Origin of the sequence: Olsenella sp. An285 (assembly GCF_002159625.1) — a bacterium.
Taxonomy (GTDB): Bacteria; Actinomycetota; Coriobacteriia; order Coriobacteriales; family Atopobiaceae; genus Thermophilibacter; species Thermophilibacter avicola.
Genome location: NZ_NFIZ01000018.1, coordinates 1 through 45,263 on the forward strand (window position 1 = coordinate 1; position 45,263 = coordinate 45,263).

Annotated in this window: 37 protein-coding genes; 22 read left to right on the forward strand and 15 right to left on the reverse strand. The window is 65.8% G+C overall.

From position 1 onward, the window contains the following. Positions 1-356 precede the first annotated feature (356 nt). The gene (locus tag B5F79_RS09990; RefSeq protein ID WP_087221059.1) at positions 357-4,487 is read left to right on the forward strand and encodes an S-layer homology domain-containing protein; all 4,131 of its coding nucleotides are present in this window, start codon (positions 357-359) and stop codon (positions 4,485-4,487) included. A 138-nt stretch (positions 4,488-4,625) separates the two neighbouring features. On the opposite strand, the gene B5F79_RS09995 is transcribed toward B5F79_RS09990, so the two are convergent. After that, complete coding sequence (locus B5F79_RS09995; protein ID WP_087221062.1) at positions 4,626-4,946, reverse strand: hypothetical protein; 321 nt, start codon at positions 4,944-4,946, stop codon at positions 4,626-4,628. Positions 4,947-5,125: 179 nt separating this feature from the next. On the opposite strand from B5F79_RS09995, the gene B5F79_RS10000 reads away from it, so the two are divergent. After that, positions 5,126-5,380 carry a DUF4160 domain-containing protein gene (locus tag B5F79_RS10000; RefSeq protein WP_087221065.1) on the forward strand — a complete coding sequence of 85 codons (255 nt, stop codon included), beginning with the start codon at positions 5,126-5,128 and terminating at the stop codon, positions 5,378-5,380. A gap of 8 nt (positions 5,381-5,388) precedes the next feature. Beyond that, entirely contained in the window at positions 5,389-5,625 is a 237-nt protein-coding gene (locus tag B5F79_RS10005) for a DUF2442 domain-containing protein (RefSeq protein ID WP_087221068.1), read from the forward strand. Between the two features lie 121 nt (positions 5,626-5,746). Here B5F79_RS10005 and B5F79_RS10010 read toward each other — a convergent pair whose 3' ends face one another. The 6 genes from B5F79_RS10010 to B5F79_RS10035 form a co-directional block, all read right to left on the reverse strand. Then, positions 5,747-7,033 carry a hypothetical protein gene (locus B5F79_RS10010; RefSeq protein WP_087221071.1) on the reverse strand — a complete coding sequence of 429 codons (1,287 nt, stop codon included), beginning with the start codon at positions 7,031-7,033 and terminating at the stop codon, positions 5,747-5,749. A 9-nt stretch (positions 7,034-7,042) separates the two neighbouring features. Then, entirely contained in the window at positions 7,043-8,539 is a 1,497-nt protein-coding gene (locus tag B5F79_RS10015; RefSeq protein WP_087221075.1) for a lactate racemase domain-containing protein, read from the reverse strand. Positions 8,540-8,599: 60 nt separating this feature from the next. Next, complete coding sequence (locus B5F79_RS10020) at positions 8,600-9,439, reverse strand: triose-phosphate isomerase (RefSeq protein ID WP_087221078.1); 840 nt, start codon at positions 9,437-9,439, stop codon at positions 8,600-8,602. Positions 9,440-9,523: 84 nt separating this feature from the next. Next, positions 9,524-10,690: a diphosphate--fructose-6-phosphate 1-phosphotransferase gene (locus B5F79_RS10025; protein WP_087221081.1), complete on the reverse strand. Its 1,167-nt coding sequence runs from the start codon at positions 10,688-10,690 to the stop codon at positions 9,524-9,526. A gap of 2 nt (positions 10,691-10,692) precedes the next feature. Beyond that, positions 10,693-11,850 carry a class II fructose-bisphosphate aldolase gene (locus B5F79_RS10030; RefSeq protein ID WP_087221084.1) on the reverse strand — a complete coding sequence of 386 codons (1,158 nt, stop codon included), beginning with the start codon at positions 11,848-11,850 and terminating at the stop codon, positions 10,693-10,695. 121 nt (positions 11,851-11,971) lie between these two features. Further along, positions 11,972-13,030, reverse strand: coding sequence for a LacI family DNA-binding transcriptional regulator (locus tag B5F79_RS10035; RefSeq protein WP_158094881.1), 1,059 nt, complete (start codon positions 13,028-13,030; stop codon positions 11,972-11,974). A gap of 446 nt (positions 13,031-13,476) precedes the next feature. Here B5F79_RS10035 and B5F79_RS10040 point away from each other — a divergent pair, with 446 nt between their 5' ends. The 9 genes from B5F79_RS10040 (at position 13,477) to B5F79_RS10080 (ending at position 22,287) form a co-directional block, all read left to right on the forward strand. Beyond that, positions 13,477-14,223, forward strand: coding sequence for an ABC transporter permease (locus B5F79_RS10040; RefSeq protein ID WP_241147314.1), 747 nt, complete (start codon positions 13,477-13,479; stop codon positions 14,221-14,223). Continuing rightward, the gene (locus tag B5F79_RS10045) at positions 14,199-14,990 is read left to right on the forward strand and encodes an ABC transporter ATP-binding protein (RefSeq protein ID WP_087221092.1); all 792 of its coding nucleotides are present in this window, start codon (positions 14,199-14,201) and stop codon (positions 14,988-14,990) included. The genes B5F79_RS10040 and B5F79_RS10045 overlap by 25 nt, the downstream gene beginning before the upstream one ends. 92 nt (positions 14,991-15,082) lie before the next feature. Further along, entirely contained in the window at positions 15,083-16,177 is a 1,095-nt protein-coding gene (locus tag B5F79_RS10050) for a substrate-binding domain-containing protein (RefSeq protein WP_087221095.1), read from the forward strand. A 123-nt stretch (positions 16,178-16,300) separates the two neighbouring features. Further along, positions 16,301-17,116: a glucosamine-6-phosphate isomerase gene (locus tag B5F79_RS10055; RefSeq protein ID WP_087221098.1), complete on the forward strand. Its 816-nt coding sequence runs from the start codon at positions 16,301-16,303 to the stop codon at positions 17,114-17,116. 12 nt (positions 17,117-17,128) lie between these two features. Further along, on the forward strand, positions 17,129-18,292 hold the full coding sequence (gene nagA, locus B5F79_RS10060) for an N-acetylglucosamine-6-phosphate deacetylase (RefSeq protein WP_087221101.1): 1,164 nt from the start codon (positions 17,129-17,131) through the stop codon (positions 18,290-18,292). 159 nt (positions 18,293-18,451) lie between these two features. Then, positions 18,452-19,234, forward strand: coding sequence for an N-acetylmuramoyl-L-alanine amidase (locus B5F79_RS10065; protein WP_087221104.1), 783 nt, complete (start codon positions 18,452-18,454; stop codon positions 19,232-19,234). 8 nt (positions 19,235-19,242) lie between these two features. Further along, positions 19,243-20,112: a YARHG domain-containing protein gene (locus tag B5F79_RS10070; RefSeq protein ID WP_087221107.1), complete on the forward strand. Its 870-nt coding sequence runs from the start codon at positions 19,243-19,245 to the stop codon at positions 20,110-20,112. Positions 20,113-20,130: 18 nt separating this feature from the next. Next, the gene (locus B5F79_RS10075; RefSeq protein ID WP_087221110.1) at positions 20,131-20,793 is read left to right on the forward strand and encodes a hypothetical protein; all 663 of its coding nucleotides are present in this window, start codon (positions 20,131-20,133) and stop codon (positions 20,791-20,793) included. A gap of 144 nt (positions 20,794-20,937) precedes the next feature. Then, positions 20,938-22,287 carry an alpha-amylase family glycosyl hydrolase gene (locus B5F79_RS10080; protein WP_087221113.1) on the forward strand — a complete coding sequence of 450 codons (1,350 nt, stop codon included), beginning with the start codon at positions 20,938-20,940 and terminating at the stop codon, positions 22,285-22,287. 137 nt (positions 22,288-22,424) lie between these two features. Here the strand turns inward: B5F79_RS10080 and pyk are convergent, their stop codons facing one another. Both pyk and B5F79_RS10090 read right to left on the reverse strand, forming a co-directional pair. After that, positions 22,425-23,873, reverse strand: coding sequence for a pyruvate kinase (pyk, locus tag B5F79_RS10085; protein WP_087221115.1), 1,449 nt, complete (start codon positions 23,871-23,873; stop codon positions 22,425-22,427). A gap of 41 nt (positions 23,874-23,914) precedes the next feature. Further along, on the reverse strand, positions 23,915-24,916 hold the full coding sequence (locus B5F79_RS10090; RefSeq protein ID WP_087221118.1) for a 2-hydroxyacid dehydrogenase: 1,002 nt from the start codon (positions 24,914-24,916) through the stop codon (positions 23,915-23,917). A gap of 377 nt (positions 24,917-25,293) precedes the next feature. On the opposite strand from B5F79_RS10090, the gene B5F79_RS10095 reads away from it, so the two are divergent. Together B5F79_RS10095 and B5F79_RS10100 are read left to right on the forward strand one after the other, a co-directional pair. After that, positions 25,294-27,981, forward strand: coding sequence for a cation-translocating P-type ATPase (locus tag B5F79_RS10095; protein ID WP_087221121.1), 2,688 nt, complete (start codon positions 25,294-25,296; stop codon positions 27,979-27,981). 653 nt (positions 27,982-28,634) lie between these two features. Next, positions 28,635-29,408: a hypothetical protein gene (locus B5F79_RS10100; protein ID WP_087221124.1), complete on the forward strand. Its 774-nt coding sequence runs from the start codon at positions 28,635-28,637 to the stop codon at positions 29,406-29,408. Positions 29,409-29,687: 279 nt separating this feature from the next. Here the strand turns inward: B5F79_RS10100 and B5F79_RS10870 are convergent, their stop codons facing one another. After that, positions 29,688-29,987 carry a hypothetical protein gene (locus B5F79_RS10870; RefSeq protein ID WP_143786289.1) on the reverse strand — a complete coding sequence of 100 codons (300 nt, stop codon included), beginning with the start codon at positions 29,985-29,987 and terminating at the stop codon, positions 29,688-29,690. A gap of 246 nt (positions 29,988-30,233) precedes the next feature. Between B5F79_RS10870 and B5F79_RS10110 the strand changes: the two genes are divergently transcribed. The 5 genes from B5F79_RS10110 to B5F79_RS10130 all read left to right on the forward strand — a co-directional run bounded on the left by B5F79_RS10110 (position 30,234) and on the right by B5F79_RS10130 (position 35,162). Next, on the forward strand, positions 30,234-30,521 hold the full coding sequence (locus tag B5F79_RS10110; protein WP_087221130.1) for a hypothetical protein: 288 nt from the start codon (positions 30,234-30,236) through the stop codon (positions 30,519-30,521). 127 nt (positions 30,522-30,648) lie between these two features. Beyond that, complete coding sequence (locus tag B5F79_RS10115) at positions 30,649-31,824, forward strand: glycerate kinase (protein WP_241147315.1); 1,176 nt, start codon at positions 30,649-30,651, stop codon at positions 31,822-31,824. A gap of 5 nt (positions 31,825-31,829) precedes the next feature. Then, a complete protein-coding gene (locus tag B5F79_RS10120) occupies positions 31,830-32,528 on the forward strand; it encodes an NAD-binding protein (RefSeq protein ID WP_241147316.1) in 699 nt (232 codons plus the stop codon). A gap of 396 nt (positions 32,529-32,924) precedes the next feature. Then, positions 32,925-33,779: an MBL fold metallo-hydrolase gene (locus B5F79_RS10125; protein WP_087221139.1), complete on the forward strand. Its 855-nt coding sequence runs from the start codon at positions 32,925-32,927 to the stop codon at positions 33,777-33,779. 156 nt (positions 33,780-33,935) lie between these two features. Continuing rightward, positions 33,936-35,162 (forward strand): FAD-dependent oxidoreductase, encoded by a 1,227-nt coding sequence (locus B5F79_RS10130; protein ID WP_087221142.1) that lies wholly within the window; start codon positions 33,936-33,938, stop codon positions 35,160-35,162. A gap of 25 nt (positions 35,163-35,187) precedes the next feature. Here the strand turns inward: B5F79_RS10130 and B5F79_RS10135 are convergent, their stop codons facing one another. Next, positions 35,188-36,498 carry a GntP family permease gene (locus B5F79_RS10135; RefSeq protein ID WP_087221145.1) on the reverse strand — a complete coding sequence of 437 codons (1,311 nt, stop codon included), beginning with the start codon at positions 36,496-36,498 and terminating at the stop codon, positions 35,188-35,190. 123 nt (positions 36,499-36,621) lie between these two features. After that, positions 36,622-39,003: a DEAD/DEAH box helicase gene (locus B5F79_RS10140; RefSeq protein WP_087221148.1), complete on the reverse strand. Its 2,382-nt coding sequence runs from the start codon at positions 39,001-39,003 to the stop codon at positions 36,622-36,624. On the opposite strand from B5F79_RS10140, the gene B5F79_RS10145 reads away from it, so the two are divergent. Next, positions 39,002-39,232, forward strand: a complete 231-nt coding sequence (locus tag B5F79_RS10145) for a PIN domain-containing protein (protein ID WP_143786290.1) — start codon at positions 39,002-39,004, stop codon at positions 39,230-39,232. The two genes, B5F79_RS10140 and B5F79_RS10145, sit on opposite strands and share 2 nt — an antisense overlap. A 10-nt stretch (positions 39,233-39,242) precedes the next feature. Here the strand turns inward: B5F79_RS10145 and B5F79_RS10150 are convergent, their stop codons facing one another. From B5F79_RS10150 to B5F79_RS10160, 3 genes are all read right to left on the reverse strand, one after another. Beyond that, complete coding sequence (locus tag B5F79_RS10150; protein WP_087221154.1) at positions 39,243-40,538, reverse strand: ATP-binding protein; 1,296 nt, start codon at positions 40,536-40,538, stop codon at positions 39,243-39,245. Between the two features lie 143 nt (positions 40,539-40,681). Continuing rightward, positions 40,682-41,431 carry a LytTR family DNA-binding domain-containing protein gene (locus B5F79_RS10155; protein ID WP_087221157.1) on the reverse strand — a complete coding sequence of 250 codons (750 nt, stop codon included), beginning with the start codon at positions 41,429-41,431 and terminating at the stop codon, positions 40,682-40,684. A gap of 375 nt (positions 41,432-41,806) precedes the next feature. Beyond that, positions 41,807-42,640 carry a LytR/AlgR family response regulator transcription factor gene (locus B5F79_RS10160; protein WP_087221162.1) on the reverse strand — a complete coding sequence of 278 codons (834 nt, stop codon included), beginning with the start codon at positions 42,638-42,640 and terminating at the stop codon, positions 41,807-41,809. A gap of 294 nt (positions 42,641-42,934) precedes the next feature. Between B5F79_RS10160 and B5F79_RS10165 the strand changes: the two genes are divergently transcribed. Further along, positions 42,935-44,878 (forward strand): bifunctional metallophosphatase/5'-nucleotidase, encoded by a 1,944-nt coding sequence (locus B5F79_RS10165; protein WP_087221166.1) that lies wholly within the window; start codon positions 42,935-42,937, stop codon positions 44,876-44,878. A gap of 108 nt (positions 44,879-44,986) precedes the next feature. Further along, positions 44,987-45,263 (forward strand): hypothetical protein (locus tag B5F79_RS11165; protein ID WP_206391117.1); only part of this gene is annotated, 277 nt, incomplete at its 3' end.

Below are 45,263 nucleotides of genomic sequence, written 5' to 3' on the forward strand. Positions count from 1 at the left end.
GACTTTTCTTACGTTGCTGGATTCGTCCACGCAGCGTGCGACGCAACGCGGTCATGGGAGGCGCCCATGGGTCGGACCTGCATCAGACGAAATTCCCTCAGGGGGGGGGGTTGTCGAGGATGCATGCCGTGCGGCCGTAGTGCCTAGCCGCGGAAAGCGTCAAAGGCCCAACCAAACACAAGAGAAGAGCTGTTGCCACACGGCGGCTGTGGTGCCCCGCTTCGACAGCGGTGGGGTCCTGCCCGTCATCTCTGGCGGAATCGCTATGCACGTCGTGGCGCCTGAGTGAGGAACTTGGGGCGCTCGCGACCGCGGGCGCCCTCCCCATACGGACACGTACAAGGGAAGGAGTGCTTATGCGAGAAGGACCGAGAAGAACGTTGACGGCGAGGTGGCTGATCGCGCTGTTCGCGGCGGCGCTCCTCGTCTGCGGGCTTGCGCCCGTGCGAGCGTGGGCCGAGGGCGGAGACAATCCGGAATACGACCAGGTGTACGTGAACGGTGATACCGGTGACGACGAATCCGGTGATGATACCGAAGCTCACCCGTTTAGGACTCTCCATGCTGCCGAAAACAGGCTGAAGTCTGGCGGAACGATCTACTTAAGTTCCAACATTCAAGAAAGCTACTATACCTTTATTGACGCAAAGAATGTCACTATCAATGGTGGCGGGTTTACAATTACCCGCTCTGATGACTTCATTTCTGTGAACGATGGCGGCCACGGCGGTTATAACCCTGCGATGATTGAGGTCGCTAACGGGTCGAAGCTCACCCTCAAGAACGTGACCCTTGACGATGGGTTCCGCCACGAGGGCACGAAGTATGAGCTCCATAAGGACGGGGTCAATACCGGAAACGAAGAGCTCGTTCAGGAGGGCATGATTGTCGCGTACGGCGACGGTGAGGGGACTATCGTTCTGGGCTCGGGTGCCACGCTGAAGAACTTCGGCGGCCTTTCCGCGGTGTACATCTCTGGAGAGGGTGGCAAGGGCGCTACGCTCATCATGGAGTCTGGCAGCAAGATTTGCGACGAGCGGCTGGGTAAGCGAGAGGGTGGCTACGCCGCGATCTTCAACCACGGTGGCACAGTTACCGTTGAGGCGGGCGCTTCTATCGAGAGTGTTGACGGGCGTGCCGTCTACATTGACAACGGTGGTATCACTGCGGTCAATGGTACAGTGAAAGACATAACTACTAACGATTACATGGAGCACAGCACCGATATCGGACCTTCCGGGGGTAGTAGCCACTTCGGAGGAATTGTGGCCTATGTTGACGGAAACTCCGTCTTTACGCTTGGGGGCATGGGGTCCATCGCCGATATCAAGTCCCACAATGGCGATTCGGTTGACACACTGTTTTACCTGAATGGGGGCAAGCTCAATACCGAGGAAGGTTCGATAATTAGTGGTGTTAAAGTTAGTATTGTTGACTCCAATGGAGGAAGCACATATTTAGATGGTGCTGTAAAAGAAGTTCATTCGGGCAACGTGCCCTTCCGGCTGCGTGGTACCCAGGGTACGTTTGAGCTCGGTGAAACCGGGAGCATTGTAGATTGTTCGACAACTGACGCTGCCATCATCTATCTCAATGGAGGGAAGCCAACCATCGAGATTTCGGGCCATGTAAACAATATCGGTGGCACATTCTTGTTCGTCTCGAATAATGGATCTTGGCCTGACGGAAAAGTTACACTCGCTAAATCCGGCGTTATTGAGAACGTTACCGGTGATGCAATACTAGCAGGCGATCCCTCTATTGCGATGATTGAGGGAACTATAAGGAACTGCGGTGGCTACGCTGTGAACTATGGGGCTCAGCTTGGATCAAACCTCACGATTACTGCCGGAGCCTCCATTGAGAACAACCACGGCGGTGGCGCTCAAATCACAGTTGGGGACCGCAACTATGCAACCTCTGCACTTCAGCATGTTGAGATTGCTTCAGGAACGCTTTCTAACTCTCCCGTGGTCTCTGTTCCTTTTGGAACCCTGACGCTGGATGATGGATACAAGGACATTCACCTCGGTAAGGCGAGTGTCGACGCAGTCAATAAAATCCAAGACTATCTGAAGTCTAACGGCTCCTTCGAGGGGTGGGAAGTTGTCCCCTCGTCAATTAGCGAAGGCGGAGTGAAGGCATACGCGGGACTTTGGCTCAAGTCGTCGGATTCCACAGTTCACTTCACTATGCCGCGTCCTGAGCACGCTCTTAAAACCGGGCTGTATGCAGCGATCCTCAAGCTTAACGATGAAGGTAAGCCCGCCGAAGACGCAACCATTGATTTGATCAAGCTTGAGAACGCTGTTACGCTTGACGTGACCCTTAGCAACCTTGATGCCAATAGCGCGTATGCGGTTCTTCTTGTTAACAACAAGGAGTACACGCTCGCTCCTGATGACATCACCATCTACACCGGCGGAGGACAGGGCAACGAGACCTCCGATACGGGCTTCCCGTTGCTCACTATTGCTGACAGCATCGATCCCATTACGTCGCTCGTGATTAACGATGAGGAGCCCCTGTCCGGTGATGCCGCCATGCAGGAGCTCCTCGGCCGTCTGTCGGTTGCCTACTACGACGGTGACACGAAGATTACTGACGATAGAACCGCTGGTGAGTATGAGGCAAGGCTGTCCTGGAAGGATGGCATGGAGCCCGCGACTATTACCATCAATGGCAACGAGGTCGCAAAGGACTTTGGTACCGGTACGCTTATCGTTCGCTACGTTGAGGACATCTCTGATGCCGTCAGCGGTGAGAGCACCCATCCCGTCCAGAGCGTCGATCCTACTGAGATGCAGGACCACGCAGTTGCAGTCCTTGATGCCGACAGTATGTACTACGTGAACGGTGACCAGGGTAACCAGGTTGCTGACAACTCCGGTGTCTCGATTCTTGACGACTCCCTTCTCACCAACCAGGGCGACAACCGACAGCAGCTCCTCGAACGGAGGGCCGTCGATTCCAAGCTGCTCCCCGAGCTTAACAAGGGCGAGGCCTACCGGTTTGCATTCCGCTACCTCGACCTTGTCGACGTCAACAACGGCAACGCCTGGGTGTCCGCAGACAACAACGCTACCATCTACCTGCCTTATCCCGATGGCACGACCTACGATCAGGCCCTGGGCGTTGAATTCACCGTCGTCCACTTCAAGGGTCTCCACCGCGAGTACGGCATCACGGGCCCTGATGTCGAGCCCGCTATCGTTTCGTGTGAGCTCGAGAAGATAGAATGCGACAAAACCTCTCAGGGCATCAAGTTCACCGTCGGGTCATCGGGCTTCTCGCCGTTCGCAATCGTGTGGAAGACGCAGGCGTACGCCATCGACGCCTCTGCAGGCACCGGCGGCAGCATCGCCCCGTCCGGTGAAGTGACCGTGGCTGAGGGCGCGGACCAGGCCTTCACCATCACACCCGAGCAGGGCTACGAGATCGCCGACGTCAAGGTCGACGGCAAGAGCGTCGGCGCCGTGACCAGCTACACGTTCACGGACGTTGATGCCAACCACACCATCGAGGCCACGTTCAAGAGCACTTCCGTCACCCCGCCCGCGACCAAGTACTACGAGATTGACGCCTCCGCCGGCGAGGGCGGCACCATCAGCCCGTCCGGCACCGTGAAGGTCAAGGCCGGCACGAGCCAGTCCTTCTCGATAACTCCTGCCGAGGGCTACTCCATCCACGCGGTGTACGTTGACGGCGAGTTCTGCGGTCGCGTCTCGTCCTACACCTTCACCAACGTGCAGGCGGACCACGAGATCAGCGTCCAGTTCAAGAGGGGCAACGACCCGGCTGACCCCGGTGACACCGGTGTCGACCAGTGGTTCGACGTGACGAACCACGATGCCTTCATGCACGGCTACGACGACGGCACGGGCACCTTCGGTCCCGATGACAACATGTCCCGCGCGCACGCCGCCCAGATGTTCTACAACATGCTCAAGGACAAGAGCTACGGCGACATAGAGATCTCGTTCCCGGACGTCGATGAGGACGAGTGGTACTACGAGGCGGTCTCCGTCCTCGCCTCCCGCGGCATCATCAAGGGCGACGACTTCACGGGCACCTTCCGTCCCGCGGACTCGATCTCCCGCGCCGAGTTCACCGCCATGGCCATGCGCTTCTCCAAGGGCGACTACTCCGGCGAGAACATCTTCGTCGACGTCTCCGAGGACGCCTGGTACTACGACGTGGTCGTGGGCTCCGTGAAGTACGGCTGGATCAGCGGCTACCAGGACGGCAGCCACCGCTTCGGCCCCAGCGACACGCTCAAGCGCGCGCAGGCGGCGACCATCGCCAACCGCATGCTCGGCCGCGTGGCGGACAGCACCTGGATCGTCGAGAATCTCGAGAACGACGCCCTCAAGCTCTTCCCGGACGTCGCTCGCGACCACTACGCCTTCTTCGACATCGTGGAGGCCACCAACTCCCACGACTACACGAAGGACAACGGCTACGAGAGCTGGAAGGGCCTCAAGTAGGCTCTCGCCTCGCGCTCGCGCACGATTCGGATTGGGGAGGGGTCCTTCGGGATCCCTCCCCTTTGCGTCTTGTGGCACGCGGGTCCTTCTCGTTCTTCTCGCCCTCGTGGCCTGAGCGCGAGACAGCGGGTGGTCCGTCTACGCCTCCTCGCCCGGCGCCTGCTCGCCGTTTCTGTCCAGGCTGCGCGTGGGGACGAACCAGCGCCCGCGCTCCCAGAAGAGGCGGCGCCTTGCGTGGAGCCTGAGCTCGATGTCCCAGCACATGATCACCGTGCCGTACTCCCAGCGCCCGAGGACGCGCGTGAGCGTGCTCGCGACGATGGGGTAGTGTCGGCCGTCCGCCCAGGTTATCTCGAGGGGGCGCGTGTGTCCGTCGGCCTCGGTCACTGACCTCACGCAGACATACGTGCGCTCGTCGTAGCCGGGCACGCCGCTGATGCCGCCGAGCAGCTTTGGCATGCTGTCCCCCGATCCCGCAAGTTACGAACCCATGTTCGATAGTAGGGTCAGGACCGGACAACAATTTGTGACAAAGGGGACAGGGTCGTTTGTCATAGCAACGGTAGATGCTTCGACCATAGAGTGACGAGGGGGCAATGCTGGGTATAGTAGGCTAAACAGACGGAACGGAGGCTCACATGCCAGCAATTAGCATGTTCTACGGGATAGTGATCTACATGTACTATCAGGACCACATGCCTCCGCATTTCCATGCGAGATATCAAGGGACAGAGGCCTGCTTCACTTTCGACGGCGAACTCATGGAGGGCGATTTTCCCTCGAAACAGCGCAAGCTCGTAGCTGCGTGGTCAGTCCTCAACGCCGATGAGCTCGAGGCAAACTGGGAGCTTGCGCGCAACAAGCAGGACCTCTTCCGCATCAAGCCGCTCTAGGAGACACGATGAGGTACAACGTCAACAAGGCATGGGCTTTGGACGACACGACACTCTACCTCGAGTTTGATGACGGACGCCGCGGAACCTACGACATGTCCGACCTCATTGGCGTCGGCGTCTTCGAGAGGCTCTCTGACCCCGCTGAGTTTCGCGCCGCCCGTTCCGACGGATTCACCGTGGTGTGGCCCTGTGGGCTCGACATCGCCCCGGAAGAGCTCTACGAGAACTGTGTGGCACTGTAACTTGACAGATGGCCCTGTCCCTTTTGTCAACCTTTGTCACATGGGGAAGGCCGGCCGAACCCGGGGGTGGGGTTCGGCCGGCCACTGGAAGGGGGAACGCCGATGTTGGTGGTGCGGGGCGCTACTTGCCGAGGGTCTCGAACATGAGCTGCTTGTAGGCCTCGACGCCGGGCTGGTCAAAGGGGTTGACGCCCAGGAGCTCGGCGGAGAGGTAGCAGGAGAACATGAAGAAGTAGAAGAGCCGCCCCAGGTGCTCCTCGTCCACGCGGTCGAGCTCGATGGTGGGGCAGGGGAGCGTGCGCGCGTGCGCGGAGCGGGAGGCCGAGAAGCTCGCCTTGTTGACGTCCCAGAAGTCGGCTCCGTCGAGGTAGCCGAAGCGGTCGTCTATGTCCTGCCCGCCCAGGACGAGCGAGTCCCCGGCGCCGGGCTCGAGCACGTCGAGGAAGGTCTCCAAGATCTGGTGCGTGCCGTCCTGGACGTACTGCCCCAGGCTGTGGAGCTCCTCGGAGTACTCGGCGGAGGCGGGGAAGAGCCCGCGCCCGTCCTTGCCCTCGCTCTCGCCAAAGAGCTGCTCGTACCACTTGGAGAACCAGCGGAAGCGAGGCTCGAAGAAGCTCAGGAGCTCCACGCGCAGCCCTGCGTCCCAGGCGAGCCTGCGCACGAGCGCGTAGCGCCAGGCGGGGTTGTCCGCGGGGTCAGCGGCGGCGTCGCGCAGCCGCGCCTCCTCGGCGCGCGCGCCGGCCACGAGGGCGCGGACGTCCACGCCGGCGAAGGCCAGTGGCAGCAGGTGCACCTCGGTGAGCGCGGTGTAGCGGCCGCCCACGGGCTCGGGGAAGGTGGTGAACTCGTAGCCGTGCTCGCGGCAGAGGTCCTCGAGGTGCGAGCCCGGCGTGCCGCAGCAGACGATTCGCGAGGCCGCGTCCTTCTCGCCGTGGCGCGAGACCAGCCACTGGCGGAGCAGCCTGAAGGAGGAGCCGGGCTCCAGGGTCTCGAAGTTCTTGGCCACGCAGTCGATGACGACCTCGTGGCCTTCGAGGTCCTCCAGAACGCGCCGCAGCTCAAAGGCGGAGAGCGTGTTGCCGGCATAGGTGACGCGGTGCGTGCCGTCGAGCGAGCCGTCCCGCACGCCAAGGGCGGCGAGCGCCGCGCGCGCGGCGTTGTTGGAGCCGCCCACGCCAATGAGGACGAAGGTGTCCGCGCGCTCGCGCAGGCGCGCCGCGAGGGCCTCGACCTGCGCGATTTTCTCGTCTGACGCCCAGTCGCCCACGTGGAGCCAGCCGAGGGAGCCCGCGTGGCGCGCCTCGCCCGCCTGGCAGCGCGCGAGCACGTCCACGTGGGCAGAGGAGGCCCGGGAGACCTCGGTGGAGGTCACCCGGGCGCCCAGGTATGTCTCGTTGAGCCTAAGCATCTCCGTGCGCTAGCAGCCGCAGGGGTGCGCGGGGGCGTCGTCGCGGAAGTGGCTGTTCTGGGACGGGTCCTTCATGCAGAGGTGCGGCACGGCGCGGTTGTAGGCGTGCGGCAGCGCCAGGATGTTGGGGTTGCCGTCCGTGAACTTGCGCGTGGCGTCCGCGATGGCCTCCTCGAAGGTCGGGCGGGTCTTGAGGCCCATGGTGCGGGCGATGCCCGGCTTCTGCGCGCCCACGATGTAGGTGGCGCTGAGGTACTTCTCGGCGAGGTTGCCGCAGGTCATCATGCTGAAGCCGTGGAACGGGTGGAAGGCGTTGGCAAAGCGGTACTTGCGGATGTACTCCTCGTTGGTGGCGAAGTACTCGCCGTACTTGATCATCTCGTCCAGGGTGTTCATCTTGTCGGACTGCCAGACGTCCCAGAGCTCGCGCAGGTAGGGCCAGCGCTCGTCGTGGAACCAGCCGTTGCAGTAGCTGGCGATCACGAAGACGCAGTGGTCGGAGAGGACGCGCTTGTGGCGGATGACCTGGGCGGAGACGGCCTGCATCATCTGGATGGGGTTGGTGCCCATGCCGTCGCCGTAGTGGAAGTTGGTGGGCATGCCCATGACCACGATGTCGTACTTCTTCTCGGCCCAGTGCACGTAGGTGCGCTTGTCGGCGAGGGCCCAGGAGACGGGCTGCATCTCGGCGGCGTAGCCGGAGAAGATGGCGATCTGGCGGCTCCAGGTGTCGAGCACGGCGTCGCAGCAGAAGAACTTCTTGCCCATCTTCTCTTCCATGAACATGCCCTGCTGGTCGAACTTGTCGCGCATGAGGGAGGAGGTGGAGACGGGGACGAAGTCCGGGCGGCTCATGACGCGCGGCACGTGGTGCGCGCTGATGGAGCGCCAGTGGGTGATGCCGGTGGCGCAGTGCTTGTAGCCGCCGGAGTAGCCGCCGTAGGGGTTGCCCTGCGTGTGGCCGATGAGGATGGCGATGTCGGCGTCGTAGACGTACTTGTTCATGATCACGTGGTCGCCCTGCGGCGTGAAGCCGAGGTCGACGAGGTGGTCGTAGTCCTCGGAGTCGTGGGACGTGATCTGGCCCGTGCCCTCGAACTCGTTGTAGAGGTCCTCGCCCAGGATGAGCTTGGCCTCGGCGGTGGAGGTGCGGGGGTGAAGGCCGTTGGAGAAGAGGAGAAGGACGTCGTCGTGGGAGACGCCGTTGGCGAAGAGCTCGTCGAGGCAGGCGCGGATGGCCACCTTGCGGTGGGAGGTGGGCTGCGTGCCGCCCTTCACGATGTCGGGAATGACGATGACGGCCTTGGCGCCGGGGTGCGCGAGGTCGGCGAGCGGCTCCATGCCGATGGGGTTGCGGATGCTCTCGAGGGTGGCGTTGTAGAGGCTGTCCCAGTCCTGCGGCAGGCACTCGGGGTCCTTGACGGTCTCGCCGGTGACGAAGACGTCGGTGGTGTCGGGGAGCTCGGCTCCCATCATGCCGGTGCCCCACTCAAAGTCAAGATGCATGGTTTTTCCTTTCTGCTTGTGAATGATTCAAAAGGGGACTGTCCCCTTGTCAAGGTCGCCTTAGGCGTTGAGGTACAGGTCGACGATCTCGGCGTACTCCTCGGGGTAGAAGCCGATCTCGCCGGTGAAGCGGGTGAGGGCGATGAGGCCGCCGTCGATCTCCGGGATGCCGGCGAGCATCTCGGCGTTGTCGGACTTGAGGCCGCCGCCGTAGACCACGTCCACGCCGGGCACGACGCTCTTGATGAGGCGGGCGACCTTGGTGATGTAGGGGGCGTCCGCCGGCGTCTTGCCGGGGCCGATGCTCCAGACGGGCTCGTAGGCGATGCGCACGCCGGAGAGGTCCGCGCCCTCGAGGCCTTGGGTCACCTGGGCGGTGAGGACGGCCTCCCAGTCGTCGACCTCCTCCTCGCGCTCGCCCATGCAGAAGAGGACCTTGAGGCCGGCGGCCTGCGCGGCGCGCACCTCGCGGGAGAGAATGCGGCTCACGGCCGCCTCCACCTCGGCCGGGTCCGCCCCGGTCTCGCCCATGATGGCGCGCAGGTTCATGCGCTCCTCGCAGTGGCCGATGAGCGCCCAGGTGCAGCCGAGCTGCGCCACGGAGTTGCCGGTGCGCAGCGTGGTGAAGGCGCCGAAGTTGCCGCCGGGGGCGGTGTCGGCCACGTGGACGCCCTGGCAGCCGATGCCGAGCGGGCTGCCCTCGGCGCCGGCGCAGGCGCCCACGAGGTGCGCCTCGGGGAGGAACGCGGCGAACTCCGCGACGTCGGCGTACTTCTCGGCGACGCCCTTGATGGAGGACGCCACGGCCTCGCCCCAGCGGGCGGGCTCGGCGAGGCGGTTCACGCCGCCGCGCTCCGGCGTCACGTCAAAGCGCTTGAGGTTGAGGAAGATGTGCTTCATAGAGGCTCCAATCTGTGGTCTCGAGCGTGGTCTCGGACGTGGTCTGGCGGGCGGGCCCGCGTGCGGCCCCGCCCGCCGCGGGCGTCACACGAAGCTGGCGAAGCGCGGGAGCGCCGGCCCCAGCAGCGGGCGGCACCAGCTGCGGAAGGCGTCGGTCACGCCGTTGCCGCGCTCGTTGATGAACTCGTCCGGCACGGTGCGCTCGTCCAGCATGACCTTCTCGATGGGGATGCGGATGAGGCGGGACTCGTAGGGCGTGGTGGAGACGCGCTCGATGCCCACCATCTTGCCGGAGTCGCCCTCCAGCACGGCGCGCGTGGCCTCGCGGCCGCAGGCGACGGCCTCCTCGCGGTCCACGGGACTCTGCCAGGCGATGGAGGCGCGGCCGATGAGGCCGGGCTTCTCCGAGCGCGCCTTGTAGCCCAGCTCGGAGATCACGAGCTTGGCGAGATGCGCGGAGACGTCGCCGAAGTACGTGGCGCGGCCCACGGTCATGAGGGGCGGGGCCACGGGGGTGCCGTCGGCGGTGTGCACGCCCTCGCTCACCACCACCACGCCCGAGCCCTTCTCGTCTATGAGGCGCTGGGCGTCGTCCAGGAAGGCGCGCTCGTCGAAGGCGCGCTCGGGCAGGTAGATGAGGTCGGGTCCGCCGGTGCCGGACTCGTCCGCGAAGCAGCTCGCCGCGGTGACCCAGCCGGCGTTTCTGCCCATGGCCTCGACCACCACGATGTGGATGGGAAGGCCGCGCACGTCGCAGCAGATGGCGGACGTGGTGGCCGCCATGTAGCGCGCCGCGCTCGCGAAGCCGGGCGCGTGGTCCGTGACCGCGATGTCGTTGTCCATGGTCTTGGGGATGCCCACCACGTCGATGGGCACGCCCTCCTCGTGGCAGGCGCGCCAGATCTTGCCGCAGGTGTCCATCGTGCCGTTGCCGCCGGTGCACAGCAGCCAGCGGACGCCCTGCTCGCCCAGGGCGTGGGCGAGCTCGCGGTAGTCCTCGTCCTCGAGGGGCTTGCGGCTGGTGCCAATGGCAGAGGAGGGCGAGAAGGGCAGGAGGTCGAGCTTCTCGCGCGGGACCTGGCGGAAGTCCACGAACCTGCCCTCGGTGATGCCGCCCACGCCGCCCAGGGCGCCGAGCACGCGGCCCACGCCCGGGGCGGAGAGGGCCTCGTCCACCGCGCCGTAGAGCGAGGCGTTGATGACGGCGGTGGGGCCGCCGCCGTGGACGACGAGAAGGCCGTCGGATACCATGGCTAGATCCCCGCCTTCTCGTAGCGCTCGGCCATCTCCTCGAGGGTGACGGTCTCGACGTCCGGGTAGTGGCCGAAGCTGCCGAACTCCACGATGAGGGTGGCCACGGCCTCCTTCACGCCGGCCTCGATGGCGGCCACGAGGGCGGCGCGGTCGTCGTCCTCGACCACGCCGTACATGACGGTGTCGTAGACGGGCGGGAGGAAGGCGCGCGGGTCGGGGTTCTCCGGGTGCTCCTTGAGGAGCTGGTAGACGCCGCCGATGGACGGGCTCTCCTGCAGCTCCGGGCGCGTGGCAAAGAGCTCGCGCATGTTGCGGGTCACGGCGAGGCGGATGTCCGTGTCCACGTTGATCTTGTTGATGCCGGCGGGGATGGCGGCCTTGAGCTCGGAGAGACTGATGCCGTAGGCGTTCTTGATGTCGCCGCCCAGGGCGTTGATCTCGCGCACGATGTAGCCCGGGACGGTGGAGGAGCCGTGGCTCACGAGCGCGCAGTCGAGGCCCTCGTGGGCGAGGCACTCGCGGATGGCAATGGGGATCTCGCGGCGCAGCTTCACGTCCTTGCCCTTGGAGGGGCCGTGCATGGTGCCGTAGCTGATGGCGAGGGCGTCGACCTTGGTGTTGCGCACGAACTCGACCGCGGTGAGCGGGTTGGTGTAGGTGCTCGAGGCGGCGAAGACGTGGTCCTCGACGCCGGCCAGCACGCCGAGCTCGCCCTCGACGGAGACGCCGCGCGGGTGGGCGTACTTCACGACCTCGCGCGTGAGCTCCATGTTTTCCTCCAGCGGCAGGGAGGAGCCGTCGATCATGACGGAGGTGTAGCCGCCCGCGATGGCGGCCTTGACGCTCTCCATGTCGCGGCCGTGGTCGAGGTGCAGGACCACGGGGATGGGGCTGTTCTCGCCGTACTTCTTCACGGCGTCGCCGATGTTCTTGGCGCCGACGATCTTGTCCTCCACGGTGCCGTTGGCAAAGTCCGCACGGCCGCCCATGAAGGCGTTGGCGAGGTCGGCGCCCTGCAGGATGGCGGCGCTCCTCAGCATCTCGTGGACCTCGATGACTGCCTTTGCCTGGCAGACGGCGTTGACGTTGAACGCGCCCTGGGCGTAGCCCCCCTTGCGTGCGGCGTCCAGAACGGGCTTGAGCGGTACGAGTGCCATGCGACCATCTCCTTGTTCGGGCCCGGTCCCCCGGGCGCTTTCCTGTGACGTTCCTTGCCGTGCGTGTCGTGCGACGTGCCGTGCGAACTTCTCGGAGCAGACGGGGACGAGCCCCGTCCGCTTAGTGCTGACGGGGCTCGAGCCTGGGCTCGATGACGTTGGTGAGCTTGATGATGCGGGCGGAGGGGGCGTTGCCCCTCATGAGCGAGAGGATCTCCTCCGCGCAGGCGATGCCGGTCTCGTAGTTGGGGAGGCGCGTGTAGAAGTCCGCCGCGAGCCAGTTCTCACCGTTGTTGGCGAGCTCGGCGTAGACGAGGCGCCGCTCCGGGGCCACCTTGCGGAAGAAGTGCGTCCAGGTGGCCCAGCTCGTGATCACGGCGTCTCCGTCGCGCGCCTCCTCGAGCACCCCGCGCGCGGTCTCCATGAGCTCCTCGCTCAGCTTGAGGCCGTCCTCGGTGTTGCCCACGGTGTAGCGCTCGTCCCAGACGTCGATGTTGTGCAGGTCGACGGGGGCCTCGCGCACGAGGAGCTCCGCGCCGGAGGTCTCGCACATGTCGCGTACGCCCTGCTCGCGCAGGCGCTCCTGGGCGGTGTCTATCCGCGGCCTGAGGTAGACCACGCGGCGGCACCCGCGCTCGAGCACGCGCGAGGTGATGAGGCGCGCCCCGCCGCTGTAGTCGAGGTCCACGGTGCTGTAGGTGTCCGCCTGCTGCTGGCAGTCAAAGACCACGAGCGGGGCGGACTCGTCCGAGAGGACCTTGAGGCTCTCCGCGTCCGGGCCCTCGTTCTCGATGCCTATGAATATGATGCCGCCCACGCGCCCGGCGAGGTAGGCGCTCGCGTAGTCCGCGTGCCCCAGGGCGTCCGTCCTGTTGCCCAGGAGAAGGACGTTGTAGCCGTCCTCCTCAAGGCGGGTCTGGATGCCAAAGGCCATCTGGCTGAAGCGGGGGACCGAGAGGTTTCTTCTTAGGACCACGCCCACGCAGGGGACGTTGCGGCTCCTGAGCGTGCGCGCGTGCGCGTTGGGCATGTAGTTGAGGCGTCGCGCGGCTTGAAGGACCCGCTTGCGCGTCTCCGGGCGTATGGACTGACCGGGGGTGTTATTGATCACATAGGAGACGGTCGCCGCGGTGACCCCGGCCTCCTGCGCCACGTCCTTGAGCGTCGTACGCTTGCGCATTACCGCCTCCAATCTCCCCATGCTCACTTTTTCGATTAAGTGAGATAGTACCTGTTTACCATGACACGGCGCTTACGGCCACCAAAACTTGGAGAAAAGCGCTGGCGGGCAAAAACCGACCATTTAGCGAGGTTAAGGGGTTAACAAGTGCTGAGCGGTACCAAATTTGCCCCGAGCGGCCTTTATCAGAAGTTTACACTAGGAATTCCTCGGGTCCTGTGATTACATGTGCATTAACTTAATCGTTTGAGTGATGGGACGATTAGGCCCAGACGAGTTCCACGTTCTTCTCGGTGTGTTTGATTGCTTAGATCTTTGGTACGTAGCACGTTAGCCCGGATGCTCTCGTCGCACCTCAGGGAGTCCTCAGCAGGGGGAGAGGCGACGGCGGGATGGAACGAAGGAGGCCGTAATTGAAAGAGAAGAAAGTACCCATCTGGAGTAAGGTGCCAAGCTGGGCTTGGGCACTCATCTCCCTGGCGCTGGCGATAGCTCTGTGGCTCGCCGCCTCCGGCACGTGGCCGGCGGTCTTTGCGTCGCCCGACAAGGTCCTCGCGGCCTTCATGGAGCGCGCCCAGAGCGGTCTTCTCTGGGAGCACGTCTGGGCGTCGGTCTCCCGCGTCCTCACCGGCTTTGGCATAGCCTTCGTGGTGTCCATCCCGGTGGCCTTCCTCATGGCGTGGTACGACCCGTTCCGCCACGTCGTGGAGCCCTGGATCCAGTTCATCCGCAACATCCCGCCGCTGGCCTACGTCTTCCTGATCATCGCCGCCCTCGGCATCGGTCAGACTTCCAAGATCACGGTCATCTTCATCGCGGCGTTCCTGGTCATGGTCATCACCATCTACCAGGGCGTCAAGGGCGTGGACGTCACGCTCATCAAGGCGGCGCGCGTGCTGGGCGCCACGCAGAGGGACATCTTCTTCAAGGTCACCATCCCCGCCTCGACGCCGTTCATCCTCGTCGCGGCGCGCCTGGGCCTCTCCACCTCGCTCACCACGCTCATGGCGTCGGAGATCGTCGGTGGCGACAAGGGCATCGGCATGATGATCCAGCAGGCGAGCGGCTACTACCAGATGGACGTCGTGCTCCTGGGCATCATCATGCTCGGCATTATCGGCATCTGCTTCGAGAAGATCGTCCGGTTCCTTGAGAGGAGGTTCACGGGATGGCAGGAAACGATTCAGCAGTAAAGGTCCACATCGAGAACGTGGTCAAGAAGTTCAACACCCGCAAGGGCGAGGTGGTTGCCCTCAACGGCGCCAACTTCGACATCCACGAGAACGAGTTCGTGTGCGTCGTCGGGCCGTCCGGCTGCGGCAAGTCCACGCTCCTGAACATCATCGGTGGCCTTGAGGAGCCCACCGAGGGCCGCGTCCTGGTGGACGGCCAGGAGGTCACCGGCCCCGGTCCCGACCGCGGCATCGTCTTCCAGCAGTACGCGCTCTTCCCGTGGCTCACGGTCCTCGAGAACGTCAAGTTTGGCCTCAAGCTCCAGGGCAAGTCCGACAAGGAGGCCGAGGAGATCGCGCTCAAGTACATCAAGCTCGTCGAGCTCCAGGACTTCGTGCAGTCCTACCCCAAGGAGCTCTCGGGCGGCATGAAGCAGCGCGTGGCCATCGCCCGCGCCTACGCGGTCAACCCCAAGGTCCTGCTCATGGACGAGCCCTTTGGCGCCCTTGACGCGCAGACGCGCACCCAGCTTCAGTCCGAGCTGCTCGAGACCTGGGAGAAGGAGCAGAAGACCTGCTTCTTCATCACGCACGACGTCGAGGAGGCCATCATCCTCGCCCAGCGCGTCATCATCATGTACGCGCGCCCGGGCCGCGTGAAGGAGATCGTGGACATCGACATCCCGTATCCCCGCACGCAGGAGACCAAGATGACCCCGCGCTTCCTCGAGCTCAAGAACCACATCTGGAGCCAGGTCTACCAGGAGTACCTCTCCGTCCGCAAGTAGGTCGGGACAGCGCAAGATGACGCGGGGCGCGCCCCGCGTCTGGAAAGGGAGGGAAGCGAAGAAGAACTCGCTTCCAGGAGAAAGGAAACGATATGAAGAAGATCGACATGAACCAGCTCAGCCGCCGCTCCTTCCTCAAGGTCGCCGGTGCCGCCGGCGTCGTGGGCTCCGGCATGGTCCTCGCCGGCTGCGACAACGGCACCCAGGAGCCCGCTGCCGACGACACCGCCGACGAGGGCGGCGAGGAGCCGGCCGGCACCGAGTACGAGCCCGTCACTGTCCACGTTGCCTTCATGCCCAACCTGGGCTCCGCCGCCACGCTCTTCTCGGCCATTGACCAGGGCTACTTCGATGAGGTCGGCATCACCGTCGAGACCGAGCAGTTCCAGGCCGGCCCCGCCGAGATCACGGCCATGCAGTCCGGCTCCGTGGATATCTCCCAGATCGGCCACGGCGCGCACTCCCTGTGCATCCAGGGCCAGGCCAAGATCTTCGCGTTCGACCAGCTCTCCCAGGCAGACTGCGTGGTCGCCAACAAGTCCCACGGCATCGAGACCGGCGCTGACCTCGCCGGCAAGACGGTGGGCGTCGCCTCCGGCACCTCCTCCGAGATCATCCTCCAGTACGTGCTCCAGGACGCCGGCCTCACCGTCGACGACATCAACACCGTCGAGATGGACGTCTCCGGCATGACGACGGCCCTCATCTCCGGCCAGATCGACGCCGCCGCCACCTGGTCGCCCAACACCGTCACCCTCGAGGAGCAGCTCGGCGACGACTACCTCGTCCTCGGCACCAACACGGACTACTCCGACGAGGTCGCCTTCCCCGGCTCCTACGTCGTCCTGCCCGAGTACGCCGAGGAGAACCACGACGTCCTCGTGCGCTTTGGCGCCGCTCTGGACAAGGGCAAGGTCTACCGCGCCGAGCACATCGACGACGTGGCCAAGCTGCTTGCCTCCGAGCTGGGCGTTCCCGAGGACACGCTCCTTCAGTCCACGGGCGAGGGCGACTGGCAGGGTGCCGTCGACGCCATCGGCAACACCGACACCATCGTGGGCTACTACGAGGCCCAGCAGAAGGTCTTCCTGGACGGCGGCCAGATCGAGGCCGAGGTGCCCGTCGAGGACTACGTCCTGACCGACGTCATCACCGAGTCCGACGAGCTCTACAGCACCATGGCGTAGCGCTCTGACGCAGCAATCTCTAGGGGGCGCGCGGCGCCCCTGAAAGACGGCCTCTCCGCAGCAGGGTGACCCTCCCCATCCGCGCGGGGAGGCCGTATCGCGCAAGCGAGACAAGGAGGAAGCATGGACTACTATCACATCTCGGCCGAGGACCTGGGCAAGGACGCCCGCGTTCCGCTCGTCTGCGCCGGTGACTCCGCCGAGGTCTTCTTTGACCTGGCCCTCGAGATGGTGAGCACCATCCGCGAGCACAACGCTCGTGGCGAGAAGACCGTCTTCATCTGCCCGGTGGGCCCCGTCGGCCACTATCCGTACTTCGTCAAGATGGTGAACGACCAGCGCATCTCCCTCAAGGACTGCTGGTTCATCAACATGGACGAGTACCTGGACGACAACGACGAGTGGATCGACGCGGACAATCCGCTCTCCTTCCGCGGCTTCATGGCCCGCAACGTCTACGACAAGATCGACCCCGAGCTCGTGATGCCCGAGGAGCAGCGCGTCTTCCCCGACCCGCACGACCCGGCCAACGTGGGCCGCGTGATCGACAGCCTGGGCGGCGTCGACATCGCCTTCGGCGGCATCGGCATCACGGGGCACCTCGCCTTCAACGAGCCCCAGCCCGAGCTCACCTGCGAGGAGTTCGCCGCTCTCGAGACCCGCGCCCTCGACATCCACCCCGAGACCCGCGCCACCAACTCCGTGGGCGACCTCGGCGGCGCCCTCGAGGACATGCCGCACCGCTGCGTGACCATCGGCATGCGCGAGATCCTCGGCGCCCGCAAGGTGCGCCTCGGCGTCTTCCGTGACTGGCACCGCGGCGTCGTGCGCCGTGCCGCCTACGGCGAGCCCACGGCCGCCTTCCCCGCCACGCTCCTGCAGGGCCACCCCGACGCCAAGATCTACGTGAACGACGTCGCGCGCCAGCAGGCGTACTAGGGAGGCCCAGCCATGCAGTCCAGCTGCTACATCACCGGCGCCCGCGTGCTCGTGGGCGAGGAGCTTGCCCGCCTTAACGTCACCGTCGAGGACGGCGTGGTCACGGGCCTCTCCTCCGCCTACGACAACCCGCGCGAGCTGCCGGTCATAGACGCGAGCGGGCTTCTTGTCCTCCCCGGCTTCATCGACGTGCACACCCACGGCGCCGCCGGCTTTGACGTCAACGCCGCCGACGTCGAGGGCCTGCGCACCATCGGCCGCTTCTTTGCCTCCCAGGGCACCACGGGATGGCTCTGCTCCATCCTCACGGACACCCCGGAGCAGACGCTCTGGTGCATCGACCAGGCGCGCCAGGTCATCGAGGGCGGCCCCTACGACGGTGCCGCGCTCCTGGGCATCCACCTTGAGGGTCCGTGCCTCTCGAGCGAGTACAAGGGCGCCATGCCCGAGCACCTGCTCATGCACGAGGCCTCGGTCGACCTCTTCCGCCAGTACCAGGAGGCCGCGGGCGGGCACGTGCTCTACACCACGCTCGCCCCGGAGGTCCCCGGCGTGCCCGAGCTCATCCCGCAGCTCAACGCCCTTGGCATCACCTGCGCCATCGGCCACAGCGGCGCCGGCTACGACCTCTCCTGGGCGTGCGTGAACGCGGGCGCCAAGTCTGCGACGCACGTGGGCAACGCGATGCGCCTCTTCCACCAGCACGAGCCCGCCATCTTTGGCGTGGCGCTGGAGAGCGACATCTACGCCGAGACCATCTGCGACGGACGCCACCTCGTCCCCGGCACCGTGCGCCTCTACGTCAAGGCCAAGGGCTGGGACAAGATCCTGGGCATCACGGACTCCATCATGGCCGCGGGCCTGCCCGACGGCAACTACAAGCTCGGCGTCAACGACGTGGTGGTGGAGGACGGCGACGCCAAGCTCGCCACCACGGGCGTGCGCGCCGGCTCCACGCTCACGCAGGCCACGGCTCTGCGCAACTTCATGAAGTTCACGGGCGCCGGCGTGGAGAAGGCGGCCAAGCCGCTCTCCGAGAACCCGGCCAGGCTCTTTGGCTGGACCGACCGCGGGCACGTTGCGGTTGGCTCCCGCGCCGACCTCGTCCTCATGGACGACGCCTATGACGTGGTGCGCACCATCGTGGGCGGCCGCACCGTCTACGAGCGCGCGTAGCGCTCCAGCCTGAAAGCGCCCTCTTTCCCCCGAGGCCCCGAGCTTCCCCCGCTCGGGGCCTCCTGCGCATCGCACGAGCGGGCAAACTGTGCATCGCCGTCAGCAACCTCGGCGCCTTTGTCATAATCGGATGAGGCCGGTCTTCGTCTGGGGGAGGTCATGTTGAGGGTCAGGGCCGTTGCTCTTCTCGCCGTCGCGCTGCTTCTGGGTGGCTGCACGCCCGCTGTGTCCGAATCCGCCGAGGAGGGCGCGCAGCCCGTGGAGGAGGTCGTCGTGACGGACGCTCCCGCGGAGGAGCCCGAGCCCGCCGAGTGGCCTGCACCCGACGAGAAACCCGCCGAGGATTCGGAGCCCGCCAAGCCCACCCCCGAGGAGCTCTACGCCGCGCTCGACATCGTCCAGGACATCCGTCCGGAGTTCGACCATGGGCCCAAGACGGCCGAGCACCAGCGCTACATCGTGCTGCACGACACGGAGGGGGAGTCCGGCCCCGAGGACACCGTCGCCTGGTGGGCGGGGAACGGCAACCTCGTGGCGGCGCACTTCGTGGTGGGGAAGGACGGGCACATCGTCCAGTGCGTACCGCTCGACCGCATCGCGCATCACGCGGGCTACGGCGACACCGGCCACAACAAGCTCTACGGCATAGAGGAGGACGGCCGGGACGACATGCTCGGCACCGTTCCCATTGGCTCGAGCTTCGCGGACTACGGGATGAACGCGTGGTCCGTGGGCATAGAGATCGTGCACGTGGGAGGCTCCGGGCCCTATCCGGAGGAGCAGCTCGAGGCGCTCGACGGGCTCATTGCCTACATTGACGCGTATTTTGGCTCGGATTGTCAGATAATAGACCACAAGGCGTGGCGCTCCGGCAACTCGGACACGTCCGCGGAGTTTGCCGAGCACCTCGCCAACTACCAGGACCATCGCACTCACGACTAGGGGGACTCATGTTCTGCAGCAACTGCGGCACCAGGCTGCCCGAGGGGACCAAGTTCTGCACCAACTGCGGCCTGCCTGTTGAATCTCCTGCGCAGGGCGCTGGCGACCAGGCCGCTGCAGACGAGACGGTAGCGATGCCCTCGCCCTCCACAGGATCCGGTCCCGCGCGCGAGTACGTTCCCATTTCCATAGACGAGCCCGCCGTGGCGCCGGAGCCCGCGGCTCCCTCGTATGCCTCATCGGCACCCCAGAGGTCCGGCGGCACCAGCCCGGTCACCATCGTCATGGCGCTCATCGCCGCCGTGGCCGTGATCGCGCTCGTCGTGGTGGTTGCCGACCCCTTCCACATGGGAGGGAGCGACCCCGCTCCCCAGCAGCAGGTCGTCGCGGAGGAGGAGCCGAAGGACGATGCGGCCGACGACGATGCCTCGACCGAGGACGAGTCGACGGCGGATGACGCCTCCGACGAGGAAGAGTCTTCCGATGACTCCTCTCGCGGCGGCGACAACAACGTGGTGGTTGTGGTGGGAGACGACGGGAAGGACGAGCCCTCGGGCGGCGACACCATCGTGGTCCACGAGTCCCCCGACGGCTACGTGCTGCCCAACAGCTCGTCCCACACCTACTCCGCAGGCGAGCTCTCCCACCTCACGGACTGGGAGCTCTACCTCGCAAGAAACGAGATCTACGCCCGCCACGGCCGTGAGTTCCACAACGACGACCTGCAGCGCTACTTCAACGGGCAGTCCTGGTACACGCCGGTATACTCGCCCGAGGACTTCGACGCGCGCAGCGGCTCCATCCTCAGCAGCGTCGAGCAGAAGAACGCCGCGACGATTCTCTCCATCGAGCAGTCGCGCGGATCCGCGTACGTCTAGGAGGCACGCAAGCACGCCATGCCAAGCTGGAACATCCACACCGCCCACGTCGAGCGGCTCCTTCGCGAGGAGGGTGCCGAGGCGCTGGGCATCCGTGACGTCAACGCCTTTCTTCTGGGTAACTTCGCCCCTGACATCTACGTGGGCTACATGGTGCCGAGCACCACGTATCGCATAGACTACAAGCTCACGCACCTGGCCCAGCGCGAGCACATACCCCTGCCGCGCCATGATGACTTCTGGGACTTCTACGTGGCGCGCCAGGACCACGTGAGCGACCTCACCCTGGGCGCCTGGGCGCACATGGCCTGCGACCACGTCTACAACGCCCATACCCGCACCTACCTGGCGCGCGTTGGCGTGAAGCCGGGCGAGAAGGCGCGCGTGGGCAAGCAGGGCGACTTCGCGCTCTTTGGGCGCACGCTCGACATCTCCCTCGTGCCGCACGTGGACGACGCCCTTCTGGAGCAGTGCGCCGAGTTTGGCCCCTACCGCATCCTCGAGCGCGACGCGCGCGCGGCGGTTGACGTTGCCGAGCGAATCGTGGAGAAGAACCGCGAGGAGCACGTGACGGGCGAGCCCGACTACCAGCTCCTCACGGCGGACTTCTTCGAGGCAGCGCGTCAGGAGGCCCACGAGATCGTCGTCGCCGGCCTCAGGGCATACGCCGCCACGCTCTAGGGCGAGCCGCCGGCCCCGCGTTCTTCTCGGCTGTGTTGCGCCCGACCGCTAACCCAGCAGAAAAATAGGCGAGCGGCGCGCGGCTAGAATGATGGAGGTCTGCAGACTCCGACGCCACCGCGTCGCAGTGAGAGGAGCTCCCGCATGAGCTGGTACGAGCCGTCCTTTGTCTATCAGGTGTATCCGCTGGGCCTCACCGGCGCCCCGTACGAGAACGACGGCGTTCTCGAGCATCGCATCCTGCAGCTCGTTGACAACGGCTGGATCGACCACATGGCCAGGCTCGGTGTCACGTGCCTGCTGCTCAACCCCGTCTTCGAGTCGGACGCGCACGGCTACGACACGCGCGACTACACCAAGGTCGACTGCCGCCTGGGCACCAACGAGGACCTGCGCCGCGTGGTGGACGCCTGTCACGAGGCGGGCATCAAGGTGCTCCTTGACGGCGTGTTCAACCACGTGGGGCGTGGCTTCTGGGCGTTCCAGGACGTTCTGGCCCGCCGCGGCGAGAGTCCGTACGCCGGCTGGTTCGAGATCGACTGGAACGGCAACAACTGCTTCAACGACGGCCTCTCCTACAGCTGCTGGGAGGGCGCCCAGAACCTCGTGAAGCTCAACCACTGGAACAACGAGCTCAACGACTACCTGGCGGACGTCATCCGCGGCTGGGTGCGCGAGTTTGACATCGACGGCCTGCGCCTGGACGTCGCCTACTGCCTGGACCAGGGGTTCCTTCGCTTCCTGCGCAACCTTGCCAACCAGATCGGCCAGGAGCGCGGCGAGAAGTTCCCGCTGGTGGGGGAGACCATGTTCGGCGACTACAACCAGTGGATGGGCGATGACCTCTGCGACTCGGTCACCAACTACGAGGCCTACAAGGGCCTGTGGTCGTCCATGAACTCCGCCAACATGCACGAGATCGCCTATGCGCTGGAGCGCCAGAGCGGCAGCCACCCGTGGGACCTCTACACCGGCCGCCACATGCTGGACTTCGTCGACAACCACGACGTCCCGCGCATCGCCACCAAGCTGGAGAACAAGAACCAGCTGGTACCGCTCTACGGCCTGCTCTTTGCCATGTCCGGCGTGCCCGCGGTCTACTACGGCTCCGAGTGGGGCATCGAGGGCGAGCAGCTCCCCGGCGACCACGAGCTGCGCCCGGCGCTGGACGCTCCCGAGTGGGGCGCGCTCACGGACTGGATCGCCGCGATCGCGCGCGCCCGCGAGGACTCGACGGCGCTTGTCTGGGGCGACTACACGCAGCTCCAGTGCCAGCCCCAGCAGCTGGTCTTCCAGCGTACGTACGGCGGCGGCGAGCACGGGACCTATGAGCGCGTGATCGTTGCCATCAACGCGAGCGGCGAGCCCGCGACGGTGCACTTTGACGCCCAGTGCGGGCGCGCGGTGGACCTCATCACCGGTGAGGAGCACGACTTCGGCGGCGGCTCCGAGCTCAAGCCGTATTCGGCCTACTACTGGCGCTGCGAGCGCTAGAGGAGCAATCCCCCTCCTCGCGGTAAGGGCCCTCTCGACAGCAAGAGGCCCGCCGGCCTTCCGGAGAGAAGTTCCACGAAGTGCACTTCTCGCAGGAAGGCCGGCGGGCCTCAACCCTTGCGGGAGAGAGGTCCCGTCTACTGGACCTGGGCCACCATCGCCATGTTGGTGGAGGTGGTGTAGTCGCCCATGCGCGGCGAGGTCTGCGGGTCGCCGGCGGTGATGACCACGATGTCGCCGGTGTCAACGAGGTTGTTGAGCTTGGCGGTGGTCAGCGCGTTGTAGAGCGTGCTCGAGAGCGAGCCCTGCTCGGTGGTGCGGTACGCGTAGACGCCCCAGTAGAAGCAGGTGCGACGGATGGTCTGCTCGTTGGGGGAGGTGGCGAACAGGGGCACCTTCGGGCGGAAGGTGGAGATGAGGCGCGCGGAGCGGCCGGAGTTGGTGGGGGCGAGGATGCACTTGGCGCCCACGCGGTCGGCCATCTCCAGGGCGGCGAAGCCGGTGGCGCCGCTCACGTTGCGCATGCCGCCGCGCTCGTGGTACTCCTTGCGCTCGGGCAGGTACTTCTCGGTCTCCTTGCAGATGTCCGACATGGTCTTGACGGCCTCGATCGGGTACTTGCCGGCAGCGGTCTCGCCGGAGAGCATGACGCAGTCGGTGCCGTCGTAGATGGCGTTGGCGACGTCGGTGATCTCGGCGCGCGTGGGGCGCGGGTTGCGCTGCATGGAGTCGAGCATCTGCGTGGCGGTTATGACCGGCTTGTAGTGCTGGTTGCACTTCTTGATGATGGTCTTCTGGATGTGCGGGACCTGCGCCGCGGGAACCTCGACGCCCAGGTCGCCGCGGGCGACCATGCAGCCGTCTGCAGCGTGGAGGATCTCGTCGAAGTTCTTGACGCCCAGGGCGCTCTCGATCTTGGGGAAGATGAGGACGTTGGGGGTGCCCATCTCGATGCAGATCTTGCGGATCTCCTGCACGGCCTCGCCGTCGCGGATGAAGGAGGCGGCGATGGCGTCGATGCCCAGCTCGCAGCCAAACATGATGTCCGCGCGGTCCTGGGCGGTGACGGACGGGAGGTTGATGTTGAGGTTGGGGAAGTTCACGCCCTTGCGCTCGCCGAGCTCGCCGCCGTTGGTGATGCGGCAGGTGATGTCGGTGCCGTCGACGCTCTCCACCTCGAGGCCGATGAGGCCATCGTCGATGAGGATGACGGTGCCCACCTCGACCTCGTTGGGGAGGTTCTTGTAGTCGAGCGAGAAGCGCTCGGCGGTGCCCACCACGTTGTCGTCCGTGGTGATGACGCAGGTCTCGCCGGTGACCAGCGTGACCTTCTTGCCGTCCTCGAGAAGCCCGGTGCGGACCTCGGGGCCCTTGGTGTCGAGCATGATGGCAACGGGGATGGCAAGCTCGCGGGAGAGGGCACGCACGCGCTCGATGTTCTTGCGGTGGTACTCGTGGCTGCCGTGGGAGAAGTTGAAGCGCGCGACGTTCATGCCGTGCAGGATGAGCTGACGCAGCACCTCCTCGTCCTCGACGGCGGGTCCCATCGTGCAGACGATCTTGGTCTTCTTCTTGTTGAATGCCATCTGAGCCCTTTCTTCGAGTGGCTGTTTGCTTTCAGCGCCGCCTAGCAGACGACGCTGCGGTCAACAAAGTCGGTGCCGTCGGCGAATGCCTTGGCGTTGTCGAGGGTCACGCGGGCGATCTCACCGAGGGCCTCGTGCGTGAAGAAGGCCTGGTGGCTCGTCATGACCACGTTGGGGAACGAGCAGAGGCGCGCGGTGATGGAGTCGATGACCTGGCCACCGCGGTTCTGGTAGACGTTGGGGCCCTCCTCGTCGTAGACGTCCAGGCCCGCGGCGCCGATCTTGCCGGAGAGGATGCCGCGGATGAGCGCCTGGGTGTCAACGAGGCCGCCGCGCCCGGTGTTCACGAAGATCACGCCGTCCTTCATCTTGGCGATGGTGTCGTCGTTGATCATGTGGCGGCTCTCCTCGTTGAGGAAGGCGTGGAGGGAGATGAGGTCCGAGCGGCGGTAGAGCTCGTCGTAGTCCACGTACTCGTCGACGACGCCCTCCTCCACGAGCGCCTGGTTGGGGTAGAGGTCCGCCCCCAGCACGTGCATGCCAAAGCCCTTGCAGATGCGGCAGAGCGCCGCGCCTATGCGGCCCGTCCCCACGATGCCGGCGGTCTTGCCGTGGAGCGTGTTGCCCACGAGGCCGTCGAGCGAGAAGTTGTTCTCGCGCACGCGGATGTAGCCCTTGCAGATGCGGCGGTTTGCCGCGAGCGCGAGGCCCATGGCGTGCTCGGCAATTGCCTCGGGGGAGTAGGCGGGAACGCGGGTGACCCTCATGCCAAGGTCGCGGGCGACGTCCACGTTCACGGCGTCGAACCCGGCGCAGCGCATGAGGAGGAGCTTCACGTCAAAGCCGGCGAGGATCTCGAGCGTCATGGCGCCGCAGTCCGCGTTGACGAAGGCGCAGACGGCGTCGTAGCCGCGCGCGAGGCCGGCGGTCATGGGCGTGAGGTTGGTCTCGATGAAGTCGATCTTGATCTCGGGGTAGTCCGAGAGCTCCTTGGTGAAGGAGTCCCTGTCGTAGCTTGCGGCTCCGTAGAAGAGAATGTTCACGAAGAGTTCCTCTCTGTGTACGTGTATGGCGCACGCACGACTGAAAAACTACCCGTAGCAAGTTTAGCGCAGGCAAGCGGTCTGTAAGAAGTGCGCCCACCGAAAAACCCTTGTTTATGGGACCGTTCTCATGTCATGCGAGCGTCCTGTCTTCGCTCTTGTTCCCAAGAGATGGTCCGCGTAACCCCGACAACACAAGACATGCTCAGTTAACTGGTAAAAGGAACAACGAAATGCGGCGCCGCTGTCGGGTAGAATAATCGCCGTGTATTTGTCCATGCGTCCGGCATGGCAGCCTTGATGGGCCCTTGCCCCTCTCCTGGGGAATTATGATCGGGCATCAATCTGCCGGGCGCCGACTTCCCAGGAGGGAATGCATGAAGGAGTACCTAGAGTCCAAGGACGAGGTGCTGAAGGAGCTGTCCTCCAACGAGGAGAGCGGCATCACCTCGGGCGAGGCATCGTCTCGCCTGGCCCAGTACGGGCCCAACGAGCTGGAGAAGGAGGAGAAGACCCCGCTCTGGAAGCGCTTTTTCGAGCAGATGGCCGACCCGATGGTCATCATGCTCATCGTCGCCGCTGCCATCTCCGCCATCACCGGCACCATCCAGGGCGAGTCCGAGTGGGCGGACGTCATCATCATCATGGCGGTCGTCATCATCAACTCCGTGCTCGGCGTGGTCCAGGAGGCCAAGTCCGAGCAGGCGCTCGAGGCCCTGCAGCAGATGAGCGCCGCCCAGTCCAAGGTCATCCGCGGCGGCAAGCTGGAGCACCTGCCCTCCGCCGAGCTCGTCCCCGGCGACGTTGTCCTTCTCGAGGCCGGCGACTCCGTGCCCGCAGACTGCCGCATTCTCGAGAGCGCCTCGATGAAGATCGAGGAGGCCGCCCTCACCGGCGAGTCCGTGCCCGTCGAGAAGCACACGGACGCCATCACCCTCGCCGCCGACACCGACGACGTGCCCCTGGGCGACCGCAAGAACATGTGCTACATGGGCTCCACCGTGGTCTACGGCCGCGGCAAGGCCGTCGTTGCCGCCACCGGCATGAAGACCGAGATGGGCAAGATCGCCGACGCCCTCACCACCGCCAAGAAGGAGCTCACCCCGCTCCAGATCAAGCTCAACGAGCTCTCCGGCATCCTCACCAAGCTGGTGCTCGCGATCTGCGTGGTCATCTTTGCCGTCGACCTCATCCGCCACGGCAGCGAGCTCGGCTCCAACCCCGAGATGATCCTCGACACCTTCATGGTGGCCGTGTCCCTGGCCGTCGCCGCCATCCCCGAGGGCCTCGTGGCCGTGGTCACGATCGTGCTCTCCATGGGCGTCACCAAGATGTCCAAGCGTCAGGCCATCATCCGCAAGATGACCGCCGTCGAGACCCTCGGCTGCACCCAGATCATCTGCTCGGACAAGACGGGCACCCTCACCCAGAACAAGATGACCGTCGTCAAGCACGAGTGCGCCGGCCCCGAGGAGCTGCACGTCCGCGCCATGGCGCTCTGCTCCGACGCCCAGTGGGATCCCGAGAAGGGCGAGTCCGTGGGCGAGCCCACCGAGTGTGCCCTCGTGAACGACGCCGCCAAGGCCGGCTTCTACGAGAACGGCAACGCCGAGCGCTACGAGCGCGTGGGCGAGGCTCCGTTTGACTCCGGCCGCAAGATGATGTCCGTGGTCGTCAAGACCCCCGAGGGCACCTTCGAGCAGTACACCAAGGGCGGCCCCGACGTGGTTCTCTCCCGCTGCACCCAGATCATGAACGCCGACGGCACCGTCGAGCCCATGACCGAGGCCCGTCGCGAGAAGATCATGGCCGCCAACAAGGGCATGGCCGACGAGGCCCTGCGCGTGCTGGCCAGCGCCGTTCGCATGCACAAGGCGCTTCCCGATGACTGCAGCCCCGAGGGCCTCGAGCACGATCTCACCTTCGTGGGCCTCTCCGGCATGATCGACCCCGAGCGCCCGGAGGTGGCCGCCGCCATCGCCGAGGCCAAGGAGGCCGGCATCCGCCCGGTCATGATCACGGGCGACCACATCGACACCGCCGTGGCCATCGCCAAGAACCTTGGCATCTGCAAGGACGCCAGCAGCGCCATCACCGGTGCCCAGCTCGACAAGATCTCCGACGAGGAGTTCAAGGAGAAGGTCACCCAGTACAACGTCTACGCTCGCGTCCAGCCCGAGCACAAGGCCCGCATCGTCGACGCCTGGAAGGGCCGTGGCATGATCGTCGCCATGACCGGCGACGGCGTTAACGACGCCCCGTCCATCAAGCGCGCCGACATCGGCGTTGGCATGGGCATCACCGGCACCGACGTCACCAAGAACGTTGCCGACATGGTCCTCGCGGACGACAACTTCGCCACCATCATCAACGCGTGCGAAGAGGGTCGTCGCATCTACGACAACATCCGCAAGGTCATCCAGTTCCTGCTCTCCGCCAACATCGCCGAGGTTCTTTCGGTCTTCGTGGCCACGCTCGTTGGCTTCACGATCTTCCAGCCGGTGCAGCTGCTCTGGATCAACCTCATCACCGACTGCTTCCCCGCGCTCGCTCTTGGCCTGGAGGAGGCCGAGGGTGACATCATGAAGCGCAAGCCGCGCAAGGCGTCCGACGGCGTCTTTGCGGGCGGCATGGGCGTCGACATCGTCTTCCAGGGCGTTGTCATCACCATCCTGGTTCTCGCCTCGTTCTTCGTGGGTGTCTACTTCGACATGGGCTACATCGACATCGCCGACATGATCGCCGGCACCGCCGATGAGGAGGGCGTCACCATGGCGTTCATCACCCTCTCCATGGTCGAGATCTTCCACTGCTTCAACATGCGCAGCCGCCGCGCGTCGCTGTTCTCCATGAAGAAGCAGAACAAGTGGCTCTGGGGTGCCGCCATCCTCGCCTTCATCCTCACCGTCATCGTGGTCGAGGTTCCGTTCCTGGCCGACATGTTCGGCTTCATGGAGCTCCCGATGGAGGCTCTTGCCGCGGCCCTTGGTCTTGCGTTCCTGATCATCCCGATCATGGAGGTCTACAAGGCCGTCATGAGGAGCGTGGAGAAGAACAAGGACTAGCACCGAGTCCTTCTCGACATATGTTCGTCCTGCGGGGGGCGGGGGCCTACGGGCTCCCGTCCCCCTCTCCTGTGCGCGGACCGCGGGTCGTCCGGTGACGGAGCCCGTCGGCTGGCTGGAGCCCGTTATCCCGGTCCGGCGCCCGCAAGAACTGACCCCAAGTCCCCAAAACGGGCTCCCTCTACCTTGTTATCCCGGTCCGGTGACCGTAATCACCGATCTCAAGGCTCGTGGATACTCAACTTCGATTCAGTCATCCCGGTCCTCCAACCGTAAGAACTGGTCTCAAGTCCCCAGGCTGGGTGTCCTGGTCTTGTTATCCCGGCCTCCTGACCGTAGGAACAGATTCGAAACCCTCAAGGGGTCCTTCTCGGTCTCTGTTCCAACGGTCGCGGGACCGTAGGGCCCAGCTCTCTCGAGGGCTGGGCCCGACCGCGGTGCCTGTTGCCGCTCCGTTACTCGAGCTGAGGCCAAGCTGTCACCAAACTATCAGAAACATCCAAAAGAAATATTAGAAAACTTTAAAAATACGAACAACAAACCAATCTTTTTTGCTATAGTTCCAATTGTCGACGGCCCCGGGAGACAAAGCCAAGGGGGCGCGGGAGATCGAGGCCGTCGGCGTCAGAACGCACTGGTTTGGTCTGCCGGTCATGCCGGGAGGGCTGCTGCTGGAGCTTGCGCCCGACGTCTATGTTTCAGGGCCGGAGCTCTGCTTCGTCCAGATGGCGCGCTCGGCGTCCACGGTCGGTGCCGTCGTGCTGGGAGACGAGCTGTGCGGGGGCTACTCCCAGTTTGCCGAGATGGTGTCCGGCTACTACGAGCGAGCCCCGCTCACCTCGGCAGGACGCATAGCGGAGGCGGTGGAGGCGCTTGAAGGCCTCTATGGACTGCGCCATGCTCGGGAGGCCGTCAGGTGGGTGCTGGACGGGGCTCGCTCGCCGATGGAGACCGTCCTCTCGTCCGAGCTGTTCATGCCCGGGCGCCTGGATGGCCTCGCCTTTGCGGAGCCCGTGCTCAACTACGAGGTCCCGCTCGACGAAGCCGCTTCCGCGATTGCCGGCACAAGGTCCTGCTCGATAGACATTGCCTGGCCGGGCGCCCGTCGCGGGGCGGAGTACGACAGTCTCGAGTTCCATCTCGACCCAGAGAAGGACCTGCGCCGCAAGGAGGCTCTCGAGCACATGGGCTGGACGATAAACTCCATCAAGCTCGACCAGATGGTCGACCATGCGGAGCTCATGAAGGTGGTCGCGCTCTTTGAGGACGGGGTCCCGCGTCAGAGGGGCGGCCCCGCGCCGACGGATCGTGTCGCAGGGCTGCACCAGCGGATTCTCAAGGCAACGCGCTGCGGGGTAGGGCTTGAGCGGGCCCTCTTTGGCGTGCCGGTGGCGCACGGCGCGGTGAAGCTTCACGTAAGGGGCTGAGGTGCGACGCCGCGTCCCTCTCGGCTCCAAGCCCTTCCGGTCGCGTGACCGTAGAGACCGGTTCGAAGACCCCAGGGGCCGTTCTTCCGATCTGACGACCGTGAGGACAGGGGTCAGGGTGGGGGATGGGAGGGTTTCTCCACTGTTCTCCCCGCCTCAAGACCGTAAGAATGCCGTCTGCCGGGCACTGTCAGGTCACACCTACGATTGGGGATGGGGTTTGCTATTCAGGCCGCACTTGATGGCCGCACTTGTTGACCGGCTCGGAAAACCCGCAGATCAGAGCCTCGTGCAACTCAAGTGCGGCCGAGAAGTGCAGCCGATCGGCCGCCAGGCAGGCGAGAAGAACGACGAGAAGAACGACGAGAAGAACGACGAGAAGAACGACGAGAAGAACATGCGGCTCCAAGCATGACCCGAGGTGGTGAGGACGAGGTCCACACCGTCGTACCGACAGGTGAAGTCCCCGCCGGAGAACTCCAGCCAGTTGAGGGCGCGGCAGGCCTCGGCGCGGCGGCGCCAGTACATGAAGCAGGACTCGGCGGGCATGCCGACGCCAAAGCAGATGAAGCGGTGCATGATGCGCTTGACGGCCCCGGTACGGGCTTGACGGCCCCGGTATGGACCCGTTGACCACGTCGGCCGTGCGCTGCGACGCCGCCGCCATGTGGCACCTCATCCCGGGCCGGAAGTGCGACGGCAAGCGCCCCTGCGACGCGCGCCAACGTTACTCGTTGCGCGGACCATGCCCCACGAGTCCGCCGGAGGGATATAACAGTACGAAAGACAGCGTGAAGTCCGCTCGACCACAGAAGGAGGAGAGCAATGGCGAGCAAGTTTGAGGCCGAGAGGCTCAAGGGAATCGTCGTTCCCGTCATTGCTCCGGTCGCCAACGCCCGCGACGGCGCCATCGACGATGCGCGCCACCGCGAGCAGGCCGACTACGTCATCGAGCGCGGCGTCGCCGGCAAGGACACCGTGGTGTTCCCGGCCCGCTGCTGCGGCGAGGCGGGCGCGGTCTGCTCCACCTCCAACAAGTACCCCGAGCCCGCCTCCGGCGCCGTCCCTGAGGGCATGAGGGCGGCCATGCGCGAGGGTGGCTACCTGTCCTAGGCGTTTCCTCCTTTCCAACGGGCCGGCCGCACCCTGCCATGCGGCGGCCGGCCTCTCGAGATTTCCCTGGGCGGGATGCGTCCCGCCCATGACCCAGAAGCCATTTGACGTCAGAGAAGAGGTTCCCGTGAAGCAGCCATCGGTACTCATCGCCTCGGATTCCTTCAAGGGGTCTGTCTCCAGCAGTGAGGTCGCGGACCTCATCGAGCGGGGCGTCCTTCGCGTGTGCTCCGACAGCTCGGTCAGGAAGTTCGCCATCGCAGACGGAGGCGAGGGAACGGTCGAGGCCGTGGTGAGCGCGCTTGGTGGAACGCTGCGAGGGATCGAGGTGAGCGGTCCGCTGGGAGACCCCGTACGCGCGCACTACGGACTCGTCGGACGCGACCTCGCCGTCATCGAGGTGGCGGAGTCCAGCGGCATCACCCTCATCGAGCAGACGAGCGGCAACGCGCGCAACGCCTCCTCGCTCGGGCTCGGCCAGATGATTCTCGACGCCATCGACCAGGGGGCCCGCAAGATCTACATCGGGCTCGGCGGGTCCGCCACGAGCGACGGCGGCATGGGCATGGCCAAGGCGCTCGGTGTCCGCTTCCTCGACGCGGCGGGGGAGGACGTCCCCTGCGGCCTCGCCGGCATGGAGACGCTCGCGACCATCGACTGCTCGCTTCTGAGCGAGCGCCTGGCCTCCGTCGAGATCGTCGCCCTGACCGACGTGACCAACCCGCTCACGGGGCCCACCGGCGCCGTCGCCGTCTACGGACCACAGAAGGGGATCGCCGTCGAGGACATCGAGACGCTCGACGGCTGGATGCGGCGCTACGCCGCCATCCTCGAGGCCACCGTGGGCCGCGAGGTCGCCTCCGTGCCCGGGGCCGGTGCCGCCGGCGGGCTGGGGGCGGGCCTCGTGGCGTTCTGCGATGCGCGCATCGAGCGCGGCATCGAGGCGGTGCTCGACATCATCGACCTCGAGGGCGCCATGGAGGGCGTGGACCTCGTCATCACCGGCGAGGGCCGCATGGACGAGCAGTCCGCCTTTGGCAAGGCTCCCGTCGGCGTGGCCAGGCGCGCCAAGAAGCACGGCATCCCCGTCGTCGCCGTGGTGGGCGGGCGCGCCGAGGACCTGGGCAGCGTCTACGACGAGGGTATCGACCTCGTTCTCTCCATCGCCACGGGTCCCATCACCCTCCAGGAGTGCATGGAGCGCGCCGACGTCCTTCTCCCCATTGCGGGGGAGAACTGCGTTCGCGCTTTTCTTCTGGGCGAGGCTGCGGCAAGGAGGTCGCCGAGAAGTCAGATGTCGTGATCACCATGCTGCCCAACTCCCCGCACGTGGAATCCGCGCTCTTTGGCGAGAACGGCATCGCCGAGGGCCTCACCGCCGGCAAGTGCGTCATCGACATGAGCTCCATCGCCCCGCTCGCCTCCCGTGACTTTGCCAAGCGCCTCGAGGAGATCGGCGTCGACTTCCTGGACGCCCCCGTCTCCGGCGGCGAGCCCAAGGCCATCGACGGCACCATCGCCGTCATGGTGGGCGGCAAGGAGGACGTCTTCGCCAAGTACGAGGACCTGCTCAAGACCATGGCCTCCACGGTTGCCCTCGTGGGCGAGGTCGGCGCCGGCAACATCACCAAGCTCGCCAACCAGATGATCGTCGCCATCAACATCGCCGGCGTTGCCGAGGCCTACTCCCTCGCCAAGAAGGCTGGCGTTGACCCGGCTCGCGTCTACCAGGCCATCCGCTCCGGCCTCGCCGGCTCCACGGTCATGGACCAGAAGTCCCAGAAGATCTTCGACGGCGACTTCACCCCCGGCTTCCGCATCGAGCTCCACATCAAGGACCTCCAGAACGTCATGGACACCTCTCACCAGATCAACGTGTCCGCCCCGTTCCCCTCTCTTGCCATGGAGATCATGCAGTCCCTCAAGGCCCACGGCCACGAGAAGGACGACCACTCCGGCATCGCCGAGTGGTACGAGATGGTCAACGACATGAAGCTCCAGGGCTAGTGTCCATCTCATAGAGCATCGCCACGGGCGGGCGGCACGGAGGGTTCGTGCCGCCCGCCCTTCTCGATGCGCGCGTCGCGCGCGTGTCGCGTAAATCGGGGCTGGGGCACGGGATTTCGCCTGCGCGTTGCGAGAACTTGGGCTGGGGCACGCCACCGGTGCCGAGCGGACGTCCTTCTCGCCAGTCGATAACCCGCAGCAACGTGTAGTTAACGTAAGAGATATCCCCTCAAAGGACGGGGCGAGAAGAACGGGCGGATGTGCTCCCACGTCCGTGCCCCAGCCCCGTTTTCCGCGACGCCCCGGGCCCTCGGGCGTGCCCTGGTCCCCAAAAGCGCAACGCCCGTCAGCGCCGTCTGCCGGACGATCGGCCACATCCCTCAGAAAGGGGCTCCCATGCCGTTTTGCTGCTCTCCGTCCATCCCCAACGTGTTCGACGTCATCTCGGAGAGGCCCTGGGAGATTGCGGTGCCGCCGTTCCAGGTGGCCCCGCGGACGTACTACGTCTCCGGGCAGCGCTGGGCGGGCAGCTACCTCATAGACACCGGCGACGGCTGCATCCTCGTGGACACGGGGGTGCTCGAGTCCTGCCCGCTGCTCGTGGAGTCCGTGCACGAGCTGGGCTACTCGCTGCGCGACATCCGGATCATCCTCGTCTCCCACGCACACGTTGACCACTGCGGCGCGGCCGGGATGCTCGCGCACCTTTCGGGGGCGGACGTCCTCATGAGCGGCGAGGACGAGGAGTTCATGCGTGCGTGCCCGGAGGAGACCCTGGCCATAGACCCGCGCCTCAGGGCCCAGCCGTTCGAGGTGAGCGGGCACTTCTCGGACGACGAGCCCGTGACGCTGGGGGAGGTTTCCGTGCGGACGCTCCTCACCCCCGGTCACACCTGCGGCTGCACCTCGTTCTTCTGGGACGTGGAGAACCCCGCGAGCGGGGAGCGCTACACGGTGGGCATGCACGGCGGGGTCGGCGTCAACACGATGAACGACGAGTACTACGCAAGCAGCGCGTACCTCACGCCGGCGCTGCGCGAGAGGTTCGTGGAGGACGCGGGGCGGCTGGCACGGATGCACGTGGACATAGCGCTCCCCAGCCACCCCAACCAGATAGAGATCATGGACCGCGCGGGGAGCTACACAGACGAGGCGCAGCCCTACCTTGACGCCGGCGTGTGGGCGGAGTTCCTCGCCGAGCGCGTGCGCCAGGTGCGCGAGGCAATGGGCTCGCAGGTCTCCCGGCGGTAGCGCAAGCGCCACATATTATTTTCTCCAAACGTTCGCAAACTGGTTCAAAGAACATGTCACGTGGCTTTCTAACAGCATATAGTTTGCATCATCAGAAAGTCGCTCTCTTGAAACCAAATCAATAATTGATATCAATGCGGACGGAAGGGGACAATCATGGCCGTGCGTATCGTCGAGGAGGCAAACCGCTGCCTGCAGTGCAAGAAGCCCATGTGCCAGAAGGGCTGCCCCATCTCCACCAACATCCCCGAGGTCATCCGCCTCTTCAAGGAGAACAAGATGACCGAGGCGGGGGAGATGCTCTTCGAGAACAACCCGTTCTCGCTCGTGTGCTCGATGGTGTGCAACCACGAGGGCCAGTGCGAGGGCCACTGCATCCGCGGCCGCAAGGACACCCCGGTGCACTTCAGTGCCATCGAGACCTTCATCTCCGACCTCTACCTCGACCGCATGGCCATCGAGCGCGAGCCCGACAACGGGCACCGCGTGGCCGTCATCGGCGCCGGTCCCGCCGGCCTCACGGTTGCCATCAAGCTCGCGTGCGAGGGGTGCTCGGTCACCGTCTTCGACGCCAAGGACCGCATCGGCGGCGTCATGCGCTACGGCATCCCCGAGTTCCGCCTCCCGCGCACCATCCTGGACCGCTACGGCCGGCAGATCGAGAAGATGGGCGTGAAGTTCCGCGCCTGCACCACCATCGGCGGCGCGCTCGAGATCCACGACCTCTTCCGCGACGGCTACGAGACCGTGTTCATCGGCACCGGCGTGTGGCGCCCGCGCACGCTGGGGCTCCAGGGGGAGTCTCTTGCCAACGTGCACTTCTCGGTCGACTACCTGAGCGACCCCTCCGCCTTTGACCTGGGCGAGAACGTTGCCATCATCGGCGTGGGCAACTCGGGCATGGACGTGGCCCGCACGGCGCTGCGCCACGGCGCGCGCACGGTGCGCATGTACGCCCGGGCGCGCCACATCACCGCGAGCTCCGACGAGCTGGCCTTCGCGCAGCTCGAGGGCGCGGAGATCGTCTACTGCAAGGACGTGGTCAAGATCACCGAGGAGGGCCCGCTCTTCCGCACCAACATCCTGGACGAGGAGGGCAACATCGTTGGCTGCGAGGAGGAGCTCGACCAGGTGCACGCGGACTCCACCATCATCGCCATCAGCCAGGGCCCCAAGAACAAGCTCCTGCTCACCACCCCCGGCCTGGAGTGCACCGAGACCGGCCTCCTCACCACGGACGAGAACGGCATGACCACGGTGGACGGCGTCTTCTCCGCCGGCGACGTGGTGACGGGCTCCAAGAACGTGGTGAGCGCGGTGGCGGCGTCCAAGGCCGTGGCCGAGGCCATGATGCGCTACATGGAGGGCAAGGAGGAGCGCTAGCCCGGCGTCCGGGACGTGCCCGCGGCTAGACCACGCCCGCCGCGCCGAGCGCCATGCCCAGCAGGGACACCGCGATCGGCAGCAGCGCACAGGAGACGAGGACGTAGCGGTACGTGTCCCTTACCTCGGTGCGGGCCGCCTGGTTGGCGGCGACCATCGCGGAGGTGTGGGGCAGCAGCGTGGCCGGTCCAACCGATGCCATGCAGAGCACGCGGTGCATCATCGCCGGGTCGAGCCCCGTTGCCAGCAGCGTCTGCGCGGCGCTGCCCAGGTAGATGTTGAGCGCGCCGATGGCCGACCCCGTGATGCCCGCGATGGCAAAGATCGTGACGTAGCCCTGCCAGAGCGGGCTCAGGCTCGTGTCCATGAGGGCGGCAACGATGCCCTGGTAGGCGGGGGAGGCAACCACCACGCCGCCAAATCCCATGATGGCAGCAACGGAGACGAGGGAGCCAAGGCCACTCGCGCACGCCTCGCACACCGCGCGCTTCAGGTTGGGGACCCTCCCGCGATAGAGGGCGCACCCGGCAAGGACGGAGGCCGTCATGGAGACCACCACCGCGTCCGTGGCGGCAAGGCCCGCGGCCCGCTGCAGCACAAAGACCAGGATGACGAGAAGAACGATCGGCGCGAAGCACGCCCAGACGGGCGGCGTGTCCGTGTCCTCCGGTGACGACAGCATCTCCCCGGGGCTGGGGGCAAAGTGCTCGCCGCGTCGGCGGCAGCGGCCGATCTCCCACTGGAGGTAGGCGTAGGACGCCGCGAACATCACGGCGGAGCAGACGACGCCCAGGAGCGCCCCGGCGTAGGCGTCCGTCCCGAGGAAGGACGCGGGGATGAGGTTCTGCGTGGAGGGGATGCCCGGCATCATGACCATGCCCAGGGTGGCGGGGCATGCCATGATGGCGGCCACGATGAGCTTCTTGGGGATGTCCGCCCGTTCGAAGAGCTCGGCGGCGATGGGGTAGACCGAGAAGGCGATGATGAACGCGCTGATGCCGCCGTAGGAGAGCACGAGCCCGGTGACCATGATCACCAGGAGCGCGTGCCGCTCCCCCACGAGGCGCAGCATGCTGCCCGCGATGCCGGCGGAGGCCCCGGAGTCGCCCATCACGCGCCCAAAGACGGAGCCCAGCGCAAAGAGCAGAAACCAGCTGCCCACGAAGGCGGACATGTCCCCCATGTAGCTGACGTTGATGCTCTCCAGGGGGTCCATGCCGTTGGCGATGATCACCACGAGCGAGGCCACCACGGAGACGATGGCCATGTGCCAGCCGCGCCAGACCAGAAAGACGATGGCTATGACGGCAAGGACGAGTCCGAATGCTCCGACCATGGGCTGCTCCTGTCGCTCTGGGCCTTGCGGCTGAGGCCGAGTCTCAACGAGTCAGAGTATGAGGGGAGCCGTCGCCATCCGGGAAGGTGGTTGCGCACTGGCAACATAACGCCCGAGCGAGCCCTAGGCCTCCAGCAGGCGGCGGCCCCACTCCGCCACGCGCGCCTTCATGCCCGCCACGTCCAGCACTCCCTCGGCAAAGCCCTTGCGGATGAGGGACTCCGGCACCAGCTCGTCGTACTTCTCGAAGTAGGGGACCTCGGCGGGGTAGAGGAGCTCCATCGGGTCCTCCAGCCGCTCCGCCGCGTCGCACACGACCGAGAAGAACGCCTGCTCGTTCTCCTTCATGACGAAGGTCATGAAGTACGGGCGCGACGAGTTGACGCCCTTGATGCCCAGCTCCGCCGCGCACTTGATCTTGACGAGGCGCTCGAGGGCGAGAAACGCGTACGTTCCCAGCCAGGGCAGCAGGCACCACATGGTCTGCTCCTTGTCGTTCTCCCCAAGGCAGACGAGGGGCCCCTCGGTGAGGTGCGAGCTTCCTGCCACGTGGCGCGCCTGGCGCAGGCGGGCGCGGGCGTGGCCCATGAGGTAGGGGTAGGCCTCGTGCTCCTCTAGCACGCGGCGCATGCGCTCGAGGATGTGCGTGTTGATGTCTCCCGCCACGTCCCCGAAGTACGCCGGCACCTTGCCCTTGACCTGCGTGACGTAGAGGAGGTGCCGCTCGTGGTCCACCTCGTCGACGATCCACACGTGGCCGGCGATGGCCACCTTCTCGCCAGGCGGGGGCGGGGCGCAGAGCGTGCCGATCTCCGTGGAGTCGCAGCGCACGGTGTACTCCACGTTCTCCTGGAAGACGGCGAAGAACTTGTAGGAGCTCGTGACGCGCTCGCCCGCGAGCCCCACGATGAGGCCGCCCGACTCCGTCTGCTCGATGAAGTCCAGGCGCAGGAGGTGGCGCAGGAGCTCGCGGAAGTCGTCCGCGGTCACGCGGTGGAAGTAGGTGAGCGTGAGGACGCGGCTCGCCAGCTGGGCGGGGGAGAGCTCCCCCTCCGAGGCGAGCGTGGCCAGCGTCTGGTGGCAGAGCAGGCTGTAGGGGAGGCGGTCGAGGTTGGGCGGCTCCACCCAGCGCTCCTCTCGGTACAGCTGGACGAGCGCGATGCCCTGCAGGAGCTTCCAGGGAATGGTCTCGGGCAGGAGGGTGCGGGCCTCCGGCTGGTCCTCCCGCATGACGAACCACATCTCGGGCGGGCGCTCGCGCCGGCCCGTGCGGCCCATGCGCTGGAGGAATCCGGACACGGTGAACGGCGCGTCTATCTGGAACGCGCGCTCCAGGCGCCCGACGTCTATGCCCAGCTCGAGCGTTGCCGTGGCCACGATGGAGAGATCCGATGCGTCGTCGCGCATCCGCTCCTCGGCACTCTCGCGTATGGCGGCGGAGAGGTTGCCGTGATGGATGAGGAAGCGGTCGGGCTCGCCGTTGAACTCGCAGTACGCCCTGAGCGTGGTGCAGACCTCCTCCGCCTCCTCCCTGGAGTTGGAGAAGATCAGGCACTTGTGACCCCGCGTGTGCTCGAAGATGTAGCCGATGCCCGGGTCGGCGTTGGCGGGGGCGGTGTCCGTGGGACCCTCGTCAGGGGCGGGGGCAACCTCCGTGCTCAAACAGCTTCGCCCTGCGGGCTGCAGAACTGCGCGCGGAGGTTGCCCCCGCCCCTGACGAGGGTTGGAAATCGTCTCCACCGCGACGACGTCGGCATCAAGGCTATTGCCGCTCGTTTGGATCTGGCCTTCGTCTGCCTGGGGATCGGTGTTGTAGAAGTGCTCCATAGAGATGCGCCAGGTGCGGGGCGGCTCCTCCACGCGGGGGATGACCGTGCCGCGCCCGGTGCCTGCTGCCAGGAAGGCGCCGACCGCCTCCGGGTCCCCAATGGTAGCCGAGAGGCCGATGCGCCTCGGCTGCACGCCCGCGATTCTCGCCAGGCGCTCGATGAGGCAGAGGCACTGCCCGCCGCGGTCCTGGCGCAGGAGCGCGTGGACCTCGTCTATGACCACGTAGCGCAGGTCGCAGAAGAGCTTGGAGATGGCGGCGTGGCGGCGCATGAGCAGGGCCTCGAGCGACTCCGGCGTGATCTGGAGGATGCCGGAGGGCCGCCGCATGAGCCTGGCCTTGTGCGAGGCGGAGACGTCCCCGTGCCAGTGCCAGACGCTGATGCCCGCCTCCTCGCAGAGGTCCGTGAGGCGATAGAACTGGTCGTTGATGAGGGCCTTGGTGGGTCCTATGTAGAGGGCGCCGACGGATGCCGGCGGGCGCTCCCAGAACTCGGTGAGGATGGGGAAGAAGGCGGCCTCGGTCTTTCCCGAGGCGGTGGAGGCGCACAGGAGCACGTGGTCGTCCGTGTCAAAGATGGCCTCGCCCGCGGCCACCTGGATGCCGCGAAGGCTCTCCCACTCGTGCGAGTAGATGAAGTCCTGCACGAACGGCGCGTATCTGTCGAAGACGCTCATGCTCGCTCCTTTCCCCTCGTCACAGTATAGAAAGCAGCGCGTGCTGCACGCGGACTTCGAGGACGACCTCATCATCGCGGCGGCGCTCAGGGCTAAGGCGGACTATCTGGTCACCAACAACGAGGGCCTGCTGCGACACTGCCCGGTTGCCGCGCTGGACGCGAGGGACATGGTTGCCCTGCTCGAGACCAAGGACGTCGCGAGCCCGGGGGAGGCTGCGCGCCCCTAGACCGCAGCCCCTAGATCGTGAACTCGGCAAACGCGGCGTCCACGTCCTTCTCGCCAGCGGCAACGGCAGGTGCCGCCACGGCCCCGGCAAACGCGTCCGAGCGCAGCAGCGCGTCGACGTCCGTCCCCGGGTTCTGGCACACGATGTCCAGGAGCTCTATGAAGTCGCGGATGACCTCGCGCGGGGTGAGGTGGGTGTCTGCCCCCACGCGGCCGAACTCCACCTGAAGGAAGCTCACGAGCTGGGCCTCCGTGAGCGTGCGCTCGTAGCCAAAGTATCCGGCGTGGATGTCCGCGAGCTTCTCTATGAGGACGAGCAGCTCCTCGTACGTGAGGGGCTCCAGGTGGATGACGGGCGCCAGCATGTCCGAGAGGCCCGCGCTCGCAAAGCGCCCCTGCGTGAGGCGACTGCGCAGGGCCTCGTAGGAGAAGACGCCGCGCCGGCGGTCCTCGATGGACTGCGGCGTGCCGCCCATGATGATGCCAAGGTGGCGCGCCTTGCCCTGGAGGGTGTCGTTGTACATGGTGAGGATCTTCTCGTAGTTGTACTGGCGCGACGTGGCGTTGGGGATCTTGTAGAGGTTCACGAGCTCGTCTATGAGCACAACGAGGCCCTGGTAGCCGGCGCCCACGAGGAACTGCGCAAAGAGCTTGAGGTACTCGTACCAGGTATCGTCCGTGATGCAGGCGTTGACGCCCAGCTCGCCGCGGGCCTCGGTCTTGGTGCGAAACTCGCCGCGAAGCCACTTGACCACGCCCGCCTGGAGCTCCTCGCTGCCCTCGAGGCTCGCCCGGTAGTAGAGCCTGAGCACCTGCGTGAAGTCGAAGCCGCAGACGAGCTCGCGGATGGGGGCGAGCTGCGCGGAGAGCGCGGCCTCCGGGTCCGCGGACTCCCGCAGCGCGGCGACCCAGCGGTCCAGGACAAGCTGGAGCGCCCCTCCCTCGGGCCGCGTCTTGGTGGAGAGGTTGCGAACGAGCTCGCGGTACGTGGCAAGGCCCTGCCCCTGGCCGCCCTGGAGGCGCCTCTCGGGGGAGAGGTCCGCGTCTGCCACCACGAAGCCCTTGCCCATGGCGTGCGTGCGGATGGTCTGCAGGAGGAAGCTCTTGCCCGCTCCGTAGCGCCCCACAAGAAAGCGGAAGCTCGCCCCGCCGTCCGCCACGAGCTCGAGGTCGTGCAGGAGCGCCTGGATCTCGCGCTCGCGACCAACGGTGACGTAGGGGAGGCCTATGCGCGGGACGACGCCGCCCTTGAGCGAGTTGATGATGACCGCCGCTATGCGCTTGGGGACCCTCGGTGCGTCGCTCATCCTCGCTCCTCTCCACGGTTGCAGGGAGGCTATTCTAGCACATGTGTTCGGTTTTGTGAACAGAGGGGCGAGAAGAACAGAGGGGCGAGAAGAACGCGAGAAGAACGTCGGGCCGACAGTCGCAGTGCCGAGAAGAACGTCCGCTAGCCAAAGTTGCGCGTGACCGCGCTCGCTATCTCCAGCTGTATCTCCTTGATGCGGCGCTCGGGAACGGGGATCGTGTCCCCGCCGGAGAAGACAATGCCGTCCCGGCCCACGCCCTGGACGAACCTGACGTTGACCACGTAGAAGCGCCCCACCCGCACGAACTGGTCCGGCAGCGCCTCGAAGAGCTCTCCCAGGAGCGTTCCCACGGTCACGGTGCGGTCCGTGAGGTGCACCACGCTGCGCTTTCCGGCGGACTCGGCGTAGACGATCTCCTCTGGGTCGACGAAGACGAGCCCTCCCTCGGAGCGCAGCTGGAGGCGCCGGGCCGCGCCGGGCTCCGTCGCATCTGCCGCGCCAGCGGGCATGTACTGGGGCCACTCGTTTGAGAAGTGGGCGAGCGTGATCTTCCAGTTGCCGTCCATGCGCCGCAGGTTGACCGTGACGCGCTGGTTGACGACCCCCTGTATGCACGGCCCCCTCAGAAGGTAGGTCCCGATGACTATGGCCTCGTCCGGCTGCGCGGTGTAGGGGGAGCTAAAGACCACGTTGCTCGCCGCGACCCCGGGAGGGTTGAGCGGCCACACCTCGTATGACTCCCGGCCATGGAAGACCTTCGACCCGGCGGAGATGAGCACGCTCTGCTCGTCCATGAGGTCCAGGAAGGTGGCGCGCTCGTTCGCGAACACTCCGAGAACGCCCTTCTCGACGCGCCTGGCAAGCTGTGTTCTCTCTTCGTCCGAACCCATGGCCTCCTCCTTTCTGCTCCCATGGTGACGCTGTCGCGACCTTTTACTCCCGCTTTGGGCACACTGGTTCTGAATGTTGGAGCATTGATTCCAGCATGTGCAGATTAGCACACATTATACCCACCCGGAGGGTGCCCGCTCGTAGGGATGGGCCTCTCAAGCAATCGAGGACAGGGCCATAAAATAGCTGCTCAGAGACATGATTGCCAAAGGCGTCAGATAAGTCAATTCAAGAGGGGAGGGGGTATATTCTTGATAATCTGATATATAAGAATGTAAGTTAATCGAGCCTCCTACATGGGCGAGCGCACGAGTCACACCAACTTGCTCCCCCCTCACAAGAAAAGGGAGGGGACACCTTCTGCCCCCTCTCCGCTACGCCGTTCTTCTCGACAGCTCCCGCTCTACCTCCCGGTGCCTGCGCTTGGGAATGGGGATGCGGTCGCCGTTGGTCATGACGGCCTCCCCGCCGGAGAGTGCGGTGATGTGGTTCCTGTTGACGACGTAGCTTCGGTGGATGCGGGAGAACTGGGAGGGAAGCAGCTCGTAGACGTTGGCCAGCAGAAGCTTTGCGGTGAGCGTGCGGTTCACAAGGTGGACGACCGTCTTTTTGGCGTTTGCCTCGGCATAGACGATCTGCGCGGGGCTCACGAAGGCCGTCCCCTCCTCGACGGGCAGCGCCACGCTCTCGCCGGACTGCTCGTCGCGGATCTTGCTCGCCCTCAGGATGTCCTGGACGTAGCGGTACGTCTGCCTGCTTGCCTTGGCGGGGAAGGCCACGTCCTCGTCGAGCGGCCCCCACTCGTTGGAGGTGTGGACGAGATAGGCCCTCCAGGTGCTCCCGTCCCAGCGGCAGTTGACGGTGAGGCGCTGCTTCTCGGAGGAGAGCATCTTGTGGTCCGCGTCCGAGTAGATGGTGTAGAACCCCACGACCACGGCCTCGAGCGGGGAGCTCGTGGGGATGACGCGGAAGCTGGCGTCGCGGATGATGTAGGTGGGGATGGAGGAGTTGGCGAGGATGGTCTCCGCGAGGCTCCTCACCCCGTGCGAGACGTCGGAGCCGGCCCCGATGAAGAGGCAGTCTGAGGTCAGGTGCTCGATGAGAGGGTCGTACTCCTTTTGGTAGTAGGAGGTGACGAGACGGGCTGCGAGCTCGGGAAGCCCGCTCGTGTCCGGAGTTGTCTGCACGGCTGCGACGGACGTGGCCATAGATTCCTCCTCTCGGTCCCCTTGTTCGGATGAAGGTCATTCTCGTTCCTTAACGTCGCCCAAAATCGTCGCTCGAACCAATACGTGGTCATCGGGAATGAGTGACGCCGCTCGGGGAAGGGCGAGCGGCCCCCGGCTGTCCCCGGAGCCGCGTTCCCGTGGAGCGATCGCGTGCCGTCGCGATGTCCTTTCGTTCTGCGGCAGGGCCCTCTCGCTCGCTGGCGGGCAGATGAGGGGAGGCTCGCAGGCTCCGGCGGAATATGATGGGCGGCGGAAACAAGCGGAAGGAACATCATGACCAGGAACGTGAAAAGACTCGCGCCCCTCTCGGCGCTCTGCGCGACCGCGCTCGCGGCGGTGCTCTCCTGCCCGGTGGCCGCGCTCGCGCAGGAGGTGGGCACCGTGTCCATCGTGCACACCAACGACTCCCACGGCGGCTACGGCACGACGGACGCCAACGGAAACCCCGTGGCCTACTACTCCGTTGTGGCGGGCCTCGCCCAGAGCGCGGAGGCGGACCTCGTGCTCGACGCGGGCGACACCTTCCACGGGGACTCCTTCGCCACCATCGTGAACGGCGGCAGCGTGGCCGAGCTCATGGCCGCGGCCGGCTACGACGCCACCACGCCCGGCAACCACGACTGGAGCTACGGCGCGGCTCGCCTGCGCGAGCTCTCCGAGCAGGTGACGGTGCTCGCCGCCAACGTCACCGCCGCGGACGGGTCCGCCTACTTCCAGACGCCGCACCTGGTGGAGGACGTGACCCTGGAGTCCGGCGAGGTCATCCAGGTGGGCGTGCTCGGCGTCATCGACGAGGAGTTCTACACCTCCACGCCCTCGTACAACGTGGAGGGCCTCACCTTTGCGGACCCCGTTGCCACCGCGAGTTCCGTTGCGGCCGAGCTGCGCGAGCAGGGCTGCGATCTTGTGATCGCCATCACCCACAACAAGGACCCCCAGGGCTTTGCCGCGAGCGTCACGGGCGTGGACGCCGTGATCGCTGGCCACGAGCACATCCTCATCAACGACGTGGTGACCTCCGCGGACGGGCGCCAGGTGCCCGTGGTGGAGGCCGGCTCCCACGTGAGCCACGTGGGCGAGCTCGAGCTCACCGTTGACCGCGCGGACGACGGCACCTACTCCGTGAGCGGCCACGAGGAGGTTGCGCACGAGACCGCCTCCCTGGCGAGCCTGGCGGACCCGGCTGTCCTGGACCTCACCCTGCAGCTCATGGAGAAGAACGAGGGCGTCCTGACCGAGGCCGTGGGGGAGAGCTCCCAGGACTACCCGTTCCCGGACGCCGACTACGAGCTCCCCGCCCCCGGCGGCTGGGAGATGGTTCGCACGGAGGACACCGCCATCGGCCACCTGATCACGGCGTCCTATCTCGCCACCACCGGGGCGGATCTCGCGCTTGAGAACGCGGGCGGCATCCGCGGCGGCATCACCGCCGGCACCGTGACCGCGGGCGACCTCGTCTCCATCTCGCCCTACGGCAACACGCTCGCCACCTACCAGATGACGGGCCAGCAGGTCCTGGACGCGCTCGAGACCTCGCTCGAGATCTCCTCGCAGTGCCGCGCCGTCCTGGCGCAGCAGATGGAGGCCCTGCAGGCGGGGGAGGACCCCATGCAGTACAGCTGGCCGGACAACAGCGGCAGCGTGCTCGTGTGCGGTGGCGCCACGATGGAGATCGACTGGTCCCAGCCCAAGGGTCAGCGCATCTGCTCCATCACCGTGGGCGGCGAGGCCCTTGACCCTGCGCGCACCTACACCGTTGCCATGAACAGCTACCTCCCTGGGTGCGACGAGTATCCGCTCTTTGCCACGCTGCCCGCGGTCCAGGAGTTTGGCACTTGCGAGCAGGCGCTGCGCTCCTTCGTGGGCGAGGACGGCTGGGAGGGCCGCGTCTACGAGCTCTCCGGCACCGTGAGCTACGTGGAGGCCGAGGAGCCCGGCACGCCGGACGACCCGTCCGAGCCCGGCACTCCCGAGACCCCCTCCGAGCCCGTGACGCCCGAGGCCCCGTCCACGCCCTCCGGCTCCGAGGACAGGCCCGCTGCCGGCACCTCAACCGGCACCTCCGCGGGCGCTGCCTCCTCCGGCTCTGCCGAGAAGATCCCCGCCACCGGCGATCCCACGAGCGCCCTTGGCCTGGCGGCGCTCCTGGGTACCGGCATGGCGTCCCTGGGCGCGGGGATGCGCCTGCGCCACCGCTCCCGGAGCGTGACGCGCTAGGCTGCGCTCCCCGCACTAATGCTCCCTCCGGGGGAGTGGGTGGCCCGGGCCCCGCGCCTTGCGGCATTAGGCGGTAACGTCTGGTGATGCCGAGGCCAAGGGGGAACCATGGAAGAGAAGAGCAGTTGGGGAAAGCACGCGAAGACGGGTGGTGCGCCTCGTCATACGCGCCGCACCCTGGAGGGCTTCGAGGCCAGTCCCGTCCACTACGACGATGACAACCCGACCCCCCTTATGGAGGGCGCGGAGCCCCCGGCCCGTCAGGTCGGTTCGCGCCGTCCCCGCGGGCGCCTCGAGTGCGACCTGGAGCCGGTGTCGCGCGCGTCCAGGCACGCCGCCGGCACGGCGGTCCTTGGGGGCGCAGGGGGCGCGGGGCGTGCCTGGA

Coding starts and splice junctions, on each gene's coding strand:
- B5F79_RS09990 (WP_087221059.1), top strand. CDS start 357: ATGCGAGAAGGACCGAGAAGAACGTTGACGGCGAGGTGGCTGATCGCG.
- B5F79_RS09995 (WP_087221062.1), bottom strand. CDS start 4,946: ATGCCAAAGCTGCTCGGCGGCATCAGCGGCGTGCCCGGCTACGACGAG.
- B5F79_RS10000 (WP_087221065.1), top strand. CDS start 5,126: ATGCCAGCAATTAGCATGTTCTACGGGATAGTGATCTACATGTACTAT.
- B5F79_RS10005 (WP_087221068.1), top strand. CDS start 5,389: ATGAGGTACAACGTCAACAAGGCATGGGCTTTGGACGACACGACACTC.
- B5F79_RS10010 (WP_087221071.1), bottom strand. CDS start 7,033: ATGCTTAGGCTCAACGAGACATACCTGGGCGCCCGGGTGACCTCCACC.
- B5F79_RS10015 (WP_087221075.1), bottom strand. CDS start 8,539: ATGCATCTTGACTTTGAGTGGGGCACCGGCATGATGGGAGCCGAGCTC.
- B5F79_RS10020 (WP_087221078.1), bottom strand. CDS start 9,439: ATGAAGCACATCTTCCTCAACCTCAAGCGCTTTGACGTGACGCCGGAG.
- B5F79_RS10025 (WP_087221081.1), bottom strand. CDS start 10,690: ATGGTATCCGACGGCCTTCTCGTCGTCCACGGCGGCGGCCCCACCGCC.
- B5F79_RS10030 (WP_087221084.1), bottom strand. CDS start 11,850: ATGGCACTCGTACCGCTCAAGCCCGTTCTGGACGCCGCACGCAAGGGG.
- B5F79_RS10035 (WP_158094881.1), bottom strand. CDS start 13,030: ATGCGCAAGCGTACGACGCTCAAGGACGTGGCGCAGGAGGCCGGGGTC.
- B5F79_RS10045 (WP_087221092.1), top strand. CDS start 14,199: ATGGCAGGAAACGATTCAGCAGTAAAGGTCCACATCGAGAACGTGGTC.
- B5F79_RS10050 (WP_087221095.1), top strand. CDS start 15,083: ATGAAGAAGATCGACATGAACCAGCTCAGCCGCCGCTCCTTCCTCAAG.
- B5F79_RS10055 (WP_087221098.1), top strand. CDS start 16,301: ATGGACTACTATCACATCTCGGCCGAGGACCTGGGCAAGGACGCCCGC.
- nagA (WP_087221101.1), top strand. CDS start 17,129: ATGCAGTCCAGCTGCTACATCACCGGCGCCCGCGTGCTCGTGGGCGAG.
- B5F79_RS10065 (WP_087221104.1), top strand. CDS start 18,452: ATGTTGAGGGTCAGGGCCGTTGCTCTTCTCGCCGTCGCGCTGCTTCTG.
- B5F79_RS10070 (WP_087221107.1), top strand. CDS start 19,243: ATGTTCTGCAGCAACTGCGGCACCAGGCTGCCCGAGGGGACCAAGTTC.
- B5F79_RS10075 (WP_087221110.1), top strand. CDS start 20,131: ATGCCAAGCTGGAACATCCACACCGCCCACGTCGAGCGGCTCCTTCGC.
- B5F79_RS10080 (WP_087221113.1), top strand. CDS start 20,938: ATGAGCTGGTACGAGCCGTCCTTTGTCTATCAGGTGTATCCGCTGGGC.
- pyk (WP_087221115.1), bottom strand. CDS start 23,873: ATGGCATTCAACAAGAAGAAGACCAAGATCGTCTGCACGATGGGACCC.
- B5F79_RS10095 (WP_087221121.1), top strand. CDS start 25,294: ATGAAGGAGTACCTAGAGTCCAAGGACGAGGTGCTGAAGGAGCTGTCC.
- B5F79_RS10100 (WP_087221124.1), top strand. CDS start 28,635: ATGCCGGGAGGGCTGCTGCTGGAGCTTGCGCCCGACGTCTATGTTTCA.
- B5F79_RS10870 (WP_143786289.1), bottom strand. CDS start 29,987: ATGCACCGCTTCATCTGCTTTGGCGTCGGCATGCCCGCCGAGTCCTGC.
- B5F79_RS10110 (WP_087221130.1), top strand. CDS start 30,234: ATGGCGAGCAAGTTTGAGGCCGAGAGGCTCAAGGGAATCGTCGTTCCC.
- B5F79_RS10120 (WP_241147316.1), top strand. CDS start 31,830: ATGCTGCCCAACTCCCCGCACGTGGAATCCGCGCTCTTTGGCGAGAAC.
- B5F79_RS10125 (WP_087221139.1), top strand. CDS start 32,925: ATGCCGTTTTGCTGCTCTCCGTCCATCCCCAACGTGTTCGACGTCATC.
- B5F79_RS10130 (WP_087221142.1), top strand. CDS start 33,936: ATGGCCGTGCGTATCGTCGAGGAGGCAAACCGCTGCCTGCAGTGCAAG.
- B5F79_RS10135 (WP_087221145.1), bottom strand. CDS start 36,498: ATGGTCGGAGCATTCGGACTCGTCCTTGCCGTCATAGCCATCGTCTTT.
- B5F79_RS10145 (WP_143786290.1), top strand. CDS start 39,002: ATGCTCGCTCCTTTCCCCTCGTCACAGTATAGAAAGCAGCGCGTGCTG.
- B5F79_RS10140 (WP_087221148.1), bottom strand. CDS start 39,003: ATGAGCGTCTTCGACAGATACGCGCCGTTCGTGCAGGACTTCATCTAC.
- B5F79_RS10150 (WP_087221154.1), bottom strand. CDS start 40,538: ATGAGCGACGCACCGAGGGTCCCCAAGCGCATAGCGGCGGTCATCATC.
- B5F79_RS10155 (WP_087221157.1), bottom strand. CDS start 41,431: ATGGGTTCGGACGAAGAGAGAACACAGCTTGCCAGGCGCGTCGAGAAG.
- B5F79_RS10160 (WP_087221162.1), bottom strand. CDS start 42,640: ATGGCCACGTCCGTCGCAGCCGTGCAGACAACTCCGGACACGAGCGGG.
- B5F79_RS10165 (WP_087221166.1), top strand. CDS start 42,935: ATGACCAGGAACGTGAAAAGACTCGCGCCCCTCTCGGCGCTCTGCGCG.